The 52,308-nt window shown below is 47.6% G+C and carries 45 protein-coding genes; 17 read left to right on the top strand and 28 right to left on the bottom strand.

Annotation, left to right across the window (positions count from 1 at the left end; genetic code table 11):
* Positions 1–2,761, bottom strand: a 2,761-nt coding sequence (locus tag L4D06_RS23570; RefSeq protein WP_429741809.1) for an immunoglobulin-like domain-containing protein, incomplete at its 3' end; no start/stop codon positions are given.
* A 581-nt stretch (positions 2,762–3,342) separates the two neighbouring features.
* Between L4D06_RS23570 and modF the strand changes: the two genes are divergently transcribed.
* Together modF and L4D06_RS23560 are read left to right on the top strand one after the other, a co-directional pair.
* Entirely contained in the window at positions 3,343–4,803 is a 1,461-nt protein-coding gene (modF, locus tag L4D06_RS23565) for a molybdate ABC transporter ATP-binding protein ModF (protein WP_429741807.1), read from the top strand.
* An 80-nt stretch (positions 4,804–4,883) separates the two neighbouring features.
* Positions 4,884–6,176 carry a DEAD/DEAH box helicase gene (locus tag L4D06_RS23560; RefSeq protein WP_274166271.1) on the top strand — a complete coding sequence of 431 codons (1,293 nt, stop codon included), beginning with the start codon at positions 4,884–4,886 and terminating at the stop codon, positions 6,174–6,176.
* A gap of 78 nt (positions 6,177–6,254) precedes the next feature.
* Here L4D06_RS23560 and L4D06_RS23555 read toward each other — a convergent pair whose 3' ends face one another.
* The 5 genes from L4D06_RS23555 to L4D06_RS23535 all read right to left on the bottom strand — a co-directional run bounded on the left by L4D06_RS23555 (position 6,255) and on the right by L4D06_RS23535 (position 9,714).
* On the bottom strand, positions 6,255–6,461 hold the full coding sequence (locus L4D06_RS23555; protein WP_429741805.1) for a hypothetical protein: 207 nt from the start codon (positions 6,459–6,461) through the stop codon (positions 6,255–6,257).
* Between the two features lie 137 nt (positions 6,462–6,598).
* The gene (locus L4D06_RS23550; protein ID WP_429741803.1) at positions 6,599–7,609 is read right to left on the bottom strand and encodes a CobW family GTP-binding protein; all 1,011 of its coding nucleotides are present in this window, start codon (positions 7,607–7,609) and stop codon (positions 6,599–6,601) included.
* Entirely contained in the window at positions 7,599–8,159 is a 561-nt protein-coding gene (locus tag L4D06_RS23545) for a DapH/DapD/GlmU-related protein (RefSeq protein WP_429741801.1), read from the bottom strand. The genes L4D06_RS23550 and L4D06_RS23545 overlap by 11 nt, the downstream gene beginning before the upstream one ends.
* Positions 8,116–8,994: a metal ABC transporter permease gene (locus L4D06_RS23540; RefSeq protein ID WP_429741799.1), complete on the bottom strand. Its 879-nt coding sequence runs from the start codon at positions 8,992–8,994 to the stop codon at positions 8,116–8,118. The genes L4D06_RS23545 and L4D06_RS23540 overlap by 44 nt, the downstream gene beginning before the upstream one ends.
* Positions 8,995–9,714 carry a metal ABC transporter ATP-binding protein gene (locus L4D06_RS23535; RefSeq protein WP_429741797.1) on the bottom strand — a complete coding sequence of 240 codons (720 nt, stop codon included), beginning with the start codon at positions 9,712–9,714 and terminating at the stop codon, positions 8,995–8,997.
* A 185-nt stretch (positions 9,715–9,899) separates the two neighbouring features.
* Between L4D06_RS23535 and L4D06_RS23530 the strand changes: the two genes are divergently transcribed.
* Positions 9,900–10,943, top strand: a complete 1,044-nt coding sequence (locus tag L4D06_RS23530) for a zinc ABC transporter substrate-binding protein (RefSeq protein WP_429741795.1) — start codon at positions 9,900–9,902, stop codon at positions 10,941–10,943.
* A 210-nt stretch (positions 10,944–11,153) separates the two neighbouring features.
* Here L4D06_RS23530 and L4D06_RS23525 read toward each other — a convergent pair whose 3' ends face one another.
* The 3 genes from L4D06_RS23525 to L4D06_RS23515 form a co-directional block, all read right to left on the bottom strand.
* Entirely contained in the window at positions 11,154–12,209 is a 1,056-nt protein-coding gene (locus L4D06_RS23525; protein ID WP_428257377.1) for an NADH:flavin oxidoreductase, read from the bottom strand.
* A gap of 417 nt (positions 12,210–12,626) precedes the next feature.
* Positions 12,627–13,559, bottom strand: coding sequence for a methylenetetrahydrofolate reductase (locus L4D06_RS23520; RefSeq protein WP_429741794.1), 933 nt, complete (start codon positions 13,557–13,559; stop codon positions 12,627–12,629).
* Entirely contained in the window at positions 13,556–14,902 is a 1,347-nt protein-coding gene (locus L4D06_RS23515; RefSeq protein WP_429741792.1) for a glycine cleavage T C-terminal barrel domain-containing protein, read from the bottom strand. Before L4D06_RS23515 ends, L4D06_RS23520 begins: the two co-directional genes overlap by 4 nt.
* Before the next feature lie 270 nt (positions 14,903–15,172).
* Here L4D06_RS23515 and yghU point away from each other — a divergent pair, with 270 nt between their 5' ends.
* A complete protein-coding gene (gene yghU, locus L4D06_RS23510; protein WP_429741790.1) occupies positions 15,173–16,033 on the top strand; it encodes a glutathione-dependent disulfide-bond oxidoreductase in 861 nt (286 codons plus the stop codon).
* Positions 16,034–16,097: 64 nt separating this feature from the next.
* Here yghU and L4D06_RS23505 read toward each other — a convergent pair whose 3' ends face one another.
* The 7 genes from L4D06_RS23505 to L4D06_RS23475 form a co-directional block, all read right to left on the bottom strand.
* Positions 16,098–16,475 (bottom strand): carboxymuconolactone decarboxylase family protein, encoded by a 378-nt coding sequence (locus tag L4D06_RS23505; protein WP_429741788.1) that lies wholly within the window; start codon positions 16,473–16,475, stop codon positions 16,098–16,100.
* A gap of 56 nt (positions 16,476–16,531) precedes the next feature.
* Positions 16,532–16,888, bottom strand: a complete 357-nt coding sequence (locus L4D06_RS23500) for a MerR family transcriptional regulator (RefSeq protein WP_429741786.1) — start codon at positions 16,886–16,888, stop codon at positions 16,532–16,534.
* A gap of 188 nt (positions 16,889–17,076) precedes the next feature.
* Positions 17,077–17,478 (bottom strand): GFA family protein, encoded by a 402-nt coding sequence (locus L4D06_RS23495; protein WP_429741784.1) that lies wholly within the window; start codon positions 17,476–17,478, stop codon positions 17,077–17,079.
* A gap of 295 nt (positions 17,479–17,773) precedes the next feature.
* Positions 17,774–19,462, bottom strand: coding sequence for a hypothetical protein (locus L4D06_RS23490; protein WP_429741782.1), 1,689 nt, complete (start codon positions 19,460–19,462; stop codon positions 17,774–17,776).
* A gap of 511 nt (positions 19,463–19,973) precedes the next feature.
* A complete protein-coding gene (locus L4D06_RS23485; protein ID WP_429741780.1) occupies positions 19,974–22,604 on the bottom strand; it encodes a hypothetical protein in 2,631 nt (876 codons plus the stop codon).
* 533 nt (positions 22,605–23,137) lie between these two features.
* Entirely contained in the window at positions 23,138–24,361 is a 1,224-nt protein-coding gene (locus L4D06_RS23480) for a M20 family metallo-hydrolase (protein WP_429741778.1), read from the bottom strand.
* Between the two features lie 3 nt (positions 24,362–24,364).
* Complete coding sequence (locus tag L4D06_RS23475) at positions 24,365–25,018, bottom strand: DUF1028 domain-containing protein (protein WP_429741776.1); 654 nt, start codon at positions 25,016–25,018, stop codon at positions 24,365–24,367.
* A 160-nt stretch (positions 25,019–25,178) separates the two neighbouring features.
* Between L4D06_RS23475 and L4D06_RS23470 the strand changes: the two genes are divergently transcribed.
* From L4D06_RS23470 to L4D06_RS23450, 5 genes are all read left to right on the top strand, one after another.
* Positions 25,179–26,759 (top strand): ABC transporter substrate-binding protein, encoded by a 1,581-nt coding sequence (locus L4D06_RS23470; protein ID WP_429741775.1) that lies wholly within the window; start codon positions 25,179–25,181, stop codon positions 26,757–26,759.
* A 116-nt stretch (positions 26,760–26,875) separates the two neighbouring features.
* Positions 26,876–27,823 (top strand): ABC transporter permease, encoded by a 948-nt coding sequence (locus L4D06_RS23465; protein WP_429741774.1) that lies wholly within the window; start codon positions 26,876–26,878, stop codon positions 27,821–27,823.
* A complete protein-coding gene (locus tag L4D06_RS23460; protein WP_429741772.1) occupies positions 27,820–29,697 on the top strand; it encodes a dipeptide/oligopeptide/nickel ABC transporter permease/ATP-binding protein in 1,878 nt (625 codons plus the stop codon). The genes L4D06_RS23465 and L4D06_RS23460 overlap by 4 nt, the downstream gene beginning before the upstream one ends.
* The gene (locus L4D06_RS23455; RefSeq protein ID WP_429741770.1) at positions 29,694–30,647 is read left to right on the top strand and encodes an oligopeptide/dipeptide ABC transporter ATP-binding protein; all 954 of its coding nucleotides are present in this window, start codon (positions 29,694–29,696) and stop codon (positions 30,645–30,647) included. The genes L4D06_RS23460 and L4D06_RS23455 overlap by 4 nt, the downstream gene beginning before the upstream one ends.
* Positions 30,619–31,398 carry a FadR/GntR family transcriptional regulator gene (locus tag L4D06_RS23450; RefSeq protein WP_429741768.1) on the top strand — a complete coding sequence of 260 codons (780 nt, stop codon included), beginning with the start codon at positions 30,619–30,621 and terminating at the stop codon, positions 31,396–31,398. The genes L4D06_RS23455 and L4D06_RS23450 overlap by 29 nt, the downstream gene beginning before the upstream one ends.
* Positions 31,399–31,669: 271 nt before the next feature.
* Here the strand turns inward: L4D06_RS23450 and L4D06_RS23445 are convergent, their stop codons facing one another.
* Positions 31,670–32,098: a helix-turn-helix domain-containing protein gene (locus tag L4D06_RS23445; protein ID WP_429741766.1), complete on the bottom strand. Its 429-nt coding sequence runs from the start codon at positions 32,096–32,098 to the stop codon at positions 31,670–31,672.
* A 114-nt stretch (positions 32,099–32,212) separates the two neighbouring features.
* Between L4D06_RS23445 and L4D06_RS23440 the strand changes: the two genes are divergently transcribed.
* Positions 32,213–32,719, top strand: coding sequence for a DUF2938 domain-containing protein (locus tag L4D06_RS23440; RefSeq protein ID WP_429741764.1), 507 nt, complete (start codon positions 32,213–32,215; stop codon positions 32,717–32,719).
* 407 nt (positions 32,720–33,126) lie between these two features.
* Entirely contained in the window at positions 33,127–33,585 is a 459-nt protein-coding gene (locus tag L4D06_RS23435; protein WP_429741762.1) for a RidA family protein, read from the top strand.
* A 150-nt stretch (positions 33,586–33,735) separates the two neighbouring features.
* On the opposite strand, the gene L4D06_RS23430 is transcribed toward L4D06_RS23435, so the two are convergent.
* A complete protein-coding gene (locus L4D06_RS23430; protein WP_429741760.1) occupies positions 33,736–33,939 on the bottom strand; it encodes a hypothetical protein in 204 nt (67 codons plus the stop codon).
* A 160-nt stretch (positions 33,940–34,099) separates the two neighbouring features.
* Between L4D06_RS23430 and L4D06_RS23425 the strand changes: the two genes are divergently transcribed.
* A complete protein-coding gene (locus L4D06_RS23425; RefSeq protein WP_429741758.1) occupies positions 34,100–34,972 on the top strand; it encodes a helix-turn-helix transcriptional regulator in 873 nt (290 codons plus the stop codon).
* Positions 34,973–35,019: 47 nt separating this feature from the next.
* Here the strand turns inward: L4D06_RS23425 and L4D06_RS23420 are convergent, their stop codons facing one another.
* The 10 genes from L4D06_RS23420 to L4D06_RS23375 form a co-directional block, all read right to left on the bottom strand.
* Positions 35,020–35,319, bottom strand: coding sequence for a type II toxin-antitoxin system RelE/ParE family toxin (locus tag L4D06_RS23420; RefSeq protein WP_017010630.1), 300 nt, complete (start codon positions 35,317–35,319; stop codon positions 35,020–35,022).
* Positions 35,307–35,564, bottom strand: a complete 258-nt coding sequence (locus tag L4D06_RS23415) for a type II toxin-antitoxin system Phd/YefM family antitoxin (protein WP_017014828.1) — start codon at positions 35,562–35,564, stop codon at positions 35,307–35,309. Before L4D06_RS23415 ends, L4D06_RS23420 begins: the two co-directional genes overlap by 13 nt.
* Positions 35,565–35,788: 224 nt before the next feature.
* Entirely contained in the window at positions 35,789–37,987 is a 2,199-nt protein-coding gene (locus L4D06_RS23410) for an eCIS core domain-containing protein (protein ID WP_429741755.1), read from the bottom strand.
* A gap of 799 nt (positions 37,988–38,786) precedes the next feature.
* Positions 38,787–40,235 (bottom strand): decarboxylating NADP(+)-dependent phosphogluconate dehydrogenase, encoded by a 1,449-nt coding sequence (gnd, locus tag L4D06_RS23405; protein WP_274166254.1) that lies wholly within the window; start codon positions 40,233–40,235, stop codon positions 38,787–38,789.
* Between the two features lie 14 nt (positions 40,236–40,249).
* Entirely contained in the window at positions 40,250–40,990 is a 741-nt protein-coding gene (gene pgl, locus L4D06_RS23400) for a 6-phosphogluconolactonase (RefSeq protein ID WP_429741753.1), read from the bottom strand.
* The gene (gene zwf / locus L4D06_RS23395; RefSeq protein WP_429741751.1) at positions 40,987–42,486 is read right to left on the bottom strand and encodes a glucose-6-phosphate dehydrogenase; all 1,500 of its coding nucleotides are present in this window, start codon (positions 42,484–42,486) and stop codon (positions 40,987–40,989) included. The genes pgl and zwf overlap by 4 nt, the downstream gene beginning before the upstream one ends.
* A 631-nt stretch (positions 42,487–43,117) precedes the next feature.
* Entirely contained in the window at positions 43,118–44,170 is a 1,053-nt protein-coding gene (locus L4D06_RS23390) for a TRAP transporter substrate-binding protein (protein ID WP_274166250.1), read from the bottom strand.
* Positions 44,171–44,294: 124 nt separating this feature from the next.
* Positions 44,295–45,569 carry a TRAP transporter large permease gene (locus L4D06_RS23385; RefSeq protein WP_274166249.1) on the bottom strand — a complete coding sequence of 425 codons (1,275 nt, stop codon included), beginning with the start codon at positions 45,567–45,569 and terminating at the stop codon, positions 44,295–44,297.
* Positions 45,566–46,099 (bottom strand): TRAP transporter small permease, encoded by a 534-nt coding sequence (locus L4D06_RS23380; protein WP_429741748.1) that lies wholly within the window; start codon positions 46,097–46,099, stop codon positions 45,566–45,568. The genes L4D06_RS23385 and L4D06_RS23380 overlap by 4 nt, the downstream gene beginning before the upstream one ends.
* A 457-nt stretch (positions 46,100–46,556) precedes the next feature.
* The gene (locus tag L4D06_RS23375; protein ID WP_429741746.1) at positions 46,557–47,822 is read right to left on the bottom strand and encodes an alanine racemase; all 1,266 of its coding nucleotides are present in this window, start codon (positions 47,820–47,822) and stop codon (positions 46,557–46,559) included.
* Between the two features lie 168 nt (positions 47,823–47,990).
* Between L4D06_RS23375 and L4D06_RS23370 the strand changes: the two genes are divergently transcribed.
* From L4D06_RS23370 to L4D06_RS23350, 5 genes are all read left to right on the top strand, one after another.
* Positions 47,991–48,854: a MurR/RpiR family transcriptional regulator gene (locus L4D06_RS23370; RefSeq protein ID WP_429741744.1), complete on the top strand. Its 864-nt coding sequence runs from the start codon at positions 47,991–47,993 to the stop codon at positions 48,852–48,854.
* A gap of 29 nt (positions 48,855–48,883) precedes the next feature.
* A complete protein-coding gene (locus L4D06_RS23365; protein ID WP_429741742.1) occupies positions 48,884–50,323 on the top strand; it encodes an N-acyl-D-amino-acid deacylase family protein in 1,440 nt (479 codons plus the stop codon).
* 64 nt (positions 50,324–50,387) lie between these two features.
* Positions 50,388–50,780 (top strand): RidA family protein, encoded by a 393-nt coding sequence (locus L4D06_RS23360; RefSeq protein WP_274166244.1) that lies wholly within the window; start codon positions 50,388–50,390, stop codon positions 50,778–50,780.
* 42 nt (positions 50,781–50,822) lie between these two features.
* Positions 50,823–51,758: a sugar kinase gene (locus L4D06_RS23355; protein WP_429741740.1), complete on the top strand. Its 936-nt coding sequence runs from the start codon at positions 50,823–50,825 to the stop codon at positions 51,756–51,758.
* Between the two features lies 1 nt (position 51,759).
* On the top strand, positions 51,760–52,308 hold a 549-nt coding region (locus L4D06_RS23350), incomplete at its 3' end, for a bifunctional 4-hydroxy-2-oxoglutarate aldolase/2-dehydro-3-deoxy-phosphogluconate aldolase (RefSeq protein WP_429741738.1).

Here is a 52,308-nt window from a genome sequence, read left to right as displayed (position 1 = left end):
CGGGGGTGACATCGCCGTCTTCGGAGGTTTTRTGGCCGACAACSACWGTCACGGTTAAAGCTGTTGTGGGTGCTTCWGAGATACTGAGCGTGTAMGACGCTTCYKCGCCTTCAACCACTTCACTGTCACCTGTGAGTGTCAGRGTCGGTTTATCAGTGCCRGTCGTGTCTTCGTTGATCGTSGTTTCGACGGCAGACGGGTTGTCTGGTAGCACTTCAAAGCCACCGCCSGATGTGCCCGTCACYGASACWTCRAASACRTCRTCGTCAKTGGTYTCAAGAATAGAGTCATCCAGCGTTGCCACSGTGAAATCGGTCGACGTGGTGTTCGCCGCGATCACCACTTCTCGCGTCACGGGGGTGACATCGCCGTCTTCGGAGGTTTTGTGGCCGACAACCACTGTCACGGTTAAAGCTGTTGTGGGTGCTTCAGAGATACTGAGCGTGTAAGACGCTTCCGCGCCTTCAACCACTTCACTGTCACCTGTGAGTGTCAGAGTCGGTTTATCAGTGCCRGTCGTGTCTTCGTTGATCGTRGTTTCGACCGCCGATGGGTTATCCGGCAGCACTTCAAATCCGCCGCCCGATGTGCCCGTCACGGACACTTCAAACACGTCATCGTCATTGGTCTCAAGGATAGAGTCATCCAGCGTCGCCACGGTGAAATCCGTCGACGTGGTGTTTGCCGCGATCACCAGTTCTCGCGTCACGGGGGTGACATCGCCGTCTTCYGAGGTTTTRTGRCCGACWACGACAGTGACGGTTAAATTGGACGTTGGCGCTTCGCTAATGGTCAATGTATAGCTGGCTTCTGCGCCTTCAATGACGGACGCATCGCCCGTTAACGTCAGGGTCGGTTTATCCGTTGACGTGGTGTCTTCATTGATCGTGGTTTCGACCGCCGATGGGTTATCTGGCAGCACTTCAAAGCCACCGCCCGCTGTTCCAGTGACCGACACTTCGAACACGTCATCGTCATTGGTCTCAAGGATAGAGTCATCCAGCGTCGCCACGGTGAAATCGGTCGACGTGGTGTTTGCCGCAATCACCACTTCACGGGTCACGGGGGTGACATCACCATCTTCGGAGGTTTTATGCCCAACAACGACTGTTACGGTTAAAGCTGTTGTGGGTGCTTCTGAAATGGTCAATGTGTAAGACGCTTCCGCGCCTTCAATAACGGACGCATCGCCCGTTAACGTCAGGGTCGGTTTATCTGTGCTGGTCGTGTCTTCGTTGATCGTGGTTTCGACGGCAGACGGGTTGTCTGGCAGCACTTCAAAGCCACCGCCCGCTGTTCCAGTGACCGACACTTCGAACACGTCATCGTCATTGGCCTCAAGGATAGAGTCATCCAGCGTCGCCACGGTGAAATCGGTCGAGGTGGTGTTGGCGGCAATCACCACTTCACGGGTCACAAGCGTCACATCGCCATCTTCGGAGGTTTTGTGACCGACTACGACAGTGACTGTTAAATTGGACGTTGGCGCTTCGCTGATGGTCAACGTGTAGCTTGCCGACTCTCCTTCATTAACAGAAGAATCTCCGGTCAATGTTAAGATCGGTGCATTCGCATCACCATCATTAACAGTGGTTTTGATTGACTCAGGCAGAGATGGCTGCCGCTCAAATCCACCACCTTCAACTCCAGATACCACAACACTGAATACGTCATTGTCATCTGATTCGTCAAATACATCATCGATAGTCTCGATAGTAAATTTCGCCGAGTTGGTGCCTGCTAAAATTGTTATCTGACGCGAGCTCTCTTGAACATCATCACCTTCTGCGGAAATACGAGTAACACCCACGGTAATGATGACATCAGACTTCGGTATGTGTGACAGCAAAAGTTCATAAGTGGCAGATTCACCTTCAACCACTGTTTCGCTGCCAGATAGGCTTAGATTCGGCGCATCGTTGTTTTCAGCATGATCGAATGCATTCTCATCCCGAATGTGTGTTTCTATAGCCGGAGGGGCAGCAATATTTTGGGCTGGGTCTCCAGTTTCAATATTAGAAATAGAAACAGTGTAAGTATCGCTATCGGCAGTTTCGTCAAACACATCATCAATAATATCGAAAGTGAATGTCGCTGATGTTTGACCTGCAAGAATGACGACATCACGTGTTATTGGCGTAATATCTCCTGATTCCGAGGTTTTATGGCTGATTGAGACGCTGACGTGGGTATCAGTATCGACGGCCTTCGAAATTGAAACGGTATAAGATGCAGACATTCCTTCTTCAATGGTGCTATCACCCGTTAACGAGGCAATTGGCTCGTCTTTATCTGCATTCAAAACTCGACTGATAGAACTGAGTTGTTGAAAGGGCAATCCATCAAAGATCGGCGATTGGGTATTAAAGCCAGCGGAAGTATATACGTGCGCAGAATTCCCCGATTCAATAACCGATTGTGCGGTAATCGACGAGCTGCCGTCTGCATTCCCCCCCTCAGTTGCTACACCTTCGAGCAGGGTCGGATCTCTACCTTCTTCCACCGCTGCCAGAATGTCTGACAAATCGAAGTTATCAGGCATCGCGAGTTCCGTGAGATTTTCTTGCTCTTGGAGAATCACTTTATCTTGATGGACATCAATGATCACGGTCTGATCGTCCTCGTCACTATGCCCAACGTGCCGTAAAACGAGGAGATCTCCTTCGTGCAATACCGAATTTTCGGCCGCAATTAGAATTCTGCCATTTGGCTCAACAATAATTGCCTTCCCTGCCAATTTTCCCATACCAAAACCTGACATATCCGCTCCTGTGGACCGATTTTTATAATTTTATTTATTGAGGGAATAAACCATACAAAATTTAATGGAAATCAATTTTTAAATCACCACCACCTTCACAGTAAGAGATATTAATTGTTTATATAATGAGACTTTCTTGTAAATAAATTTGCACCAACAAAAATATAGGTAATTCAGCATATGAATCAATGATTAACGGAGGGGTTTAAATACGTCTACCCTATAAATACAACGACAATAGATGATGATATGAATCATAAATACCAACCATTTATATGCATACAAATGAATACATATCAACATCCACTCATACTCAAAAAGCATGGGGAATATTGATTACCGGCGCATTAAATACGGGCTAAAATAGGCACCATATAATTATCACGCAATGGGATTTACCCATAATTAACATCTAAAAATATGGACTTTTCAAAGCTAAACATATGTGACATTATTTATATTCACGTCTAGACAAGTTTCATATAAAACAATCAAACCGGCGTAAGGTTTAAGTAATAACATACTGATTTTTTCGATGGTATATATGTATACCTTGAGCATAATAAGGAAGCGCATCCCGCATGGAAGTCAGATTCGATCAGGTTACTGCAAGCAGCGCCATATCAGCTGTAACCATCGACAATTGGGTCATTGCCCACAATCAATCATGGGCCGTATTTAGCTCCGAAGGGGATATCGGTTCCTTGCTTGGAGGTATGCTCTGCAATGAACTCTCGTTTACTGGAGCTATCAAAACAAGTCACGGCAAGGTTGCCCAAGTGTCTTTGGTTGAACAGCAGCGCCTTTTGGATGAAGAAATCGCCAACGATGATACCGATTTTCTCGACCGCATCGACGAAGGCACTCGCGTTTTCGATTTGATTCACGAGAACAGCCAAGATGAGTCGCTCACTCGCACCTTGATTGAAGACCTTGACCTGACTCACCTAGCTGACAGCGGTTTTCGTGTGCTGTCGACCGGAGAAACCCGTCGCGTGATGCTCGCCCGATCACTCGCGACTCAGCCTGATTTTGTGGTTCTCGACAACCCATTTAGCGGACTTGATGTTGCCCATCGTGCTTCGCTCGCAAGATACCTAGCCACACTGTCACAAACGGTGCAAATGATCGTCACCTTTGCCCGCGAAGAAGACATGCCAGAGTGGGTCGACCACATTGCCCTGTTCAATCATGGGAAACTCGATGGGCTCATGGATAGAAATGCATGGAACTCTCACCCTGTTATTGCCCAGCTCAAAGCCCAATCTCAAGAGCAAAGTGAGCACATGATGGCGTTAATTCGCCGCCACCAGCACTCAACCCCATTTGAGAATCCAATTTTTGAATTGAAAGACGGGCATGTTGAATACACAACCAAAACCATATTTTCGGATGTCAGTTGGCGCATCGACAAAGGGCAACATTGGCATGTAAAAGGCCCCAATGGTTGCGGAAAAAGTACCCTACTAGGCATGATCTTCGGCGACCATCCACAGTGCTATAGCAACGACATTCACATCTTTGGTAAGCAACGTGGTTCAGGTGAAACCATCTGGGAAATCAAAAAGCATATCGGCATGGTATCGTCAGCATTGCACCTGCAATATCGCGTAAATTGCAGCGCGTTAGAGGTCATTCTTTCAGGTTTTTACGACTCGATTGGCCTATATAATCAGCCAACGATCAAAGAACGTGAACTCGCCAAAGAGTGGCTGGCTATCTTGCACATGAGCCAATACATCAAAACGCCCTTTCGTAAGTTGGAATACGGCCAACAACGTCTGTTACTCATCGCCCGCGCCATCGTTAAACAACCCACCTTACTGATCTTGGATGAACCCTACCAAGGTTTGGATTACCTCGGGCGTCGGCTTATGAAGAATACCTTGGAGCTGATCGCCAAGGAAAATCTCAGCCAATTGCTTTACGTTTCGCACTATCAAGATGATGAACTGGCAAGCATCCAAAACACCCTAACGTTCGTGTTTGATGAGAAAGCTAAGTGCTATCACGCCGCACTTGAAACCGTTCGCAAGTCATAAGTGATCAATATCACTAACTGAAGAGGCCCGAAATACACTAAAATGTCCGGCTAACATTTTAGCTTCGAGCATTTATCTGAATGACTACTGCAAAGACGCCAGCCAACTTTACTGAACTTGGCCTCATTTCCCCTCTGTTAGCCCGCTTAACAGAGCTGGAATACCAACAGCCAACACCGATCCAAGCGCAAGCAATCCCAAGCGTATTGGCAGGACGTGACCTCATTGCAGGCGCGAACACTGGTTCAGGGAAGACAGCCACTTTTGCATTACCAATGCTTCAACAAATTGTTGAACAGCAAAGCGATAAACCAAAAAGTGGCAAAGGTAACTTTGTAACAGGGCTGGTCTTGGTACCCACCCGTGAACTGGCGAAGCAAGTAGCAGACAGCATTAAATCTTACGCAGTACATTTTAACGGCGCAGTGAAAACTGTCGCTGTGTTTGGTGGCGTTTCTGCCAATACCCAAATGCTTGCTCTACGTGGCGGTACAGACATTCTTGTAGCGACCCCAGGTCGTTTGCTGGATTTGATTTCAAGCAACGCCATTAAGCTCGAACGCGTAAACACGCTGGTTCTGGATGAAGCTGACCGCATGTTGAGCCTAGGCTTTACTGAAGAGCTTTCATCACTGTTGGAAATGTTGCCGAAGAAAAAACAGACCTTACTGTTTTCAGCCACCTTCCCAGAACAAGTTCAGGCGCTCACCCAAACGCTACTTAACGATCCTATCGAGCTTCAACTGCAAAGCGCAGATGCAAGCACCTTGGTTCAGCGTGTTTTCACCGTTAACCAAGGCGAGAAAACCGCCGTACTAGCGCATATGATCCATGAGCATGATTGGCGACAAGCGCTGATTTTCGTTAACGCTAAAAAAGCCTGTGAACACCTCGCAGACAAACTTGCGAAGCGCGGCATTACTGCCGAAGTATTCCACGGCGATAAAGCACAAGCCTCGCGCACCCGTGTACTTGAAGGCTTTAAAGCTGGCGACATTGATGTATTGATCGCCACAGATATTGCTGCCCGCGGTTTGGATATCGAAAAACTACCGGTAGTGATCAACTTTGATTTGCCACGAAGCCCTGCAGACTACATGCACCGTATTGGTCGAAGTGGCCGTGCTGGCGAAGTCGGTTTGGCATTGTCGCTAATCGATCATGAAGATTATCACCACTTCAAAATCATCGAGAAGAAGAACAAAATCCGACTTGAGCGTGAACAAGTTGAAGGGTTTGAAGTGGATGAAGCTGCCGTTGAAGCGCTACTAGCAGAAGAAAAACCAATGGCAAAACCAGAAGGCACGGGTAAGAAAAAGCGCAAAAACAAAGGCCATTCTGCTGCTGTCGATGCATGGCTTAAGGGGCTGTAACTCCAACGCTAAACGCGTAATCAGATAACTGACTATAAAACAGGGAGGTGGCATTGCCATCTCCCTGTTTTTGTTGCGTTAACGCTTAAACCGCGATTTCAGCTCAGACTCCTTCGTTAGCCACCATTGGTGTATCCTCGGCGCATTCATAGCAAGCATACCGACACCGCACATCACAAATAGATACACCCACACCATCCAACGCAGAGATTCAGGGGCATCGGGAGTGACTATAAGAGCGATAACGCCTACCGCAACCAATAGGCTTAGAACGCGAAAAAACATGGAAAAACGTCCCGTTTGTTGGCTGAAAAAACCAGCATACCGCAACGTGAAAATTTCCAAAATTTTTGTTGTCTTAAAGCCTCAACAAAGGGGCATAAAGGGCTGACATATCTCCCGCTTGGGTACAGTGAAAGTGATTAGCCAAGCACACAGGTTAACAAGTCAGGTTCCAAGTCATCGTATTGGCGATCTGAAATAATTTCGATGCGGCTTTCCATTGCATCATCCAGTTCCATTTCAGCGAGCGCGTCGAGGGTGAGGTTGTAGCCAAACACGCCAGTATTTGTAATAAACACCGCTTTCATTCTCATCGCTTGAATGGTCAGTAAAAATGCCGAGAGCTTTCTATAGTCGAAGACTTTACTCGCGGAAAAGCGCCAACCGACGCTCGAATAGCCTTCATCTTGGTTTTCTGCTTTAAGGAAGCCACTCTCGGGAAGGGGAAGCTCAGATACCAATGGTGCGGATTGTTTATGGTGATGATGGTGATGGCCATGACGGTTCAGTAAGTGATTCGCGCTTGGTCCAAACAGGAGAGAAAACGGAATGTCGCCATTTTGGCTGAGAACAATGTCTGTCTGAGGTGCAGCGTTTTCTTTGACGTAATTAGCCAACATCGAAGTGTCGCCTTCTCGATATAAATCGACTTTATTGCCCACCACCACGTCTGCCATCGCAATCTGTTGGTTAAAGGTCGCGTGGTCAGTATATCGAGAGTCTGAGAGTGTTCGAGCATCTACCAAGGTGAGCGTTCTCTGCAACGACAATACCTCACGGTAGTATTCAGACGTCAGCACCTCCAACACTTCATTGGGATGGCCTAGCCCTGTGGGTTCAATCAACAGACGATCTGGCCTTGCCTCAGAAAGCAGTTGTGAAAGCGCAATTTGCATGGGTAGACCCGCCGCGCAACACATGCAGCCACCAGGTACTTCACGAATGAAAACCCCTTGTTGCTTGGAGTGTGTCCCTTCAAACAAGCTGCCATCCACGCCAATTTCACCAAACTCGTTCACCAAAACAGCCCAGCGCTCGTTAGGCGGTTTACTCTTCAGTAAATGTAGAATCGCCGATGTTTTTCCAACACCGAGAAAGCCCGTAATGATATTGGTAGGTACGGCGTGTATTTCGTTGGATTTAGAACTCATTCGCTAACCTTTTGTAGCCTTCAACCAAGGTGTTATTTGCCGAAACGACAGACTCAGAAAAGCTGGCATATTCAGGCGGGACTTTTTCGATCGCATCGAGATCAAAGCCGGGGCCAATATTCATCATAGGAGGCACATGGTAGGTAGGCGGCAGATCAATCCCGTCCACCACGCAGTTATGACGAATCACGCAACCATCGCCAATCGTGGTGCGAAACATCACACTGTTGAAGCCGATAAAAACATCATCGCCTATCTCACAAGGGCCATGAATGATTGAACGATGAGCAATGGAGGTCTGTTTGCCGATGGTTACGGCTGCACCACTTTTAGAGTGGATCACCACCCCATCTTGGATGTTCGAATCCCTTTGAATGTGGATGGGCTGCATCTTGCCCGTTTCATCGACTTCGTCCGCGCGAATAACGGCGTATGGACCCACAAACACATTTTCTTCAATGATGACGTGACCACAGATGATGGCAGTGGGATCAATAAATGCCTTTTCAGAAACGTTTGGGTAGTGACCTGACGGATTTTTTCTCAGCACGTGATTCTCCCGAATTTTCTTTTAGTGAAGCGATCCTTTCCCGCCCCTGTACGAATAGCTTGGCGGCGATATTGGTGACCATAAACAGACACGTGCACACACAGACAATCGTCGCGCCTGTGGGTGTATCAAACACATAGGAACCGCGAAGGCCGATTAAGCTTGCACACACGGCAATTAACGCAGCCATCACTGCCATTATTTCGGGGGTTCGGCTCAACGGACGCGCCGTTGCAGCGGGCACGATTAGCATGGCGGCGATGAGAAGCACACCGACGACTTTAATCGCAACGGCGACAACAATCGCAAGAGAAAGGGTAAGAATGAATTGCTCTCGTTTGGGATTAAAACCGCTCGCCAGTGCAAGATCAGGGTTTAACGTAGAAAGAAGTAACCCAGACCAACGGTAAGCAATGAGAGAGAGCACTAACGCTGCGCCGCCCCAAATTAACCACACATCAGTGGGGCCGACCGCAAGAATATCCCCGAAGAGATAAGACATCAGGTCAATTCTAATGCCAGAAAGAAAAGAAACAGCGACAAGACCAATCGCTAAAGAAGAGTGTGCCATCACACCAAGTAACGTATCCATGGCAAATCCTCGCCCACTGAGGCCTGAAACCGTCATTGCCATTAATAGAGACACCACCAACACACCCGCAAAAATCGGGGTAGATAGAGTAAGTGAAAGTGCCACGCCCAGCACTGCAGCGTGTGCCGTTGCATCACCGAAATAGGCCATGCGTCGCCACACAACGAAGCAACCTAACGGGGCGGCAGCTAAGGCGACGCCGACACTGGCTAGCATTGCGCGAATCAAAAAGTCATCAAACATCTAGAGCATCTCGGTAGCGGGTTGGCGGCGGGATTCGCGCAGATTTAACGCGGTGTCGTCGTGCGCATCAAGACCAAATAGTGCGCGGTATTCTTGCGAATCACTGATCACATCAGGCTCGCCCTGGCAGCAGATATGACCGTTCAAACAAATCACCCAATCCGTTTGTTTCATCACCACATGCAATTCATGGCTGATCATCACAATGCCGCAACCGCGTGTTTCTCTGACCTTGGCGATTTGGCGGTAAAAGTCGGCTGTGCCGCGATGGTCTAACCCTTGTGTTGCTTCATCGAGCAGCAACAAATTCGGTTCCCCAAGCAGAGCGCGAGCCAGCAATACACGTTGAAACTGTCCACCTGATAAATCCATCACCTGTTGTTTATCCAGCCCCGCAACGCCTGCATCTGCAAGTGCCTGCGCCACCACCTCGCTTGAATGTGCGCGAGGTAAATTCATAAAGCGCGAGACGGTGATAGGCAGGGTGTCATCAATGAATAAACGCTGGGGGACATACCCAATGCACAAATTAAGGGCTTTGTTTATGTCGCCAGCACTTGGGGAAAGTGCGCCAATAAGAGTTTTGAAGAGTGTACTTTTGCCTGCGCCGTTAGGGCCAACAAGGGTGATAATTTCGCCTGCACGCACCGAAAGATTGATGTTGCGGAGAATGTTTCGTTGCCCAAGGTGAACGGACACGTTTTGACATTCAATCAGCATTGAGGCATTTCCTTATTAAAGCCCAAAAAGAAAACAGCGCTAGATCCTAGGGGTGACGCCTGATATGTTTGTTATGTTATAACATAACAATTAGGTTTTCTACTCACGTCAGTTTTTTACTCACGTTAGCTGGCTACTTACGAATTTTTTGAGCTTTTACAGGACTCATTGAAAGGGAGATATTCATGCGTCACTCACTATTTGCTTATGCCGCGTTTGGCTTAAGTATGTCTTTTCACGTTCAAGCAACCCCAAATGTTGCCGTGGACATTGCGCCGCTTCATTCACTGGTTAGCCAAGTCATGGAAGGCGTTGGCGAACCTGACCTATTGATTCCCCCAGAATCTTCGCCGCACGAATACACCCTGCGTCCTTCACAAGCAAAAGCCCTGTCTAATGCCGATGTGGTTTTTTGGATGGGAGAAGGGCTGACACCGTGGCTTGAAAAAGCGTTGGACAATGTCGCGGGTTCAGCGCAGAAAGTCGAAATGCTCGCATTGGAAGAGACGCATACCCATGAATACCGTGAAGGGGCGACGTTTGAAGCCCACAGTGATCATGGCGATGAACACCATGATGATGAGCATCACGACGAAGACGAGCATCATGATGATGAAAAACATCATGACGAACATAAAGAGCATGATGATCATAAAGACCACGACGACCACGACGCGCACAAAGACGAGGACGGTCACCATGGACACGATCACCACGGTAATGACCCACACGCATGGCTTGACCCTGAAAACGCCAAAGCATGGGTAGCAGTGATTCAAGAAAAATTATCAGCCGTCGATCCTGATAATGCATCAACGTATAAAAACAATGCTGCTGAAGCGACCGCATCACTCAATGCACTTATTGCAGACACCAATGCCAAGGTAAGCAAACTCGGAGACGTAAAGTTCATCGTTTTCCACGATGCCTACCAGTATTTTGAAAAGCGCTTTAACGTGATAGCAACAGGGGCAATCTCGTTAGGGGATGCTGAAGATCCAAGTCCGAAACGCATCAAAGAAATCAGAGAGACGGTTCAAAAACTCAATGTGAACTGCGTGTTTACCGAACCTCAATACAACCCAGGTTTGGTGAAGAATGTGTTTGAAGGCACCAGTATTACCACTATTGGTGTGATGGACCCGTTGGGCGCAAGTATTCCAGAGGGGAGCAAGCACTATCAAGCACTAATTGAAGCCATGGTAAACAGCCTAAGCCAGTGTAAATAGTTCTTCATGGAGGCATCGCCTTTGCACGCTTAGGCATGCCAACATTTGCCAGACTAAAACACGTCTGGCTGGAGCAAGAGTCACCTCTTATTCCAGCCAGACTTTTTCGTGGTGAATCAGCTAGATTCTCTATCTAGGCGCTAAGTTGTGCTCGCTCAAACCCGATCCGAATCAGAGTAACGAAGACAACTTACGCGACTACATACGCGACTACATACGCGCAAGCTGGACCTTTCTGTTTTTGTTCACGACGCAGAAGTTACCGCGCTTGGTGCGACACTTCGAACATCTTTCGCATTCTACGGGGCTTCGATCGCCTTCTTTCCAGCGCTTCACAAGGTGTGGCTCAGAGAGCAAAGGGCGTGACAGGGCGAAGTATTCAATACCCGTGTTGTTCGCGATGGCTTCAATGGCATCAAAGTCGGTGAGGCCACCCACGGTGATCACTGGGATGTTCACATCTTGGCTGATTGCGTGGCCGTATTCATGAAAGTAGCCTTCTGCTTGAATCGTATAGCCATCGTGTGATTCGCCAATCATGGTGTCGGCTTTACCATGAATGTTGCCAGACATCACGATGCCATCAACGCCCACTTCTTCGAGTTTTTTACACACTAAGCGGGTTTCATCGAAGGTTGCGCCGCCCTCAAAAAACTCTGAGGCGGTGAGCTTCACCAAGATAGGGAAATCGTCGCCGACTAGCTGGCGCGTTGCCGCGTAGATCTCTAGCAAGAATCGCATGCGATTTTCTAGGCTACCGCCATATTCGTCTTCACGTTGGTTGTAATAAGGGCTTAAGAACTGGTTGATCAAGTATGTATGGGCAGCGTGAATTTCTACGCCATCGAAACCCGATTGTTGTGCTCTTAATGATGCTTTGGCAAACGCATCAACAATGTAATCAATTTCATCTTTGGTCATGGCTTTGCCAAGTGTTTGCGTCCCTTTTTCTGGTACTTCACTTGGTGCATAAATCACGCGTTCGCCAAGGTCATGCGTGGTTTTCGTGCCTCCATACGCCAATTGCATCACGATGTTAGAATCGTGGTTGTGAACCAGCTCAGTGAGCTTTTTGTATTCCTCGATAAACGAGTCGTTATACATGCCCATCATGCCCGCGTTAGGCTTTTCTTCTTCAACGATGTTAGCGTAACCGGTCACGATCAAGCCGATCTCACCTTGAGCGAGCTCTTCATAGATGGCGTAAAGCTTATCTGTCATATGGCCATCTTCTGTCGCCATATTTTCCCACGTCGCACTTCTCATGAAGCGGTTTTTAAGTGTCATGGTGCCGATGCGGGTTTCAGTAAACAAAGAACTCAAGTCTCATCCTCATTAAAATCGTTTTACGCGAGTGACCCATTGAGCATGGGCACTGATTCACGCGGATAGTACAGAGAAGATGGCAGGCAAAACTTAATCTAGATTAAGTGAGCGGCACTCTCGCATAAGAAAGAGACAAGAAATGAACGCGAAAGAGAGCAAAAAGACAGTAAATAGACAGAAAGTCTAAGGGGGGGAACAGGAACCCGTTCAGTCTCGCTAAACGGCTTTTTCATCATGATTGGCTAATACCAGATTGGCTAAAACCAGACCGACTAAAAAGAGATGGGCTGGAACAGAAATAACCTCTATTCCAGCCAGATCTTTGAGTGGCAATGTCGCTAACTGCCGTTACGACAGTTAACGATTTTCCGCGTTCACCAACACTTTCTGTGCCGTTATCCATTCGCTTGATTGCTTAAGCCCACCAAACGGAAAAAGATGTACACCTTTTAAGGGTGAGTTGAGATGTGTTGCTTGATACTGAGCCAACGCATCAAACACCTCTGTGGGTGTCCATGGGCGCAACAACCTCGCCACACTGCTGTATTTCGTCAGCATTTTGGCTGATGTCGCCACCCCACATTGCGCGGCATAAGCAAGTAGGTTCTTCATTTTAGTCGGCCCCGCGAGACCCAAGAAAACGGGAACACCCAAGCCCATCACTTGGAATTCATCCAACCAACGCGTCAGCGCTGCGTTATCGAATGAAAACTGTGTCACCACCCAGCATGACAGCCCGTTTCGTTTTGCATAATCACATTTGAATTCGAGCGCCTGCTTCATGGTATGCGCATCCACCAAAGGGTGCCCTTCTGGATGCGCCGCAAAGCCGAAGCCAGTAAATCCGTAATGCAATAGGTGATCGGATGCCAACAAAGACAGCGTGTCGGCATAAGGCCCTTGCGGTTCTTTTATGTCACCTGCAATCAACAACAGTTGCGTCACACCAATGTCCTGCAATCGCGCGAGCCATTGATGTAAAACCGCATCACTGGGAACCGCTCTTGCGGGGAGGTGGGGAATGGGTTGCATTCCCCATGCCAGCAATTGCTCGCAGGTAGAGAATGCATTTTCAAATTGTGCGTCAGGGAGAAAAGGGACATAAACACAGCTGCCCTTTATCAACCAATGAGGAGGCTGTCCGTTTTCACTCGACGCCACCAACGCGCTTATTTGCTTAGGTGTTGCTTCGAGAGAGGCATTCGTCAGCAAGTCCATTCCCGTTTGTGATGAATAAAGAGGTTCAGAAGTGCGGCTCATGTCGTTGACCTCGTGATCTATCATCGTCATTGGTTCGCCTTTTTGACGTCGCGTGAATTTGGATTTGCAGAAGGTCGAAAAGGCACATCAACAATGGTTGCATGCACACGTTCCCCACCATACTCAGCGGGCAAGGCTAGGCTCAATGCCGTGCCGGTTTCCTTCATATGCCAAGGCACAAAACACAACGCAATATTGGTTTCCAATTCAGGGCTAAACCATGGAGAGGTCACATACCCAATAGCATCATTTCCGCCCTGACTTGCCTTACTCTCAACAGCCCCATCATAAATAAGCCAGAAGTCATGGGCGTAATCCGTCACCGGTTCACCGCCAAACACGATCCCCACCATACAAAGCGGGTAAGGCGAGTTGCCGGCTTCAATATCCTCTCGCGCTTTTTCTAACGCGGCCTTACCCACGTAGTCGCCTTCTTTGTCTCGTGGTACTTGATACGCCAAGTTGCATTGAAAAGGCGAGACTTCCTGATCAATATCCTGTCCCCATGACAAAATACCCGCCGCAATACGGCGATGATTCGCAGGCGCAATCACCATCAAATCATGGGCTTTACCCGCCTCGAGCACGCCATACCACACGGTTTCTGCATTCAAGGTCGCGTCTTTACAGTAGACTTCGTAGCCTTTCTCTCCTGACCATCCGGTTTGGGAAATGATGACGTCGACACCGTTTAGGTTCCCTTCCATCAGTCCATAAAAGGGAATGTCACTGACGGCAGGACCGAAGAGATCCGTCATCAAGGCTTCAGACTTGGGGCCTTGTATTTGAACGGGGGCAACATCAATTTCCGCGATGGTGACATCAAAGCCTTTGCCGACATTCACACCGCGCAGCCAGAATTCGATGTCGCTGTCTGAAATCGAGAACCAAAATTCATCCTCGGCAACGCGAAGCAACACTGGATCATTGAGAATCCCGCCTTGTTCATTGCAGAGAATCACATATTTTGCGCGCATGGGTTTGATGAGGTTAGCGGCACGCGTTATCACGAAGTCGACGAACTTCTCTGCGTCTGGCCCTTTCACTTGGATCTGACGCTCCACTGCCACATTCCACATGGTGACGTGATTCACCAAGGCATGGTATTCCGCCATCGCGCCGCCGTCTTCAGGAAGCGCATAATTGCGAGGGTGATACATGCGGTTGTAGACCGTCGCGCGCCAGCAACCCGCTTCAACAGACAAATGCCAATATGGCGATTTACGAACCCGTGTCGAGATCAGTAACTCTATGGGTGTGGACCCAGATTGGCGCAAGTTTATCGGGACGTGACGTCCAGATTGATTCACCTCCGTGTTATGACGCGCTACAGCCGTCCGAGTCTGCATGCTATCTCTGTCTTCGTTCATCATCTCGCCAATCCTCCTTCCATGCCTGCGCCAATCGCGCTTAGGATTTCACACAAAATGCGCCCTTTCCTTGGAGGTAGTCATTCAACACGCGACACTGTAAAGAGCAAATACGCCAAATTTGTCGTGAATGCCGCCCCTCCGAATGACAGTGCATGGCGACCACTTTGCGTAATTTAAATTAAAGGTCAATGTCAAATATTACAGTGTTGTTTGCGTAACAAACAGATACACTCAACTAACAATCCCGTCATGGATGTTCAAGGAGAAATCATGAGCGACAACCTATATACACCGCCAAAAGTCTGGGCAAACGAAGCAAGCAGTGGTAACAAATTCGCAAATATTAACAGCCCTGTTTCAGGCGCAAGGTTTGAGCGTGATTTACCTGTTGGCGAGCATGGATTCCAACTTTATTCGCTCGGCACTCCGAATGGTCAGAAAGTCACCATCATGTTTGAAGAGCTACTCGCACTCGGCATTACAGAAGCCGAATATGATGCCTTCCTGATCAATATCGGTGACTCAGACCAATTTTCATCAGGGTTTGTCAGTGTAAACCCCAATTCAAAAATCCCGGCACTGGTTGATAAGACAGGTGCGGATCCTGTCAACGTGTTTGAGTCAGCGTCAATTCTGATGCACTTGGCTGAGAAGTTCGGTCAATTCCTGCCAGCAAGCGGCCCAGCAAGAACACAAACGTTGAACTGGTTGTTCTGGGCGCAAGGTTCTGCGCCATTCTTAGGCGGAGGTTTTGGTCACTTCTATGCGTATGCGGATGTGAAGCAAGAGTACCCAATTAACCGTTTCGCGATGGAAGCTAAGCGCCAGTTAGATGTATTGGACAAGCAGTTGGCTAACAGCACCTATGTCGCAGGTGAAGAATACACCATCGCTGACATGGCAATTTGGCCTTGGTACGGTGCCATGGTTTTAGGGCGTATGTACGATGCCGCTGAGTTTTTGGAAGTTAGCTCTTACACCCACGTTGTCCGTTGGGCGAAACAGCTTGATGCGCGTGAAGGTGTGCAACGTGGGCGCATTGTTAACCGTTCATTTGGTGAAGAGTGGGAAAAAGTCTTAGAGCGTCACTCCGCTGAAGACATTGATAAGGTGCTGAAACTACGCCCCTAGCCCTACATTACATTTAATATGAAAGCGCACCTTTTTAGGTGCGCTTTTTTCTACTCATCATGTATTAAGCCATTCTTCCAGCAAGTACTTCTTTGAACGCGAACATACCATTCAAAGCGGCAGGAAAACCTGCGTAAACGGTCATTTGCAATATGACTTCTTTTATTTCTTCTTCGCTACAACCAACATTCAACGCAGCATTCAAATGCACCTTTAGTTGAGGCACACAATGGCCTAATGCTGTGAGCGCTGCGACCGTCGCTATCTCTCGTGATTTAATATCTAGCCCAGCACGAGAATAAATGTCCCCAAAAGGAAACTCAATCGTATATTTCGCTAAGTCTGGGCAAATATCCTGCAAACTATCAATAACCTGCTGTCCCGCTTCGCCATCAATGCTTGCGAGTTGCGCTAGACCAGATTCTAACCGTGATTTTTCCATGAGTATGCTCCGTGTAAATCAACACACATACCCTACAAGTTAGAGTTAACTCTAAGTCAAAGGACTTTTCCGTTTTTATAAAGATCAATCTTGTCTTCTAACGCAGAGAGGTGCATTTTTTGTTGTTCGATACGACTTCGTAAGTTTTCTTTATGACGTTCCAATAACGTTTGACGCTGCATTACCGATATCGAACCCGCTTCCCTTAACGTCGCATACTCCAAAATGTCTTCAAGAGGCATCGCTGTCTCTTTCAAGCGTTGAACAAAACCGACCCACGCTAAGTCTTTCGGTGTGTAAACACGATGCCCACTGCTGTTTCTGTGAATGTTTTTTAGTAAGCCTATTTTTTCATAATATCGAAGCGTATGAGAAGACAACGCAACTGCACTTGAAAATTCGCTCATGTTCATTGTTTATCCTCCAAGGTATATCGACGTTCCTGATTTACACTGTAGTGAGCAACTCAGTCTGGACAGTAAATTAGGTCGATTTTCCGCTTTCGCAGGTAAAACCTGTTATCACAAGTCGTCCGCTTATTAGAAGTTGTCATATCTATCTGAGCTTTATACCCAAGCCATAGCAAGATGCGCGCTATACATCAGCGTCCTTCAGAAAACGTTACTAGATCTGGGCGCAATGCACACCAATTTGCTTTATACCCCGTATAAATCTCAGCATCTATCTTGACCGGAATATCCACGTCAAATGTCGCTATTGCTAATTCAATTCGCTCAAGTGGCTCGCCTTTTACCCGAAACCCTAAGCTTGAACCGCAGTTTGAACAGAAAGTCCGCGTCGACCCATTCGATGCAACAAACTCTTTGAGAGAACCTTGGCCTGATAGCCAGTTTAAGCCCTTAACACCCACCAAGGTTCCAAACGCTGCCCCATGAAATTTCCGACACATTGTGCAGTGGCAGTTAGCCGCTTTTTCACTAAAGCTTTCAACAGAAAAACGAACGCTTCCACACAAGCACGAGCCTACGAAATTATCACTCATCCTGAATATTTCTCCCTTTTTACAGACTCTTGGATAACCGACACTGATCAATCCAACTTGAATACAACACGTTAGTTGGACCATTTCAATGGGAATAGGCGGAATCAAAGGCAAGGCGATTCCATACGTCGATAGATTTGCCTTTTCTCGACGCTGTGACGCCGGAGAAATAAACAGCCAGCCATTCATACTCCGTACTGCGCGCAGTTTTTTATCCTTGCAACAAAAAGGGGCACTAGGCCCCTTTTTTACTCTGCGCTTCTCGCATGTTTAATGACACACGTTAGCATCCGTCTTAGTGGTAAATTGGGCTATAACAGCCATTGCTACAGTCTTTGCTGTCGTTAACACCATACTTGATGCGTTGACCATACTTGACGTTGTAATATTGACCAGTCGGTGATCTTAAACGTGCCCAAGCAATTTCTCCACATTCGTAGCGTCTGACAGTGGAATTAGGCGTTTCATAAAACAGCCCTCCCGTTGTCGGAACGTTGAAAGTTTTCAGACGTGTCCCCGTCTTCCAAAACTCCAAGGTTGTGCCCGCTGGTACGCGGCCAATATAGACTTTAATACCTCTAATGTCCTGACCGTAGCAGTTCCCTGCTGGGTTGTAAAAATAACCAGATGAACCTTCTCCACCGACACTTGTTAGGGCGGCTTTAGTCAACAACGTATGTGCATCATCGTTATCTTTGATCGTCACTGCGGCACTTTTCGCGTCGCTCTTATCGGAATTAAACCAAGCAGATAGCGAGAAGGTTTCATCCTGCTCCTCTGTGATGTCATCAACAGTAATTACCGCGGCTTTAACGAAAGTAGCCCCTTCTGGAACAGTAATTTCGGTTCCTGAAGAGTTGAGAGACACCGTTTGTGTTGAATTGTCTGAGAAGGTCAGTTTCACGCTAGTATTGTTGTAGTCTCCCGGCGCAATACCCGTTCCATCGGTAAGAGCAAGGTTCAGTTTAACCGTACTGCCTTCTTTCGTTGCTTCGTCGAATGCGACGGTGAAGGTAGCAGACCCACCTTCATTCACATTCTCGCTATTTACGGTGACACCCGAAACTTCCGAGCCTAAATCACTATTGAACACGGTTTTGTCGTAGCAGGTGTAGGCTTCATTGGTGTTGGTCGCTAAAGCACTAATACGCACAGGAAACAAGCCAACACGCTTCTTTTCTCCGGTCGAAAGCTTAACGCGCCATAAATAGGAACTATTAACGTTACCAGTGACGTTCTGATTTTTCACTGAGACCAAAACTTGTCCATTTTGATCAAGAGTCGCTGAAGTAACAAAATTGAGATAATGCCATGCCTTTAGCGTGAACTCGCCAGTTTCTTTATTCACGATAAACGTTCGTGTATTGGTGACGAACAATAGTTCTCCATCCATGAAAAGGAAGTCACCCCAGGTAGTGAAGCCACCACTACGAGCACCACTATCAAATTCAGCAATTTGCGTAGCGGTGCCCGTTGTTGGATCTATCTTGAAAAAATAGCGATTGTCTGAGGCATAGATTTGCTTACTTTCTGGATCGTAAGCCATTCGGAAAGTGTCTTGTGTTTCCCCAACAATGCCATGTTGTTGTGTTGAAAAGTCATAGTAGGCAAGTTGAAACTTCTCAACTTTGGAAGCATGAAGATCCATACTCTTCAGTTCTTCCTCAGAAACAACATCAGAAACACCTTCTAGGTAATAAGACGCTGGCTGTGCGGTGCCCACGTAATACATACGATCTGTATCTTTGTCGTATGTCATAGCTGAACCGCTGAATTTCGCACGAGACATTAACTCTGCGCGATTCTTAGCTTCTCGTGAGTACAAACCCGTGAGTACGGAGTTTTCCTGAAGATCTGTGAGCAGGCCTACATGTCCACGACCTGCATTCAGTGAATATACATTGCCATAACACTCGGCTAAAGCCTGAGTGGTTGGCAGCAAAATGGCGCTCGCAATGGCACCAACCGTAAGTAATTTCCTCATTATATGCTTCCTATCTCCTTGAAGGGCTTATTATTTAAGTCACACTTTTTATTGTTGGGATTAATTGAAAACACATTAGCTAGCTCTATGATATTAATGTGCATGCAAGTGCTTATTCACTTAAATGCATTTCATCATTTCTGTTTTCATGAGATCATTTTTAAGACACTTGAAATTATCTTACAGTTTGAGTGGTCTTTATGAGGTGAACAGCTGGGTCTCCGATAAATGGCACTAAAACCATATAATGAGAATGGTTTTTTAATGACAGAAAAAGTCAGCTTCATTAATAAGTATTAAGAATTTCTTATGAGGGGAAATAGGCGATTGTTAGGCAATTTTCATTAGATTAGTTTTATTATTAGTACATTAGATGGTTATTAATAACCATTTATCACCATTGGCACCTAGGCAATTGAAATCATATAGTAAAAAAGCCAGCAGTACGTGGCTGCTGGCTTTTTAGGGTACGTCACCGATTATTTATAATGGCGTATCTCTGTCGATAATATTAAGGCTGTAACACACTTCCGTACTCATCAACGTGAACCACATAGATAGATCTATCGCCGCCATTTTCTGCGGAGTCTTCGCCGTCAAACGTGATGGTAAAGGCCCCCTTGTCGCCAACCGAAGTGATGTCGAAATTGAGGCTATTCACGTTGGTATTTTGACCTGTAAATGACATTTGATTACCCACTTTATCCCCATCTACATTGAATTTCTGGAAGCGGACTTCGTAGCGTTGACTATCACCGACCGACGCCCACACAACCACGTAATCTCCTGCAGTCCCTACACCAGCAACCTTGGCTGGGCCATGCCCACCAGACGCCTTGAATTTCTCAACCGCTTGAGTCGACAGGCCATCAGCACCAAAGTGCTGCATGTACGTGTACCATTCATTGTTTTCTATGCCACGCCAAACAACAACAAATTGACCTGCTGTCCCAATCTGTGTAATTGATGGCATATCATTGTGTATGGAACCAGATATAGTTAGGGTTTTGATGGAATTAGCAACTGGCTGATTATTGGTGGCATCCATCAGTGCGATTTTAACTACCCCACCCGATGCACCAACAACCGCGTACTTTCCATTACCAATACTGACAATATTCGTTTCTTTATCTGCGTTACCATCGGTGCCGCCGATACTCAGTGTTTGTTGGCTGCCAATTTTGCTACCAGATGAAGATAGCATCACAATGTTAGTCGCAGTTCCTGTCGAACCTTGACGCCAAGCAATGGTGTAATTGCCATTATCCAAAACGCTGATTTCAGGTGCGGATACAATCGGGTAGCCATTTGAGTTCGCTGATACAGAGCCTACTACCTGAGCCCCACCGACTTTGTTTCCGGTACTATCAAGTAACTGCATATATAGAGAGAAACCATTATGCCAAACGATCACGCTGGTATTACCTGAACGTGCAGAGGTAACTGATCTGAGCTCAGAAGGCCCCAAATCCATCACTGCTCCCATTGCTGCACCGTTATGCTGACTTGGGTCTGCATAAATGACTTGCGCATAGGAATGCGTGTTGAGGCTAGTGCTATTGTTATAACCCGTCCAAGTCACCAACATATCACCGTTATCGTTTAGCATGGTTACCTGAGGTGACTCAATTTTCTGTCTAGTGCCAAACGTTAACTCTTCACCTTTAAGCGTACCGTCAGCGTTAAAGCTTTGCAGATAAACTTTATTGTTCCCATGGTAATTTGTATCCCACCCTCTCCAAACAACCGTGTAACTGCCATCGGGATTGGTCGTAGTCACATAGGCAGAGTCATCGGCGGTATTATCGCCATTTCCTTCCAAGTTTTCAGTGACTGTGCCTGAACCATCATCATCGGCGATAACGATATTTGCACTGCTGAGGTCACTCTTATCATCTTTCGTCCATGCCTCGATAGTGAAATTCTCGCTATTTTCGGCCGTCTCATCGTCTACCGTCGAAATATCAATGCGAACAGAAGTGATCCCTTTCGGCAGGGTGATTTTTGTTAGGGTCGAGGAAATCGTCGCGGTGCCTGTTGTTCCATCTGAGTAGCGCAATGACACAGTATTGCGGTAGTCACTGTTGAGTGCCGCTGTTCCATCTTTTAGAGCCAAACTAACTGTTGCAGCAGTACCTGTCGTTTCGCCATCGAAATTAATGGTCGCGTAAGCCACTGAGCCTTCACTCACAGAGGCAGAGGCGAGAGTAATTCCAGACACTTCAGGGTTCAGCTCACTTGGGAAAATGGTTTTTGGATAACAAGTGTGAGTTTCCGAAGTTACGGTGGCCATTCCACTTATGCGGCTAGGGAAGAGCCCTACTTTCACCCTCTCGCCAGTAGAGGGTTCAATACGGTACAGAAAGTTGCTGTTCACATTGCCCGTAACATTCTGGTTTTTTGCTGCAACCAACATTTGGCCATTTTGGTCTAGCGTCGCCGCCGCGACAAAATCAATGAAGTGGAACGCTTTCAGCGTTTGCGCGCCAGTTGCTGTGTCGATTTCGAACGTGCGCCCATTCGTCACAAACAGAAGCTCACCTTCGTAAAATACAAACGAACCCCAGCTAGAATATCCACCAAAACGTAGATTGCTATCAAAAGTACCTATATCGGTGGTCTCGCCTGTTTCAGGATCAACTTTGAAAATAGCGGTCGCATTAGACGCAAATAATTCGCCAGTATCTGGGTGGAATGCCATGCGCATAATTTGTTTTTTTACCGTTGGTCCAGCAACATGATTTCCTGTCGTTGGGTCCATATAAGCAAGCTGATATGACTTTCTCTTCTTTGAATGAAGGTCAAGGCCTGCATATTCCTCAGCCGTGAAGTCACTTTCTGGGATATCAATATAAAAGTCAGTCGGCTGTGTTGCATTGGCATAATAAATACGATCGGTAATGCGGTCATACGACATCGCTGAACCGCTAAACATTGAGCGAGAATGATAAGTGGAGCGATTCACAGCATCAGTTACATAAACACCAGTCATCTTGTCCAATTCTTGAACATCTAAAAGAATACCAACATGATTACGCCCAGCATTCATTGAATAAACGTTTCCAGAACATTCAGCAACAGCTTGCGCCGATGTCAGTACGCCGGCTAAGACAGCAATTGAAATCAAAGATTTTTTCATCATGAAATTTACCCATCGTCCATAATTTTTGGCAAGTATATGCACACCACTCAACGAACCAATAACAAAGCAACTCTTGCTCATTAACTTGGCTGTCCATGCGACCAAAAGAGTGACAAATAAAAAGTCAGGCTTTTCTTTGTCACGATTTTTTACGATGAGTAATGATGTGTGGTAGAGCATATATCCTTACTACGAGCCCAATTATCTCATTATTGAAACAGCACTTGTTTATAGTGTTTTTTCAGCAGAGCCTGACCGCTTTAACAGTGGTCAGGCATGAGAAAAGAATGACAATAACTGAAAATTAAGCATGACTAATGGCTGAGAAAACATCATCGAGATAGGAGCGCATATTTCAATGTTTCATACTTGAAAGGGAATCTCATGAATGCAAAGCATCACCAAAAAGGCAGAATATTAATGTTTATGCATATCAATTCTATGCGTGACTTGCAGCGATATGCGTTTACGAAAAATCATTTGCCCTCATGTACCAAGTAATACAAGGAGAATGCGATTGATGGCGCTCCTGACTATGACCGTATATTAATAAGCAACGAAATCAGTGCATCAATGGCCAATCCCATATCCTCATCACTGGCATATTCGGCAGGATTATGGCTGATCCCTTTTTTACAACGGACAAACAACATCGCTACACCGGTAAGGTCTGACATTGCAGATGCATCATGCGTCGCACCTGAAGGAAGTTGATGGACGCGACATTGAGTAGCAACAATCGCACGAGTAATTGCCAACTGCAGAGAGTGATCGCATTCGGTTGCCGATTGGCTGTAAGTCCGTTTAATGTCGCAATCCAACCCTCGTAGCAGTGCTGTATCTCTGGCAAACACTTGAAGTATTTCGCCCGCTTTTTCCCTCACTTCATCAATGGGTGAGCGAAGCTCAATACTCATAGACACATTCCCAGGTATCGCGTTAACCACATTAGGCGTTACGTCTAACTGGCCGACGGTCGCAAGCAGGTCTGGGATTTTAATGGCGAGTTTTTCTGCTTCTTGTATCACTTCGGCGGCGGCGGTCAATGCATCTTTTCTCAGGTGCATGGGAACCGTACCAGCATGGGCAGCTTGGCCAGTGAACGTCAGTTGATGCCGCTCAATACCGCTGATCGCAGACACCACCCCAAGGGGTACATCTTCATGTTCAAGTACTGGCCCTTGCTCGATATGGGTTTCAATAAAACCAAGGATTTTGCTGGCATCGCGTTTGAGCAACCCAATGTTGTCGGGATTAACACCGAAATCTTTTAAGGCGTGCCGCAATGTAATCCCATTTTTGTCTTTCCTGTCGATTACTCGCTCATCCAAGGTGCCGGCCAATGCTCTAGGTCCAACCAGTGCTGTTGGGAAACGCACACCTTCCTCGTCAGCGAATGCCAGTATTTCAACGGAATATGGCAATTTCCCCCCCTGACGATTCAACGCATCCAGTGCGATAATGGGCAGTACGATACCCATGATGCCATCATAGCTTCCGCCTTGTTTCACGCTGTCCTGATGGCTGCCCATCAACAGTGTTGGCGCATTGTCGCCTGCATCATAACGACCAATCAGGGTGCCAGCGTCATCCACATGCACAGTCAGTCCCGCCTCCTCCATCCAACCTTTTAGCAAGGCATTGGCTTTGTGATGTTCTTTTGTAAAAGGCAGCCGAGTTACGCCAAACTCAGATGCCGAACATTCGGCAAGTTGTTTTAATCGGTCTTGAGCTCTTTGCCCTAAAAGGTGATTCATTTGTTAACGCTCCGGATGTTCGTTTGTAGGCAAGGTAGCTCTCCATGCCTGATAGTGATAATCGCAATGCTTCTCGTATAACGCTTGAAGGGCATTCAGAGGTGAGTCGTGATAATCAATGCGTAAAGTGATGGGAGGGGTATCAGCTTTGTAAACCAGAAGGGCGGCAGATTGCAGTCCTCGATAGTCGCCACCTGATTTCTCAGCGGCAACCAGAGAGGCGATAAGCCGCTCTTCAAAACATTTTTCGCTTGTTTTGAATGCTATCAACATGGCATTCAACACCTTGATGTCAGACAACAGGTTGCCACAAACCACAATGTCAGTTTCAATCAAGCTGCCGTGCGTAGCCCCATTTTGACTACCCGTGTAAACCGCCCCATTTCCGTAAAGGTCAATTGCGGCCAGTTGTCGGTACGCAGCCCCCTTATCCACGCTAGTGATGGCATGGACTGCGGATTGGGCGCTGGAGCCTGCAGCCATCTGGGACAATACATCTTCGCCCCACATGGTGCTGGGCGTCGCCCCCTGAGAAGCTGACATGCCCGCACGCAGATCACCTCTAATCACCCAACCGCCAACGCAGAGTGCACCCGTAGCAGACGCGCCACCTATCACGCCAGATTTTGGATCTCGTGCCAATATTGAATAAGTCATAGGTCTCGCTCCTGAGCCAGTTAACTGAGTGTAATTTAAACACTCAGTAACGTGAATTTATCATGATAAATACTTGCGGCAAGTAATTTATAGTGATAAATGTGAATAAGAGTTAACCAATCGTTAACCTCACAACCACAAACAGGGAAGGAGTTTCCCCATGAAACAAATGAAAAGTGATTTCATGAAAAAGCTGTGGAGAGCAGCTAAAACGACACTGTTGCTGTGCGCGATATCGCCTTTATCTGTATCCGCCCAAACGCCCCCAAACGTTTTGATCGTCGGGCAAGTGGCTGAACCTAAGTCGTTAGATCCGCATGCAGTGACAGCAGTTAATGATTTCCGAATTTTGATGAACCTTTATGAAGGTCTGGTGCGCTATAAAGATGGCACATTGGAAGTTGAACCTGCGCTAGCAGAGAGTTGGACAGTGAGCGATGACGGAAAAACCTATACCTTCACGCTTCGTGATGACGTGACATTCCATGACGGCTCTGCACTGACTGCAGAAGCTGTTAAGTTTAATTTCGACCGTATGTTAGACGAAAAACACCCATTCCATAGCACTGGGCCCTTCCCCCTATCATTCTTCTTCTCGTCGATTAATGACGTTGAAGCGGTTGACCCAAAAACGGTTAAATTCACCCTTAGTGCCCCTTATGCCCCGTTTCTTTCGAACCTTGCTTACCCAACAGGTTTGATTGTTTCGCCTGATGCGGTGAAAACACATGGAAAAGATGTGGGTCGTCATCCGTCCGGTACTGGGCCTTTCCGCTTTGCTGAGTGGGCATCCAACACCAAAGTCGTGGTAGTGCGAAATGATGACTACTGGGGAGATAAAGCAAAATTGGAAGCCGTGGTCTTCCGCCCAATCACTGATGCGAACACACGCGTAGCTGAAATGCTCGCGGGCAGCATTGATATGATGGTTGAAGTGCCGCCGAATGCATTGTCTGAATTCCAGAACAGTCGCTATCAAGTTTCAGAGCAAGCAGGGCCTCACGTATGGTTCCTGATCCTAAATGCTAAAGAAGGTCCATTTGCTGACAAGCGCATGCGTCAAGCGGTGAACTATGCCATCAACAAAAAAGCACTAGTTGACGGTGTACTAGAAGGCACGGCTGAAGTCGCCGCAGGCCCTACGCCTCCTGCTTTTGCATGGGCTTATAACGACAGTTTACAGCCTTACCCGTATAACCCTGAGAAAGCCAAAGCACTGATCAAAGAAGCGGGACAGGAAGGCGCGAAGCTGACGTTTTATGTGACCGAAGGTGGCTCCGGTATGTTGGATCCCGTGCCAATGGGTACCGCGATTCAAGCTGACCTGAAAGCTGTGGGGCTGGATACTGCCATTGAAACTTACGAGTGGAATACCTTTCTCGGTAAAGTTAACCCTGGGCTCGAAGGCAAAGCAGACATGGCTGAGATGGCGTGGATGACCAATGACCCGGATACCCTACCTTATCTCGCACTTCGCACCGACGCTTGGCCGGATAAAGGGGGTTTTAACTCAGGTTACTACTCTAACCCTAAAGTGGACAAACTACTGGAAGCCGCGCGTGAAGCAACCGATCAGGATCAACGCGCTAACTTGTATCGCGAAATGCAAGAAATTGTGCAGGAAGACGCACCTTGGGTATTTGTGGCGAACTGGAAGCAAAACGCCGTCACTAATAATCAAGTGAAGGATTTCAAACTACAACCTTCGTTCTTCCTTATTCTTGATGACGTTCAAAAATGATGATGTTGGAAAACAAAATGTTGGCACATAAAGGTATCTGCTAGCGCTTGCTGATTCAGAACTCGAACAGGGCGGGGTAACCCGCCCACACTTTTTAGCAAAAGGGAGCACTGCGTGTGGGTAATTATTTTCTTCGACGCCTGCTGTCCGCGATTCCGGTACTTGTCGGAATAACAGTGATCGTTTTTCTTATCATGTCGATGATTCCAGGAGACCCAGCAACCGCCATTTTGGGCGCGTATGCGACACCGGAGAATGTCGCCAAAATCAACAAAGACCTAGGGCTCGACCAAGCTTTGGTGCACCAGTATTTCATTTGGCTATCGAACATGCTTCAAGGCGATTTTGGGCGCTCTTACTCACTAAACCGTCCAGTTATTGATGAAGTGCTTGAGCGCTTTAATGCCACCTTGATCCTCGCTGGCGTGTCCTTTGTGCTGTGCTCCTTGCTCGGTATTATTGCTGGGGTGGTGTCAGCGGCACGACAGTTTTCGCTCGCGGACAAAGGTATCACCCTCGTGGTGCTGCTCGGTATTTCTATCCCCTCTTTTTTCCTCGGCATGATGATGATCCTTTTGTTTGCCATCAATCTACGCTGGCTTCCTGTCTCGGGAATGTACGCAATTTATGGCGGGGGCGATTTACCAGACTTACTCAAACATCTAGTAATGCCAGTGGTCGCTCTTGCTTCCGTCGCGACGGGGGTCATCGCACGCTTATCTCGCTCTGCAATGCTGGAAGTACTCAGACAAGATTACATTCGCACTGCCCGCGCAAAAGGCGTACACGAGCGTAAGGTGGTGTGGAAGCATGCGTTGAAAGCCGCCATGGTCAGCATCATTCCAGTGTTGGGTATTCAAGCGGGTTTTGTACTTTCCGGTGCCGTTTACATTGAAATGGTATTCCAGTGGCCCGGCGTCGGGAAGATGCTGGTAGAGGCGATCCTCAAACGTGACATTTTACTGGTGCAAGGTGGCGTCGTCTTTGTCGCCACTTGTTATGTGTTATTCAACATTGCTGTCGACATGCTGCAAAGTTGGCTCGACCCGAGGATCAAAGCATGACGGCATTTTTAAAGCTTCTTGCACGAAACAGACTCGCGGCGTTTGGCGGCGTTGTGATGAGCGTTATTGTCATTCTGGTTTTACTCACGCCACTACTTGGGTTGCAAGATCCTGCAGTGACCGATACCACGAACCGCTTTCTGCGCCCTTTCAGTGATGGGCATTTGCTCGGTACCGATCACCTCGGACGTGACTTACTTTCACGCTTACTCTGGGGCACCCAGTTAAGTCTTGCCGTCGGTTTTGCAGCAGCCTTGATTGCCGCACTCATTGGGTCAGCCATCGGAATCGTTGCTGGCTATTTTGGAGGACGAGTAGACAACGTCTTTATGCGCTGTATCGATGTGTTAATGGCGTTTCCCTACATTTTATTGGCACTCGCCATTGTGGCAGCGTTGGGTCCAGGTTTACTGAATGCACTGATTGCGGTGGCAGCGGTGAATATCCCGTTCTTTGCTCGAAATATTCGTGGTGTAACGGTATCACTGGCACAAAGAGAGTTTGTGGAGGCCGCCAAGCTTTGCGGCATGTCTGATCTGAGAATCATCTGGTCCGAAATAGTGCCCAATGTGATCCCAGTCATTGTCATCGCGATGTCTACGACAATTGGCTGGATGATCCTCGAAACGGCAGGGCTTTCCTTCCTTGGTTTAGGTTCACAGCCACCGCAGGCGGATTTAGGTTCAATGCTCGGCGAGGGGCGAAACTCTCTTATCACGGATCCCCATGCCAGTGTGGTGCCGGGTATCGTGATTTTCCTTATCGTGATGAGCATAAACCTATTGGGAGACGGCGTTCGCGATGCGTTAGATCCAAGGCTGAAATCCGGCGCACTCACTCGCCCGCAGCCAACCACTAACATCAGTGATGCGTTCAACGCCGTCGAAAGCAATCAAAACAATGATGCGGTGCTGAAAGTCGATAAATTGGAGACGCAATTTCATATTAATCGCCGAATATATAAGGCCGTTAACGAAGTATCATTTGAGATTGCACCGGGAGAATGTCTCGGTTTAATTGGCGAAAGTGGTTCTGGAAAATCTGTCACTGCGCTGTCAGTGATGGGGTTAGTGTCCTCCCCACCAGGCGTGATTTGTGGTGGCGACATCCGCTTCAATGATGTCTCTTTGATCGGCGCAGATTACGAGACGCTACGAAACTTGCGAGGCAAAGATGTGGCATACATTTTTCAAGACCCACTCGCAACATTACACCCACTCTACCGCGTGGGAGAGCAGATGGTCGAAGCAATTCAGGTGCATGAAAAAGTGCCGAACAGTGAAGCCAAAGAAAGGGCCATCTCATTGCTCGATGCGGTTCACATTCCCAACGCCAAAGAACGGATGAACACCTTTCCTCATGAGCTCTCCGGAGGGATGCGACAGCGCGTAGCCATTGCGATGGCTTTAGTGAATAACCCTTCGCTGATTATTGCCGACGAACCCACCACCGCATTAGATGTTACCGTTCAAGGGCAAATACTCGCTCTACTGGACGAGCTTCGCCGCACGCGGAATGTGTCGGTACTGTTTATCACCCATGACTTTGGTGTTGTGGCCCAGCTCTGCGATCAAGTTGCCGTCATGTACGCTGGGAAAATTGTCGAAACTGGGCCAACCGAAGCAGTATTGGATTCACCCGCGCATCCGTACACCAAAAAGCTCATTGCTTGCGTTCCTGAACTTGGTCGTGGGAAAGGTCGCTTGGAAGCCATACCGGGGTTACCGCCCGTGGTCGATAAATTACCGCAAGGCTGTGCGTTTGCACCACGTTGTGGGAAAGCAATAAACACTTGTCAGCAAGGCAATGTCGCGAGACATGAATCAGCTGCCCGTATGGTGCTGTGCCACTATCCAGAGGAGAAATTGGTATGACAGCAGCGTTGCAAATTCAAAGCGTGGAAAAAACATACTATTTCAAAAAGCCAATGTTTTCTCCCGCGCTTCCCGGCGTTAAAGCGGTTCGCACTATCAGCTTGGACGTTACTCAAGGGGAAACGCTAGGCATTGTTGGTGAATCGGGCTGTGGAAAGTCAACACTAGCTAGAATGCTGGTGGGTTTAACGACACCCACTGAAGGGCAGGTACTGGTTGAAGGGGAGCCACTTTCTCCCCATCGCCCTGAAGAAAATGGCAAGCGAATCCAATATGTGTTTCAAGATCCCATTAGTAGCCTCAACCCGCGGAAAACAATTCGTCAGCTAATGGAAGTACCTCTGATTTATCTTCATGGCATGGATAAAACGGCACGCGAATCCCGCATACGTGAGATCTTTTCGCAGGTAGGGCTTCGAGAAGAGTTTTTACAACGTTACCCTCACGAGTTTTCCGGCGGTCAAGCACAGCGAATCGGCATCGCTAGAGCACTCGCGGCAAGTGCGAGGATATTAGTGCTGGATGAGCCAGTCTCTGCGCTAGATGTGTCTGTTCAGGCTCAAGTATTGAACCTACTCGCCGAGCTGAAAGAGTCGCTGTCGCTCACCTACCTGTTTATCAGTCACGATCTTGCTGTCGTTGAGGCGGTGAGTGATAGAGTCGCTGTGATGTATTTTGGTTCATTGGTTGAACTTGCTCCCGCGGAAAGGATTTTCAATTCTCCAAAACATCCGTACACTCAATTATTGGCGAACAGCGCTCCCGTCGTAGGCAGACCGCTTCAGGTGCCTACGAAACATGCAGAGTTACCAGACCCACTAAACCCGCCAAAAGGTTGTGCATTTGCGGGTCGATGCCCAAGAGCGTATCTCGACTGTTTCACCGCTCCACCCCCTTTGACAAAAATAAAGGAGAACGAATTTGTCGCCTGCCACCTCCCGCTCAAATAACGCAGCCCCGTCAGCAAAAATGCGCCGCCCCTACCAAGTCGCGGAGGCGATAAAAAGCTGGATTGTGGAACAGGGGTTAAAGCCGGAAGACAAATTACCGCACGAGCAGACGCTGATGGAGCTCTTTGGTATGTCCAAAGGCACCATTCGTGAAACCATGCGGGTGCTGGAGGCGCAAGGCCTGATTGTGACACGAACAGGGCCAAAGGGTGGTGCTTTCATTAAAGCAGTCTCTGAACCCCTTGCTAGCAGCTTACTGAGTAACTATTTCTTCTTTAATAAACTTTCTGTCAAAGACGTATATCAACTTCGATACCTGTTAGAGCCTGAGTTGGTCGCATCATTAGCAGGCAATTTATCAGAGCAGGATTTGGCAAACCTTGAAGCCAATGTGCAAAAGTACTCTCAGCCCTCAACCAATGCCGAGGATGAGCGTAGGCAACATATTGATTCTCTACAGTTTCACCTCATTCTTGCAGAGCTTGCGGGCAACGAACTGTTGGGGTTTATGATCCGATTTATGGTGCGGATGCTGACAGACTTAACGGTTTACCGCCGCTTGTACGAGCCGCCCAACCATGAGCTTTGGGAAGAAGGTCTAAGTCACCAGAAGGACCTAATTGTTGCACTGCGCGATGGGCGTGCAGACGATGCTCGTGAAATCATGCGGGAACATATGCAAGTTGCAAAAAAGCTAATGGAAGCACAGGAAGCAGAAATGGAAAGTCGATTTATGCCCCACGCACCTTAGCACCTTGTTCAGGCTCTATCTCAATACACTCAGGCAACTTTAAGATTGTTGAGGGATAGTCGCATCCAAAGACCGACGTAACAGACCCTCAGTATGAGCCTGCATCAGCAGCGATGTTATAGCGGAAATAACAGAATGACGTAGAGAAATTTGTTCGAAAGTACCACTGACTAAGCCAAAATAAATGCTATTGCCAGTTGGCAGCGGAAAGGCTCACATGTGTTAGCCATGTTATTGGCTTATATAAAAACACATCATGGTTAAAAATAAACTACCCCTTCGCTGACCTTCGAACTTGCTTATTCGCAATACGCAACATTTTTTTAAACTTCGGACATTCAAAGTGATTGGGCGCTGGACAACTTATTGTATGTCGAAGTCCATCACGAATTGCAGCGAGGCGGGTTATCGTTTCATCTAACTGATCTGCTTTTGATGACAGTAATTGTCTATTTATTTTTGAATAACTACCATTGATAAACATATTATTAATTTCATCTAATGAAAAACCAGCCAATCGACCTAATGAAATCAAAGAAAGTAAATCTAGCACATTAGCATCAAATATTCTGCGCAATCCATGACGACCGACGGATTCAATTAAACCTTTTTCTTCATAGAATCTCAAAGTAGATGCCGGCAAGCCGGAGAGCTTAGCAACCTCACCAATATCCAATGTGTTTTTTTTCACTTTAGCCATTGACCTCAAGTTAACTTTAAGTGGCATTATAGTCAAAGCCACATCGGGCAACAAGTCTAATAAATCTTGCTTATATTGATAGGCCATATAAATAGGAGTTGGAAACTCAACATCATGACTGAAGAACTATCATCCTCAAATTTTATTATTATCTCTATAACTATCGGCTTTGGCGCGACACTAATCATGGATTTATACGCGTTATTTCAAAAACGCTTTTTCGGGATCACCTCCCTAAACTATGCCCTAGTTGGTCGCTGGATTTTACATATGCCAAAAGGTATTTTACTACACAAAAACATACTACTTACTGAGCCTATCACGATGGAATCAACTGTCGGCTGGCTAGCGCATTATGCTACAGGTATAATTTTCACAGCAATAATGATCCTATTGAATGGTAATACTTGGTTGATTGACCCCACCATTACTCCTTCGATTATTTTCGGTTTATCGACCGTTATCTTTCCTTACATGATTATGCAACCTAGCTTTGGGTTCGGTTTTGCTGCAGCAAAAATGCCACAGCCCAATGTAGCGCGTATTAGAAGTTTAATCGCTCATGCAATATTTGGTTTAGGCCTATATTTATCGGCTTCAATAAGAACCTTAATTATTTAGCACGAAAACTGAAATAATACCGAGTACGTTGACTAGCTCTATGCTGTTAAAAAAAGACCTATTAGTATCATGCCCGTCACGGTTTATATCAGCCTCTTTTTTTGGGAGAAGAAAGCTGAGATCAAGGTATTGGCACCCTTGAAGGCATTCACTTGGTTCCCTGCTGAGAAGCCTTTGTGATGGAGCAATAAAAAGCGGATAGGGTGTTAAGGGCAGCCGCGTTGGGCGAGGGCTGCCTTACGTTGATTGTCTATCAATTCCTTTTGTCTTGCATCCAAACCCGCCCTCATTTCGTCTCATTCCTAGCTACCTCATCCATTGCCCTGAGCGGTAGCTGTCATTCTGGCGTCGGTTTTTACCCGCTTAATCCGCGACGCGCATCGATAGTCAAATGTAAGGAAACCAACATGCGAAACATCTTCATCTTTCTCACCGTCAGTTTTAGCATTCTCATTGTTCAACCTATATTTGCAAAACAGAGTAAAGGTATCGAGTTTCTGAACTCCGGTACCGTTCTTCCTACGCATCTTCCTTTTTCCGAGGCTGTCAGAGTGGATAAAACCCTCTACCTGTCCGGTCAGATCGGCATTTTACCCGGCACACTCACCTTAGCGCCGGGCGGAATAGAAGCGGAATCAAAGCAGACGATGGAAAACATCAAAACGTCGCTCAGCGCTAACGGCTATGCCATGAGCGATCTAGTGAAATGTACCGTCTTACTCGCAGACATGTCCGAATGGCAGACGTTCAACGGCATCTACAAAACGTATTTTTCTGAACGATACCCAGCGCGAAGTGCCATCGGCGCCAATGGGTTAGCACTGGGGGCAAAAGTGGAAGTGGAATGTATCGCAGCGGTTGATTGATAAGGCGAGCGTTATCACGTGACCGTCACGGTAATTTGCTAGGTGTCGCGCCCCAACGCAAAAGGTACAACACCTAGCATCGCGCCAGTCAACTCGCCCATCGGGTCGCTATTAAAGAACTGATACTCCGAACTATCCCCATTGGTGTGATTAGCTCTCGTCGAATCGGATGCGTTGATTTTGACTATACGCGTCTTGTTTTTCTTGTTGGTGCAACGCACTTTTCAATTCACAGTCGTTGTTAAAACCGACACTTCGCCAACCCAGCCCATACTCTTTCCCATAAATGCCCGTCAAATCTAACAGCCAATATTGTTTATTATTTTCAATCAGTTCAAGGATATTCTTAACCATAATCTTCATCTCGTTTTCGTGGGAATGACAACAATATAGCGAGGTAAAAAAGGCAGATTGGTACGATGAAGGCAGGTACTAATACTTTTGCCGCAACTTAGTTTTTCGGATGTGAAAGACTGCTAAAATCGGCATGCAGCAATAAGGCCGAGTGAAAACCGTGAGACAAAAGAAAACCGCATTAGAAAAGCCACCAAGACGCAAAGGCTTTTCATGGCGCTATAGAAAAATTGAGCAAGAACAAAAACCCACACTCTGGCATTGCCATGAAGAGTACGAACTGGCTCTGCATCGGAATTTTGTGGGAACGGCTGCGGTATCGCACCATGAATCTTCCGTCGGTCACAACCATCTTATGCTGATAGGGCCCAACCTGCCCCACGCCGTGACATCAAAAGATATTGAAGGACAACAATGTGAAACCCACGTGGTTTGGTTTCGCGAATCGTGGATTAAACAGTTGATGGCTAGCTGTGAGGAACTGAGAAACCTCACCCCATTGCTTGAGCGCTCCAAGCTCTGCATTGAATTCTCGGAACGAACGGCAGAAGACGTCTTTCAGCTTTTAGATAATTGCCCCAACACCAGCCCAATCGACCAGTTAGCGACTTTTCTTCAAGTGCTTTCGGTATTGGCGCAAGACAGCCAAAGTAAAACGCTGCTGCCGACCGCGTTGGGTCAAACCAAAATCGATGATGCAGAACGCGCCAAGATAGAGAAAATCTGTGATTACTTAGCACGTAATATGGCAAAACCCATCACTCTCGCCGATCTCGGCAGGGCCTTTCACGCCAGCGATAGCAGTATTCAACGCCTCTTTACCGATCACTTTGGTGAGAGCTTTTCATCGTATTTGAAAAAGCTTCGTCTAGGGCATGCGTGCAGTGAATTGCAAATGACGACCAAGCCCATCGGGTTAATCGCTGAAAGCGTTGGGTACAGAAACCTATCGAATTTTAATCGCCAATTTAAGCAGTACAAGCAACTGACCCCGAGAGAATATCGGGGTCAGTTTAAGAGGGGAGTGTCATAGCCACAGAAAACAGAGGTTGAAAGCATTGCTCAAGGTCTGAGCCCGCATTACTTACTTAAAAGAAACTTCCGCAGTTCACGCTCTTCGCGCATGACATACAAGATAAATACAGTATCAGCTTCTTGTTTATAGAATACTCGGCAGGGGCTGACGACCACTTCGCGATAATTCAAATGTGGCAGTTCAGGGGGGACTCGACCCGATTCAGGGAAAGTTTCTAGCCGTTCTACTTTGTCAAAGACTGACTGAACAACTAGTTTTGCAGCAGGAAGGTTGTCGAGCGCGATGTATTCAGCAATATCGTTAAGATCGGAAAGCGCTGAATCAGTCCAGACTACTTGAGCCATTTTGACATTTTATTCTTGGCTTCCGAATGTGCGGTTACTTTTCCTTCAGTAACGGCTCTTTCGCCACGTGCGATACCTTCCAGTAGCGCAAGGCGATTCTGCATGAACTCGTAATCTTCAACATCCACGAGATAGGCAGATGGTTTACCGTGCTCAGTGATGAGCACTGGCTCTTTGCTTTCGTGCAGATCAGACAATATTTTGGTCGCTTGGCGTTTCAACGACGTTACCAGTTCTACTTTCATCTGTGTTATCTCAAAGACATACTCAAAGTGATACTATTCTATCACTTTGAGTATGGCAAGGTTGTGGGCATTTTTGAATGCCTGTCCCCGCTATACTTACTTTCCTGCCTAAAACCTAGGGGAGAGGTGTTATTTGGGCACACTGGTAGAAAGACAAATGATGTGGTTTTCTGCCATTTTAAAGGTGTGTGTCCCGTTAGTTCGCCTGGATTGAAGTCATTTCCTTACGGCCTGCGGCTAATAGCAATTCTCACGCGTATCCGCTGCCCTAACGATTTCATTGACCTAAGCTTCGGCTGGATACGAGCATCAATGGTTACCATCTCCGAACTATCACTAACGCTCCGACAAATGGTCTCGATAGCAACGACATCCGCATCGGCAATCCAACCTTCCAGCAACCTCGAGATCATTCTTACTTTTTCGGCGACCGGGAGTGACCCTAGCTCTGTTGAAGTATGACTGCTGACAAAACTACGAATATCGCTGTCTGAAGTCGCAGCATGAGCATCGATCAATAGCTGGCTGCCCGATGTACTTGAGGAAAGCGCGGGCACTGCAACATTGGTGAAATAACGCCGGCTGTCTACAAAAGACTGGTAGGTAAAAGCCTGCAAGGTGGCAGTCATAATGTGATTAGGAAACCACGAGGTACCGAAGTTCTTGGTCGTTGTGGTGCCCTCCCAACGATTCTCAAACACGCTGGAGTCCACATCCTCCGCCAGATAGTCAGCCGCGCCAATCAAGCCTCGAACAACAAGACCCGGCGGTGCTTGGGGAGTGCCGGACTGGGATATGGACTGAGGTGAAATCAGATCCTTTGCAGAACTCGCACCGCTTGCGAAATACTCCGTTCGGAGGTTCCGGCGAGTTGCAGCAGGCACCCGGGTGTCAGCACTCAGTTCGTTGATGGCATGAAGGAATTGCGCATGTGAATATTCGAGGCACGTAGCGGTTTTGTAGTCGGTGGCTGAACTGAACAGATTCCATGGTTTTGCATCGGTCGGCAGGCGAAAATTGCGCGAGTTGATATTGGCTAATAAGCGGCTGATGATCAGTGTGGCATTTGGTCCTGAGAAACGTATGATGCGAATAACGCTAGGATCATCCGCCTCAAGATAGAAATCGGTTAGCCGCACATTGCGATTACCGAACCCTACCATATCGTGAATTAAACCGTTGCCGATGTAGATACCGCCATGAGTCACGGGCTCGTTAATAATTGCGCCCAGGCTGGCACTGCCCATCCTGAACACGATATCTCCGGGCACAAATCCACGTTCGCTAGCAACCGTTGTATCCAGCGTACCGCCCGTCACGGTACCGCTGCTCATTTCTGTTCTTTCAGAACTCGAATAGCGAGCGGCCATGTGAATCCGCCCTGTATTCTCATGCAACACCGCATGGGACAACTCGTGGGCCAACAACCTAAGTCCACGACTTGTTGCTGGTGCATACTCTCCTGATGCAAAGCCAATATGGTGACCGACGGTAAAAGCATATGCGTTGAGCGCATGAGCGGTGCGATCCGCAGACTCATCAGTGTGAATCCGAACATGATCAAGGGGTATACCAAGGCGAGTCGAGAAGAAACGGTTATCATGATCACTAAGGGGGGTTCCAGATCCTTTATCCGCCCAAATAGCAGGGGTGGTGACGAGCGGGGGCTCAACAATGGGGCCGGCATATGAAATCGGCTCACCAAGAACACGTTCAGCCAATGCATCAGCGTCCCGCTCAAATTCACCTCCCACAGGAGCAGTGGCATTGCCACGCCCCCATCGGCTAAAGTCAGCTCCAAGCCGTGGTTCCATGAAGGAACGCACTGAATTCAGCAATGGGTTGCTACCTCTTTTACTCAGGGGTTCAACACCTTCCCCGACCTCAACGCTACCATCCAACGAATCTGTTGATTTATCGCGATGAGGCTCTTCTTTATCTTCGTCAATATTTCTCCCCACATCGCGCTGCACGAATGGTGTTATAGGAGCAGCAAAACGTTTGGTTTGTCGCATATCCTCTTGTTCTTTTTCCCGAGGAAATAGGTGGCTTCGCTGCAGGGAATTGTTTGCAGAAACATCCGGCATATTGATGGCTAATATTGCAACTTCATCGGTTTCCTGCTCATGCTCATCCCTCTGCATTTTGATTGCCAATTTTGACTGTCTCTCTCTTGCTGCAGTAGGAAAAATAGGAGTACCGCTAAAATCATGCCCAAAGTGAGGTGAGTTTTTACCAGACAATATGTTGTTCTCAGTATTGCGTTGGAGAAACTGCTGTACTGGTTGATAACCAATCGTCCGCGGGAAGTGAAGGAAAGAATTAGCCTCGTGACTGCGACCAAAGTGTGGCCGAGCAGCTAACGCCGTCGTTGGGGACGTTGCCTGCTGATTTGCCTTTGGTTTTTCAGCGAAAGTACGCATTGTTAATCTTCCTATCAAAAGGCCTAACTTCGCAATAACGGGCGCTTACCAGCCCCGTAAAAACTGCGTCAATCCTTTGCATTCACAGTACTTTTTAAGCTGCCACAGTGACACAACGTCTCGCAGACATTCGCCGGCAGGTTAAGGGAGAAATCGATGCGGCGAAAACAAAGGAATTACGGAAAAGATGAGAGAGGCTAGCTTGCCCATCTAATCCTAAATACAGATTAAATAAACAGTAAAGATTAGACATTTGCTATGAATAGGGAATCCATCTGGATAGCCTGTTCAGGCTTCTACATGACGGAGGGGGGAACGGGGTAACACAGTAAGGACTTGCGTCAAACTATGACGATGTTTCTACTCATCTCCGCACATCCACGTTGACTATAGGCAATCAATGACATTTTGTGTGCCTCATAATTTGGACACCGGATACCTTTCCAGCGTTTAACATCCAGCGAAACAGACAACAACAATCAAGAGGACTAACTCTTTGTTTTGGGAGAGTTTTGTTTTTTGGTTTTATTTAGGACAGGCAACTTAAATAGTCAAAGCACTCATTGCCATTTAGACTTCTCCCAAACGCGCTCCTCAAAAAATATATCCCCCAACCTTATCCCCAATTTCTGTGCATAACTCCCACGTAATCGATGGCTTCAATGGCTTAGGGATTGCAAGTAATTGTGTGACTTTCGTTCAACTTTCATCTGTAAATCTCACGCACAAAAAAGGGCAGGATTGTCATCCTGCCCTTTTCAATTTTCGCCTTGCTTAAAAGGCGATTTGCACGCGGTGCTTACACGTCGTAGGTGGTAGACGAGATGTTGCCGCCTGTACCAGTCCAGTTCGTGTGGAAGAACTCGCCACGTGCTTTGTCAGTGCGCTCGTAAGTGTGCGCGCCGAAGTAGTCACGTTGTGCCTGAATCATGTTCGCTGGAAGGCGAGCGGTGGTGTAACCGTTCAGGAAGGTCAGTGCAGACGACATACATGGCATTGGTAGGCCGCTTTCGAACGACTTAGCCACCACTTTACGCCATGCTGGCAGGCTGCCTTGTAGGATATCTTTGAAGTACGCATCTGTGCCAAGGAATGGCAGTTCTGGGTTTGCTTCAAACGCATCACGGATGTTGCCAAGGAATGCGCTACGGATGATACAACCGCCACGCCACATGAGCGCCACGTTGCCGTAGTTCAGTTCCCAGTTGTTCGCTTCAGACGCTTCGCGGATCAGCATGAAGCCTTGCGCGTAAGAGATGATTTTTGATGCAAGCAACGCTTGGCGTAGGGCATCTAGCCACTCTGACTTGTCGCCTTCAACCGGCTGAATTGGGTTGTCGAACAGCGCCGCTGCTTCAACACGTTGGTCTTTCAGTGAAGACAATACGCGTGCGAATACTGACTCGGTGATCAGGGTCAATGGAATGCCCAGGTCAAGCGCGTTGATGCCTGTCCATTTGCCAGTGCCTTTTTGGCCCGCTGCATCCATGATTTTCTCAACCAATGGCTCACCGTCTTCGTCGCGGTAACCAAGGATGTCTGCGGTGATCTCAACCAAGTAGCTGTCTAGCTCGGTTTTGTTCCACGCTGCGAAGGTCGCTTGCATTTCATCATGCGACATACCTAGGCCTTCTTTCATGAAGTGGTAGGCTTCGCTGATCAGCTGCATGTCGCCGTATTCAATACCGTTGTGAACCATTTTCACGAAGTGGCCTGCGCCTTCACGACCAACCCAATCACAACATGCTTCGCCGTCGTCAGTTTTCGCTGCAATCGCTTGGAAGATTGGCTTCACGAACGGCCATGCTTCTGGGCTGCCGCCAGGCATGATTGAAGGCCCGAAACGTGCGCCTTCTTCACCACCAGACACGCCAGTACCCACAAAGTGGATGCCTTTTTCGCGTAGTTCTGCCACGCGGCGGTTGGTGTCAGGGTAGTTGGTGTTACCACCATCAATGATGATGTCGCCTTCGTCTAGAAGCGGCACTAGGGCGTTGATGAACTGATCAACCACGTCGCCTGCGCGAACCATCAACATCACTTTACGTGGCGTTTCTAGCTTGCTCACCATGTCTTCTAGTGAAGTGGCACCTACAATGTTGGTGCCTTTCGCTGGGCCTTCAAGGAACTCGTCCACTTTCGCGACAGTACGGTTAAAGGCAACGACTTTGAAGCCGTGGTCGTTCATGTTTAGGATCAGGTTTTGACCCATTACGGCTAATCCGATTACGGCAATATCAGCTTTCATTTATCCATTTCTCCTTAGGCCAGCTCTTTCGCTGCGTCTGAATCTAAATACCACTCGGTGGTGCCCGCTGTTGAGCGAACCTGCGCTGCAGGGTAAGCCTCTGCCGCTGGCGCGTTGTCGGCAATTTCTTTCAATACCGATGCTTTGCTTGCGCCCAATACCAAGTAGGTGATGCGTTTTGCGTTTTCTAACAGATGCGCGGTTTTCGACACACGGAGCTGATGGCTCTCTGGGTGTGATGCAATGGTCGCGATTTCTGTGGTTTTGTAATCTGTTTTTCCCGGGAACAACGAGGCGGTGTGCCCGTCTGTGCCCATGCCCAGCATGATCCAATCAAAAGCAGGCACGCCTTCTTGGTCCACTGCGCCTTCTGCATTCGGAATGGTTTCTAGCATTTCTTCCGTAAAGCGGATCACTTCGGCTGCTGCAAAATCTTCACCACGAATACGGTGAATGTTTTCGGCTGGGATTTGAATGAGGTCAAACAATAGGCCTTTGGCTTGGCCGTAGTTGCTTYGCTCATCTTCTGGCGCGACGCATCGTTCGTCGCCCCACCAGAAGTGCAGGTTTTGCCACTGAATACGAGTCGCGTAATCAGAGTTCGCCAAGTAGCTGAAAAGCTGTGATGGCGTGCTGCCGCCAGACAGAGAAATGTGCACAGGGCGAGCCATTTCGCTGTATTCCAGCAGGCTATTTGCTAACGCTTCAACGACCTGTTGGCTGTCGTCAAACACGCGGTAATTCATATTACTCATAGTTCGCAATAATCCGTGCTTGCTAGGTTCTTACAAGGGAAGCGCCATGAACGATCTTCTTCATCAAGCAGTTCGTCGGCTTCTTTCGGCCCCCATGTACCTGCGGCGTAGCCGTATAGGTGCTCCGGGTTTTCCTTGTATTCCAAAATGGGTTGTACGAATTCCCAACATGCTCTTACTGCATCTGTACGGGCAAACAATGTGGCATCGCCTTTCATTGAATCGAGCAACAAGCGCTCGTAAGCCGTTAGCATTTGCGTTTCTTCAAGCGTGTCGTAATGGAAATCCATCGAAACTTCTTTGGCTTTAAAGCCTGCGCCTGGTTCTTTCAAACCAAAGCTCATTTGAATGCCTTCGTCAGGTTGAATACGAATGATCAACTTGTTCTCTGGGGCATTCGCGCCAAACACTGGGTGCGGCGTTTTCTGGAAGTGAATCACCACTTCTGTCACGCGAGTTGGCAAACGCTTACCTGTGCGCACATAGAACGGCACGCCGTTCCAACGCCAGTTGTCGATAAACATTTTCAAACCAACATACGTTTCTGTGCGCGAATCATCCGCAACACCATTTTCTTGGCGATAGCCTTTCAGGTGAGCGCCGCGCACATCCGACTCGGTGTATTGTCCCAGTACGAGATTCTTCTGCAACTTTTCTTCGGTCAGTGGTTGAAGGCTATTTAGCACTTTCACCACTTCGTTACGCATAGAATCTGCGTTAATAACCGCTGGCGGTTCCATACCCACCATCGCCAAAACTTGCAGCAAGTGGTTTTGGAACATGTCACGCACTGCGCCCGCGCCATCGTAATATCCACCACGCTCTTCTACGCCGAGGAATTCTGCCGCAGTGATTTCAACGTAATCGATGAAGTTACGGTTCCAAAGTGGTTCGAACATACCGTTAGCAAAACGGAAAACCAGGAGGTTTTGAACGGTTTCTTTACCAAGGTAGTGGTCAATACGGTAGATTTGGTGTTCTTTGAAGGATTTGTGAAGACTCTTGTCGAGTTCTTCAGCAGTAGCAAGGTCGTAACCGAAAGGCTTTTCAACAATCAGGCGTTTCCAGCCATTGTTTTCCGTGTTCAAGCCATGCGCCGCAAGGCTTGTTGGGATCACACTGTATAGACTTGGCGGAGTTGCCAAATAGAACGTGGTGTTGCCACCCGTTTCATAAACTTGCTCAATGTCTTCTAATCGCGTTTTTAGCTTCGCATAATCTTCAACGTTAGATGTGTCGATTGCCTGATAATGCACGCGTTGAAGGAAATCTGTCAGCATTTGCTGGTCGACTTTTTCATTGGCTGTCAGCGAATCTTTGAGTTTTGCTTGGAATTCCGCATCCGTAAATTGCGTGCGACTCACCCCGATAATGGCAAACTTTTCTGACAACAGTCCATTGGCAAAAAGATGATAAAAAGCGGGAATCAACTTGCGATGGGTCAAATCACCCGACGCCCCAAAGATGACGATACAATTATTTTCTGGTTTGACCATAATGCTATCCCACTTGCCCCAAAACCCTCAGAGCAAGTCATTCATTTTTTTAGTGATAAAACTATAAACACTAAGAAGAAAAGTGATAGTCGTTTTTACCTATCAAAATAATAGGTAAACCCTGTTCTACATACGTTATGTGAGCCATTGAAGCTCGTATGCACAACAATTGAACGTTATTTGCCGCCATGACTTTCACGTAGGGCGACAGAATAATGATAGACGCAGCAAGAAACAAACCGATCTCGCCTTTTCTGCGCAAAAATAATGAAAGCTAAAAGCGTGTCGCAGGGTTAAGTCATTGCTAAGTCGGATAATGAGTACATAAGGAGAACGAAATGAAACGCTGATGACATAACCCATTGATTCGCGCAGGCACGGACCGCTCATTTTATGCACAGTTTCTGTGGGTAAGTGTCGCGCAATCGATCGCTTCAATGACTTGTAGATTGCAAGTTTTCTCGGCACTTTTTCGCGTTCATATTCAATTAAAACGATGGAAGAGTCTCTCGCATCTTCCCTGTTAAATAGCAAAAAGCCCCAACACCAATTGGGGCTTTGCATCTGTCAATTCAAACCAAATCAAATGTACGATTGGTCAATCAACGGGAGCGTATGCGCCTTACTGCAATTACTGCAAATAAGTCGATTGGTTCGCTTTATCTACTTCCACAAGGAACAAGTTAAGTAACTCTTCGCCCTTCGCGCCGTGTGTTTCTTTGATGTAGGCTTTTACGGCTGGCTGAGTTGCTTCACGCATGGATTGACGCTGTTCGTCCGTCAGTGCATTAATTTTCATTTTCTTGCTCAAACCAGCAATACCACGATCATCAGAAGCTTCTATTAAGCGAGATAGACCGCGGTTAGCACTTAGGGCGATCTCAACAGCGTCTGCAACAATCTTCTTCTCATTGTCAGTCAAGCTGTCGTAAAAGTCTTTGTTGACCATGAAAGTGTACGGGGCAAACAAGTGGTTGGTTAGCGTTAGGTATTGTTGCACTTCATTAAACTTCGCAAATGATACGGTTGGCACTGGGTTCATCTGACCATCGATCACGCCAGTTTGTAGCGATGAATACACCTCGCCCCAAGACAAGGGATAGGCTTCCGCCCCCAGAGACTGAATGATTTTTTGGTGTGTTGGCAATGTCATTGTGCGAATGCGCAGGCCTTTAAAATCTTCCAGTTCTTTAATTGGACGCTTAGAGTTTGTCACTGAAAAGAAACCGCCTGTATCCGGGAAACCTAGCACTTTCACGTCTTTCATTTCCGCTTCAATATCACCCGCTAGCGTTTGACCAAATTTGCCGTCCAACACTTCATAGGTCGATGCGTTGTTGTCGAAGGCAAAAGGCACATCAAGCACACCAATACGAGGGTAATAACCCGCTAAAGGGCCGACCGGAGACAGCGTGCCCTGAAGTTGGCCATCTCGTACCATTTGGATATGTTCTTTGGCATTACCCAATTGATTGCTCGGGAAAACCTGTACGGTAATCTCCCCATTCGTCGCTGTTTCGACAATGTTCTTAAATACACCCGTGAACGCATGAGCAGGGTTTTCCATCATATCTGCTTTGTTATCGTGACCAATGCGTAACACCTTGGTTGCCATTGCGAAAGGAGCGGTGACTAGACTGGCAGCTAGTGCAGTAGCAACAAGTGTTTTAGTTAGTGTTTTCATATTGACTCCGTGACTATGAAATTTGATTGTCATCTATCAGGTATTTCCGTTACTCAATGTCTACTTATGTGTTTTGGTTCATGCGCAGTGCGCTTATATTTCTGTGTTGCATAGCCAACATGTCTTAGTACCCAAGCCATCTTGGGATAAACAAGACAATATCGGGTAGAAAAGCAATGCCGAAAAGAAGCACCAATTGGCCGATGAGAAACGGCATCAACTCTTTAGATATCCCTTCTATTTTGGCGCCAGTGACGGACGAAAGAACGAACAGACAGGCGCCAATCGGTGGGGTCATCAGGGAGATATTCAACGCCAGAATAAATACGATGCCCGCATGGAGTGGATCCATGCCAATTTCTGCTGTAAGCGGAATCAAAATGGGTGCCAAAATTACCAGCATCACATTGATATCCATGATCATTCCTACTGTCAGTAAAAGAACAATAATCAAGGCGAGAATCACATCAGGATTGTCAGACAGTGAAATGAACATGTCTGCGATCATCTGTGGGATTTGATTGAAGCTCAGCCACCAGCCGAGAATGGATGCTGACCCAATGATGAGGTAAATCACCGCGGATATTTGCGATGTACGAATGATCATTTGGTACAGCGCTTTGAACGTAAGGTTGCGGTAAATAAAAGTACCAACAATCAACGCATAAGCGACAGCAATGGACGCCGCTTCCGTTGGCGTAACAATGCCGAATACGATGCCGCCGAGAATAATAATCGGCATCAGCAATGCCAACAGAGAGTTCTTAAAGTGATCGAGCACGACAGCGAGTGATGCTTGCTTATTGATTTTAGGCAGATTTTTTCGCTTACCCATCGCCCCAATGATGGCCATACAAACAAAACACACCAACAAGCCCGGCAGAATACCCGTGGCAAATAAACCGCCTATCGAGACACCCATGAGCGAACCATAAACCACCATCAAACCCGAAGGTGGAATAGTCGGGCCAATGATCGAGCCGGCAGCGGTCACTGCACAGGCGTAATCTTTGCTATAACCTTGTTTAACCATTGCAGGCACTAATGTGCGACCAAATGCTGCGGCGTCAGCCGTCGCCGATCCCGTAATGCCGGAAAAGAACACCGATGCCACCATGTTTGAATGAGCGAGCCCGCCCCGGAAGTGCCCCACCAAAGCCTCTGAAAGGTTCACCAAACGATTCGTAATGCCAGTGTGATTCATAATTTCACCCGCAAGAATGAAAAATGGCATCGCTAGGAATGGGAAAATATTTAGCCCGTTAAAAATTTTACTCGGTGCCAGTGAGGCAAAGTGAGCTCCACCAATTTCATGCATACCGACAAGCCCCGCGACACCCAGCGCAACTGCGATAGGCGCTCCCAGCAACATTAGCCCGGCGAACAATAAACCAATCATGAGCGATTTCCTTGCAAGTGGTCGGAACCATCGGACAGATGTAATTTGAGTGCGTACCAGTCCTCAAGCCATACAAGAAATGCTTGAATACCCGCTAAAGCAAAGGTTACTGGGATCACGGCATAGGCATAGGACATTGGCATAGCAAAGACAGTGGAAAGTTGATGCATACCTTTTTCCGTAAAGGCATAGCCGAGATAGGCAATGTAGAAGAAGAAAGCGCACGTTAACGCGCCAACACAAAGCTTAATGACTTTCTGAACCATGTCAGGGAAACGCGCGGTGACAAATTCGAGCCCCATATGCTCGCGACCCGCAGTGCAACAAGGCACGGCCATTAAGATGGCCCATATCATTAGATAACGCGCCATTTCCTCTACCCACACCAGTTGAAGCTTTAGAACATAGCGATCTAATACACCAACCCATACGTCCAATATCAGCAGCGTGGTTAAGATAGCGACACACATCTGATTGGCTTTATTAAGCCGATTCTTCGTTGTCGTAATGATGTTGTTGGGTAATGTCATAAACCTTCAGTCCTTCCTTCTGACTGCTCTCCCCTCAAAGAGATTAACCATGTATTTACAATGGCCTTACAGTTGATTTTTTCACCATAGCAATTTACGTTGCCAGCAAATACGACGGAGCTCACAAAACCAGTAATGCGTGATACTTTCAAACATATTTGACTAATTAAAAACATAAAACATTGATTAAATTACAAATTAATTAATTTCGGGAAAAGTGATGTTGAAAAATCATGTTTGAAAATAACATTCCCGCCAGTGATGAAAAACAGCGAGTTACCCGTACTGAATACAAAATTTGGCAGAAAGTAACCTAATTATTCGGTCGTTTTTTTTGAAGGGAATTTGAACTTGCTCACCGCGAACACAAAAAAAGCCGGCGATGCCAGCTTGATAGATATTGTAACGAATGAGGTGGTTTTAGCTAAGGTGATGCACTAATCAACATCGCTGTCGACTAAAAGCACGTAGGCATCCAATTAACCACGCAATCTTGCTCATCAACAACACCGATAAAGCGCCATTTATCGAACGTTAGGCAAGGATGAGACGTAGACATCACCACAATATCCCCCACGTTCAATCCACCATTAGGCGCTTCCACGAACATGTGTTGATCCATCACTTTGGTGGCAGTCATTACAGGTAACGGCTGGTCTACCCCTTCACGAATCAAGCGTTCAATCGTCGGTAAGCCCGCATCAAAGGCGACATCTCGCTTACCAATACCAACAATCACCTTACCGTCTTCGGGCACAGAAACCACGTGCGCCCATACCTCTAACGACGACACAAGATCGCCGCTAATATCGCAAGCAACACCTTGGCTCGCACTCGCACGCGCTTGAACCTGATTTTGCGCACTCTCATAAATACCCGTGTCATGAATCGCATAGCAGCCAGGGCGAATTACACCCGTTATCCCATTTAGCGCGTTGAACTCTTCAGCAACCACGTCATACCACGCAGAGCCTGCACCGGAAACGATAGCTTCTTTCAACGCATATTTGGACTTCAGTGCTTCAAGTAATGAAATCGCCAGCTGCAAGAATTGACGAATATCTTGCTCTGCATGCTCACCATTGATGACACCTTCATAAACTTCAATCCCTCTCAAAGAAAGATGGGGCGAGGCTTGAATTGCCTCGGCGATCGCATGAACATCCTCTGCATGTCGACAGCCACATCGTCCACCCTGCACACCTAACTCAATAAACAGTGGGACCGTCACCTGTTCTTGTTCAGCAATGGCCTGCCAGGAATGCACATTGCTCAAACTATCTACACAGGCGTACACCACCACGCCATATTGCTTGATAAGATCAGCGACCATCTGCATGTTCACATTGCCGACCACTTGGTTTGCAATAATGATGTTTGTCGCCCCCGCCATTACAGCAACTTCGGCTTGTGCTGGTGAAGCCACGGTCAGTCCCCAGGCTCCTTCTTCAAGTTGTTGTTTGAACAAATCAGGGGACATGGTGGTTTTGCCATGAGGGCAGAGTTTGACATGGTGATGATGGGCAAACGACTGCATCCATTGCAGGTTATTTTCAATCGCATTTTGTCTGACAACGGCGCAAGGCAAGCTCACCTGCTCGTCTTTTAGCGAATAACGCCCTTGCTTTTGGCGTCCAATAGGCACACCTTTTGTACCAAAAGGAAAGGTCTCCGCGTCCGCAGCCTGAAAATTACTATCACAAGTTTGCTTTTTATCGTCCATATCAAATTCTCCAAACATGACCTACAAGCCTGTGGAAACTGGCTTCATTGTGCGTTACAGTATTTCCCATGTTAGAAACTATCAAACATTACAGCGCCAAATGTGCGCTTTCTCACTTTTTTATTTTTGCAGTAAATCTAGTATTTACTCAACGAACAGGTGAACGTTATGGCCATTGAAATCGATATTATTTCTTGTATTTCAGAGCGTTTTAACGCGTTAAGAGATGCCGAAAAGAAAGTTGCCACGCTCATTATGGATGACTTATCGATGGCAGCGAATGCCAGCATTACACAACTGGCAAACAGCGCAGGAGTCAGTGAAGCCACAATCACTCGATTTGCTAAAGCCGTGGGATGTAAGAACGTCCGCGATTTAAAAATCAAACTGGCACAATCACTGGCTGTTGGTTCGCGTTTTATCGATGACCCTATCGACACGACAGGTGTTCAAGGGGTTTATGAGTCCATTAAACACACCATGGATATCAATCGAAAAATTCTTAAAGAAGAAGACGTTAAGCTTGCTGTTGAATGGTTACACGGTGCACGACAAATTATTTCTATTGGCATGGGCGGCGGCTCTACGATGGGCGCACAAGAATTCCAGCACCGTATTTTCCGATTAGGCTACCCCGTGGTCGCGTATAACGATGGCTTGTTAGTCAGAATGGTCGCCTCGACTGCCGATAAAAATGATGTGTTAGTGATGATGTCGACCACTGGCTTCACGCCGACCATTGTCGAGACTGCCGAGTTAGCGAAGCAATACGGCGTGAAGATTATTGCCATCACTGCCGAGGGTTCACCGCTTGCGAATATCAGCGATTTGGTTTTCCCTATCGTGACACAAGAAACTGATTTTATTTATAAACCATCTGCTTCACGTTACGCCATGCTTGCGTTAATTGATGTTCTTGCCATGGAATTGGCCGTGAGCCACAAACGCCGCTCAAGAGACCGTCTTCGCCGACTAAAACTCGCGCTAGATGCTCATCGCGGAGGCGTAGATAGACAGCCGCTAGGTGATTAGCGCGTATTTAGAAAGGAACAGAAACCAAGATGCAGCTTGATATCATCATTCGTCACGCAACCATTATTGATGGAACGAATGCGCCAGCATACTCAGCGGATGTGGGCATTGAAAACGACAAGATCGCCTTTATCGGCGACCTTTCTCGCGTGCAAGCTCCGACCGACATTGATGCGCAAAGCAAAGTGCTCGCACCCGGCTTTATCGATGTACACACCCATGACGATACTAACGTTATCCGGCTACCAGAATGCTTACCGAAAATCAGCCAAGGCATCACCACCACGATAGTGGGAAACTGTGGCATTAGTGCCTCCCCTGCCACGCTCACCGCAGCGCCGCCTGACCCAATGAACCTATTGGGTAAACAAACAGACTTTCAATATCCGACGTTTGCATCCTATGCCAAAGCCGTGACTAACGCCGAGCCTGCTGTCAATGTGGCTGCGCTCGTGGGACACACGACCCTACGTAACAACGTCATGGACAACCTATTTACCGCCGCAACCAGTGAACAAATTGCCCAAATGCGCCAATCACTGCGCGAAGCATTGGAACAAGGTGCTCTTGGTCTGAGCAGCGGACTCGCCTATGCCAGCGCAAAATCTTCACCAGAAGAAGAAGTGCAGCAACTCGCTATGGAGCTCTCCGAGTTTGGCGGCATCTATACCACCCATATGCGTACCGAGTTCGAAGGTATTTTAGATGCGATGGATGAAGCCTTTCGCGTCGGCCAAAAAGCCAAAGTGCCAGTGATCATCTCACACCTAAAATGTGCGGGAGCAGGTAACTGGGGCCGCACCCATGATGTACTGAAGAAAATGGACAATGCATCAGCACACCAAGACATTGCCTGCGATTGCTATCCCTACTCGGCTAGCTCTTCCACGCTCGACTTAAAACAAGTCACCGATGATATCGATATTTTCATCACGTGGAGTGATTCCTTGCCCGAACATGCGGGCAAACTGCTCAAACAAGTCGCTCAAGATATGGATCTGCCATTGATGGACGCCGCCCAAGCACTGCAACCCGCAGGCGCGGTATACCACTGTATGGATGAAGCCGATGTTGAGCGTGTCCTGAAATATAAGCTCACCATGATTGGCTCTGATGGCTTGCCCAACGACCCGCATCCACATCCGCGTTTATGGGGTGCTTTCCCTCGCGTGTTGGGCTACTACAGCCGAGAACGCAACATTTTCTCGCTTGAAACCGCGATTCACAAGATGACAGGGCTGTCTGCAGCACGCTTTCAATTAGCGGGGCGCGGTGAAATTAAAACAGGGAATTTCGCTGACTTGGTGCTCTTTGATAAAAACGAGATTTCCGACGTGGCTAGCTACGACCATCCCATCGCTGCGGCAAAAGGAATCGTGGCGGTCATCGTTAATGGCAATATTGCCTATACCGAAAAACAGGGCGTATTGAGCCGATCTGGGCGCTTTCTGGCTCGCAGTATTAAATAGACACTCAATAACCGCGCAATAAACGCCCCATAGCCTAATAACCAAACTATCTGGAGAAACAAACATGACTATTAAACGTTACGGTGTCGAAGGTGGCACAGGCACAGGTGGACAACACCTTCCGTTCGCACGAGCAACAGAAGCGGGCGGTTTCCTTTATGTGTCAGGCCAAACACCGATGACAGACGGCGAAGTGGTTGAAGGGGGCATTGTCGATCAGTCTCGTCTCGCTATCCAAAACTGTGTCGATATCATGGAAGAAGCTGGCTACACCCTTGCCGACGTCGTGCATGTAAAAGTGGTGCTAACGGACTCGCGTTATTTCCAATCATTCAACAAAGTCTTCAGAGAGTTCTTTGGCGAACACCCACCAGCACGTATCTGCATGGTGTGCGACCTTGTTGTTGATGTGAAAGTAGAAGTCGACGTGACTTGCTATCGCGCTGATCGCGTGTAATCCGCAAGAATCAATAAGCAGATGGGATCGGAGTCTAGCAAGATGAGCACATTGAACATTGCCTTTTTTGGCGAATGCATGGTCGAATTAAGCGGCAAGCCCCTGAACAAAACCTTCGGCGGCGACACACTCAATACGGCATTGTATCTTGCTCGATTGTTGTCCCATCACCCTATCAATATCCACTATGCGACGGGGCTTGGGGAGGAGGCTCTTAGCGATGATCTGCTCACTGCATGGCACAGTGAAGGCATTCATACCGATCTTGTCTCTCGTGTCCCCAACAAAAATCCGGGGCTGTACCTCGTCGAAACCGATGAACACGGCGAGCGTTCGTTCCATTACTGGCGCACTGACAGCGCAGCGACACATTATTTCGACGCGATTTCGCCGCTTGAACATGCCATAGAAAACCAAGACATTGATGCGCTCTACCTAAGCGGGATCAGCCTTGCGATTCTATCTGACGAAGCCAAAGCCCGTTTATTGTTGTGCGTTAAGCGGCTAAAGATACAAAACAAAACCGTTTTCTTTGATAACAATTTTCGCCCGCAACTTTGGTCAGCAACACGAGCGAGACAATGGTATCGCGATATATTGCGCCATACCGATGTCGCGTTAATTACTGAAGATGATGACATGCTGGTTTGGGGTGACACCAAGATCGTTGAACGGTGTAAATCCTTTGGTTGCGAGCAGCTTGTTATTAAGCGAGGCAGCGAACCTTGCGTGGTCATTTCCGATCTACAAACCGATGCCAAACATGTTGAAGTGTCAGCAACGCATGTGACAAACGTAGTCGACACTTGCGCGGCAGGAGACTCCTTTGCTGCGGGTTTTCTCGCGGGGTATCTCACTCAACAGTCCCCCACTGAATGCGCAGAACTTGGGCATGCACTCGCGGGTGTCGTGATTCAATTTCCGGGAGCGATTGTTCCCATCGCCCATACCGAACCTTTTCACCTTACAGGAGCCTAACATGTCACAAGATTTAGTCGCTAAACTCAACGAATTCAAAGTCATTCCCGTGATTCAACTTGATGATGCCGCACAGGCAGTACCGCTTGCCAAAGCGTTAGTTGAAAACGGCCTTCCTGTTGCAGAAGTCACCTTCAGAACAGAAGCTGCGGCAGAAGCGATTCGTTTGATGCGTGAGGCATATCCTGACATGTGCATTGGTGCTGGGACGGTGTTGAACGCCGAACAAGTCGACAAAGCCAAAGCGGCTGGCGCAGAGTTTATTGTGGCACCAGGGCTGAACCCAAACACGGTGAAGTACTGCCAACAAATCGGCATTCCGATGGTGCCGGGCGTTAACAGTCCAAGTCAAATCGAGCAAGGCTTAGAGCTCGGTTTAACCATGATGAAATTCTTCCCTGCAGAAGCCTCTGGCGGCATAGCGATGGTCAAATCGTTACTTGCCCCCTATGTCAACGTGACCCTGATGCCAACGGGTGGGATCAGCAAAGCGAACGTGTCTGATTATCTTGGGATCGATCGGGTGGTTTGTTGTGGCGGTACTTGGATG

It is taken from the genome of Enterovibrio makurazakiensis (assembly GCF_050336585.1).
In the GTDB taxonomy this organism is placed as follows: domain Bacteria; phylum Pseudomonadota; class Gammaproteobacteria; order Enterobacterales; family Vibrionaceae; genus Enterovibrio; species Enterovibrio gelatinilyticus.
This window is presented reverse-complemented; position numbering and strand designations above follow the sequence as displayed.

Excerpts from the sequence above, each read along its gene's own strand:
- modF (WP_429741807.1), top strand. The coding sequence starts at position 3,343 with ATGGAAGTCAGATTCGATCAGGTTACTGCAAGCAGCGCCATATCAGCT.
- L4D06_RS23560 (WP_274166271.1), top strand. The coding sequence starts at position 4,884 with ATGACTACTGCAAAGACGCCAGCCAACTTTACTGAACTTGGCCTCATT.
- L4D06_RS23555 (WP_429741805.1), bottom strand. The coding sequence starts at position 6,461 with ATGTTTTTTCGCGTTCTAAGCCTATTGGTTGCGGTAGGCGTTATCGCT.
- L4D06_RS23550 (WP_429741803.1), bottom strand. The coding sequence starts at position 7,609 with ATGAGTTCTAAATCCAACGAAATACACGCCGTACCTACCAATATCATT.
- L4D06_RS23540 (WP_429741799.1), bottom strand. The coding sequence starts at position 8,994 with ATGTTTGATGACTTTTTGATTCGCGCAATGCTAGCCAGTGTCGGCGTC.
- L4D06_RS23535 (WP_429741797.1), bottom strand. The coding sequence starts at position 9,714 with ATGCTGATTGAATGTCAAAACGTGTCCGTTCACCTTGGGCAACGAAAC.
- L4D06_RS23530 (WP_429741795.1), top strand. The coding sequence starts at position 9,900 with ATGCGTCACTCACTATTTGCTTATGCCGCGTTTGGCTTAAGTATGTCT.
- L4D06_RS23525 (WP_428257377.1), bottom strand. The coding sequence starts at position 12,209 with ATGAGAAGTGCGACGTGGGAAAATATGGCGACAGAAGATGGCCATATG.
- L4D06_RS23520 (WP_429741794.1), bottom strand. The coding sequence starts at position 13,559 with ATGACGATGATAGATCACGAGGTCAACGACATGAGCCGCACTTCTGAA.
- L4D06_RS23515 (WP_429741792.1), bottom strand. The coding sequence starts at position 14,902 with ATGATGAACGAAGACAGAGATAGCATGCAGACTCGGACGGCTGTAGCG.
- yghU (WP_429741790.1), top strand. The coding sequence starts at position 15,173 with ATGAGCGACAACCTATATACACCGCCAAAAGTCTGGGCAAACGAAGCA.
- L4D06_RS23505 (WP_429741788.1), bottom strand. The coding sequence starts at position 16,475 with ATGGAAAAATCACGGTTAGAATCTGGTCTAGCGCAACTCGCAAGCATT.
- L4D06_RS23500 (WP_429741786.1), bottom strand. The coding sequence starts at position 16,888 with ATGAACATGAGCGAATTTTCAAGTGCAGTTGCGTTGTCTTCTCATACG.
- L4D06_RS23495 (WP_429741784.1), bottom strand. The coding sequence starts at position 17,478 with ATGAGTGATAATTTCGTAGGCTCGTGCTTGTGTGGAAGCGTTCGTTTT.
- L4D06_RS23490 (WP_429741782.1), bottom strand. The coding sequence starts at position 19,462 with ATGAGGAAATTACTTACGGTTGGTGCCATTGCGAGCGCCATTTTGCTG.
- L4D06_RS23485 (WP_429741780.1), bottom strand. The coding sequence starts at position 22,604 with ATGATGAAAAAATCTTTGATTTCAATTGCTGTCTTAGCCGGCGTACTG.
- L4D06_RS23480 (WP_429741778.1), bottom strand. The coding sequence starts at position 24,361 with ATGAATCACCTTTTAGGGCAAAGAGCTCAAGACCGATTAAAACAACTT.
- L4D06_RS23475 (WP_429741776.1), bottom strand. The coding sequence starts at position 25,018 with ATGACTTATTCAATATTGGCACGAGATCCAAAATCTGGCGTGATAGGT.
- L4D06_RS23470 (WP_429741775.1), top strand. The coding sequence starts at position 25,179 with ATGAAACAAATGAAAAGTGATTTCATGAAAAAGCTGTGGAGAGCAGCT.
- L4D06_RS23460 (WP_429741772.1), top strand. The coding sequence starts at position 27,820 with ATGACGGCATTTTTAAAGCTTCTTGCACGAAACAGACTCGCGGCGTTT.
- L4D06_RS23455 (WP_429741770.1), top strand. The coding sequence starts at position 29,694 with ATGACAGCAGCGTTGCAAATTCAAAGCGTGGAAAAAACATACTATTTC.
- L4D06_RS23445 (WP_429741766.1), bottom strand. The coding sequence starts at position 32,098 with ATGGCTAAAGTGAAAAAAAACACATTGGATATTGGTGAGGTTGCTAAG.
- L4D06_RS23440 (WP_429741764.1), top strand. The coding sequence starts at position 32,213 with ATGACTGAAGAACTATCATCCTCAAATTTTATTATTATCTCTATAACT.
- L4D06_RS23435 (WP_429741762.1), top strand. The coding sequence starts at position 33,127 with ATGCGAAACATCTTCATCTTTCTCACCGTCAGTTTTAGCATTCTCATT.
- L4D06_RS23430 (WP_429741760.1), bottom strand. The coding sequence starts at position 33,939 with ATGGTTAAGAATATCCTTGAACTGATTGAAAATAATAAACAATATTGG.
- L4D06_RS23420 (WP_017010630.1), bottom strand. The coding sequence starts at position 35,319 with ATGGCTCAAGTAGTCTGGACTGATTCAGCGCTTTCCGATCTTAACGAT.
- L4D06_RS23415 (WP_017014828.1), bottom strand. The coding sequence starts at position 35,564 with ATGAAAGTAGAACTGGTAACGTCGTTGAAACGCCAAGCGACCAAAATA.
- L4D06_RS23410 (WP_429741755.1), bottom strand. The coding sequence starts at position 37,987 with ATGCGTACTTTCGCTGAAAAACCAAAGGCAAATCAGCAGGCAACGTCC.
- gnd (WP_274166254.1), bottom strand. The coding sequence starts at position 40,235 with ATGAAAGCTGATATTGCCGTAATCGGATTAGCCGTAATGGGTCAAAAC.
- zwf (WP_429741751.1), bottom strand. The coding sequence starts at position 42,486 with ATGGTCAAACCAGAAAATAATTGTATCGTCATCTTTGGGGCGTCGGGT.
- L4D06_RS23390 (WP_274166250.1), bottom strand. The coding sequence starts at position 44,170 with ATGAAAACACTAACTAAAACACTTGTTGCTACTGCACTAGCTGCCAGT.
- L4D06_RS23385 (WP_274166249.1), bottom strand. The coding sequence starts at position 45,569 with ATGATTGGTTTATTGTTCGCCGGGCTAATGTTGCTGGGAGCGCCTATC.
- L4D06_RS23380 (WP_429741748.1), bottom strand. The coding sequence starts at position 46,099 with ATGACATTACCCAACAACATCATTACGACAACGAAGAATCGGCTTAAT.
- L4D06_RS23375 (WP_429741746.1), bottom strand. The coding sequence starts at position 47,822 with ATGGACGATAAAAAGCAAACTTGTGATAGTAATTTTCAGGCTGCGGAC.
- L4D06_RS23370 (WP_429741744.1), top strand. The coding sequence starts at position 47,991 with ATGGCCATTGAAATCGATATTATTTCTTGTATTTCAGAGCGTTTTAAC.
- L4D06_RS23365 (WP_429741742.1), top strand. The coding sequence starts at position 48,884 with ATGCAGCTTGATATCATCATTCGTCACGCAACCATTATTGATGGAACG.
- L4D06_RS23360 (WP_274166244.1), top strand. The coding sequence starts at position 50,388 with ATGACTATTAAACGTTACGGTGTCGAAGGTGGCACAGGCACAGGTGGA.
- L4D06_RS23355 (WP_429741740.1), top strand. The coding sequence starts at position 50,823 with ATGAGCACATTGAACATTGCCTTTTTTGGCGAATGCATGGTCGAATTA.